This is a genomic window from Geomonas oryzisoli (assembly GCF_018986915.1).
In the GTDB taxonomy this organism is placed as follows: domain Bacteria; phylum Desulfobacterota; class Desulfuromonadia; order Geobacterales; family Geobacteraceae; genus Geomonas; species Geomonas oryzisoli.
Window position 1 is genome coordinate 4,687,917 of the sequence record NZ_CP076723.1, and the last position, 56,496, is coordinate 4,744,412.

Annotated in this window: 52 protein-coding genes, 1 tRNA gene and 1 other RNA gene (2 of these 54 running past the window's edge); 27 read left to right on the top strand and 27 right to left on the bottom strand. The window is 62.6% G+C overall.

Annotated elements, in window-relative coordinates:
* Nucleotides 1-978 carry the 5' portion of a polynucleotide adenylyltransferase PcnB gene (gene pcnB / locus KP004_RS20385; protein WP_216800200.1) on the bottom strand. The gene continues 459 nt to the left of window position 1, outside the view, so only the first 978 of its 1,437 coding nucleotides appear in the window; its start codon is at nt 976-978; its stop codon lies beyond the left edge, outside the window.
* A gap of 105 nt (nt 979-1,083) precedes the next feature.
* Here pcnB and KP004_RS20390 point away from each other — a divergent pair, with 105 nt between their 5' ends.
* The 5 genes from KP004_RS20390 to KP004_RS20410 all read left to right on the top strand — a co-directional run bounded on the left by KP004_RS20390 (nt 1,084) and on the right by KP004_RS20410 (nt 4,014).
* On the top strand, nt 1,084-1,386 hold the full coding sequence (locus tag KP004_RS20390; RefSeq protein WP_239026879.1) for a nitrous oxide-stimulated promoter family protein: 303 nt from the start codon (nt 1,084-1,086) through the stop codon (nt 1,384-1,386).
* Between the two features lie 112 nt (nt 1,387-1,498).
* On the top strand, nt 1,499-2,314 hold the full coding sequence (locus KP004_RS20395; protein ID WP_216800202.1) for an ATP-binding protein: 816 nt from the start codon (nt 1,499-1,501) through the stop codon (nt 2,312-2,314).
* A gap of 144 nt (nt 2,315-2,458) precedes the next feature.
* Complete coding sequence (locus KP004_RS20400; RefSeq protein ID WP_216800203.1) at nt 2,459-3,061, top strand: peroxiredoxin; 603 nt, start codon at nt 2,459-2,461, stop codon at nt 3,059-3,061.
* Between the two features lie 167 nt (nt 3,062-3,228).
* The gene (locus KP004_RS20405) at nt 3,229-3,639 is read left to right on the top strand and encodes an exosortase system-associated protein, TIGR04073 family (protein ID WP_216800204.1); all 411 of its coding nucleotides are present in this window, start codon (nt 3,229-3,231) and stop codon (nt 3,637-3,639) included.
* Nucleotides 3,640-3,642: 3 nt separating this feature from the next.
* Nucleotides 3,643-4,014, top strand: coding sequence for an exosortase system-associated protein, TIGR04073 family (locus KP004_RS20410; protein WP_216800205.1), 372 nt, complete (start codon nt 3,643-3,645; stop codon nt 4,012-4,014).
* Nucleotides 4,015-4,170: 156 nt separating this feature from the next.
* Here KP004_RS20410 and KP004_RS20415 read toward each other — a convergent pair whose 3' ends face one another.
* Complete coding sequence (locus KP004_RS20415) at nt 4,171-4,410, bottom strand: hypothetical protein (protein ID WP_216800207.1); 240 nt, start codon at nt 4,408-4,410, stop codon at nt 4,171-4,173.
* 271 nt (nt 4,411-4,681) lie between these two features.
* Here KP004_RS20415 and KP004_RS20420 point away from each other — a divergent pair, with 271 nt between their 5' ends.
* The 8 genes from KP004_RS20420 to KP004_RS20455 all read left to right on the top strand — a co-directional run bounded on the left by KP004_RS20420 (nt 4,682) and on the right by KP004_RS20455 (nt 13,570).
* A complete protein-coding gene (locus KP004_RS20420) occupies nt 4,682-7,171 on the top strand; it encodes a TIGR03960 family B12-binding radical SAM protein (protein ID WP_216800208.1) in 2,490 nt (829 codons plus the stop codon).
* Nucleotides 7,172-7,387: 216 nt separating this feature from the next.
* Nucleotides 7,388-8,878 carry an Rne/Rng family ribonuclease gene (locus KP004_RS20425; protein ID WP_199387371.1) on the top strand — a complete coding sequence of 497 codons (1,491 nt, stop codon included), beginning with the start codon at nt 7,388-7,390 and terminating at the stop codon, nt 8,876-8,878.
* A gap of 22 nt (nt 8,879-8,900) precedes the next feature.
* Nucleotides 8,901-10,079: a formate-dependent phosphoribosylglycinamide formyltransferase gene (gene purT, locus KP004_RS20430; protein ID WP_216800210.1), complete on the top strand. Its 1,179-nt coding sequence runs from the start codon at nt 8,901-8,903 to the stop codon at nt 10,077-10,079.
* 178 nt (nt 10,080-10,257) lie between these two features.
* A complete protein-coding gene (locus KP004_RS20435; RefSeq protein WP_216800211.1) occupies nt 10,258-10,563 on the top strand; it encodes a Rieske (2Fe-2S) protein in 306 nt (101 codons plus the stop codon).
* Nucleotides 10,564-10,682: 119 nt separating this feature from the next.
* Nucleotides 10,683-10,991 carry a 50S ribosomal protein L21 gene (rplU, locus tag KP004_RS20440; protein ID WP_015718499.1) on the top strand — a complete coding sequence of 103 codons (309 nt, stop codon included), beginning with the start codon at nt 10,683-10,685 and terminating at the stop codon, nt 10,989-10,991.
* Nucleotides 10,992-11,064: 73 nt separating this feature from the next.
* Nucleotides 11,065-11,322 (top strand): 50S ribosomal protein L27, encoded by a 258-nt coding sequence (gene rpmA, locus KP004_RS20445; protein ID WP_183344437.1) that lies wholly within the window; start codon nt 11,065-11,067, stop codon nt 11,320-11,322.
* Between the two features lie 78 nt (nt 11,323-11,400).
* Nucleotides 11,401-12,417: a GTPase ObgE gene (gene obgE / locus KP004_RS20450; protein WP_199387374.1), complete on the top strand. Its 1,017-nt coding sequence runs from the start codon at nt 11,401-11,403 to the stop codon at nt 12,415-12,417.
* A gap of 217 nt (nt 12,418-12,634) precedes the next feature.
* Complete coding sequence (locus tag KP004_RS20455; protein WP_216800213.1) at nt 12,635-13,570, top strand: HD-GYP domain-containing protein; 936 nt, start codon at nt 12,635-12,637, stop codon at nt 13,568-13,570.
* Nucleotides 13,571-13,657: 87 nt separating this feature from the next.
* Here the strand turns inward: KP004_RS20455 and KP004_RS20460 are convergent, their stop codons facing one another.
* The 16 genes from KP004_RS20460 to KP004_RS20535 form a co-directional block, all read right to left on the bottom strand.
* The gene (locus KP004_RS20460) at nt 13,658-15,052 is read right to left on the bottom strand and encodes an NADH-quinone oxidoreductase subunit N (RefSeq protein WP_216800215.1); all 1,395 of its coding nucleotides are present in this window, start codon (nt 15,050-15,052) and stop codon (nt 13,658-13,660) included.
* A 141-nt stretch (nt 15,053-15,193) separates the two neighbouring features.
* Nucleotides 15,194-16,672 carry a complex I subunit 4 family protein gene (locus KP004_RS20465; RefSeq protein ID WP_216800216.1) on the bottom strand — a complete coding sequence of 493 codons (1,479 nt, stop codon included), beginning with the start codon at nt 16,670-16,672 and terminating at the stop codon, nt 15,194-15,196.
* A gap of 35 nt (nt 16,673-16,707) precedes the next feature.
* Nucleotides 16,708-18,585 (bottom strand): NADH-quinone oxidoreductase subunit L, encoded by a 1,878-nt coding sequence (gene nuoL, locus KP004_RS20470; RefSeq protein ID WP_216800217.1) that lies wholly within the window; start codon nt 18,583-18,585, stop codon nt 16,708-16,710.
* A 3-nt stretch (nt 18,586-18,588) separates the two neighbouring features.
* Nucleotides 18,589-18,897 carry an NADH-quinone oxidoreductase subunit NuoK gene (gene nuoK / locus KP004_RS20475; RefSeq protein ID WP_216800218.1) on the bottom strand — a complete coding sequence of 103 codons (309 nt, stop codon included), beginning with the start codon at nt 18,895-18,897 and terminating at the stop codon, nt 18,589-18,591.
* A complete protein-coding gene (locus KP004_RS20480) occupies nt 18,894-19,379 on the bottom strand; it encodes an NADH-quinone oxidoreductase subunit J family protein (RefSeq protein ID WP_216800219.1) in 486 nt (161 codons plus the stop codon). Before KP004_RS20480 ends, nuoK begins: the two co-directional genes overlap by 4 nt.
* A gap of 167 nt (nt 19,380-19,546) precedes the next feature.
* A complete protein-coding gene (gene nuoI / locus KP004_RS20485) occupies nt 19,547-20,077 on the bottom strand; it encodes an NADH-quinone oxidoreductase subunit NuoI (RefSeq protein WP_216800220.1) in 531 nt (176 codons plus the stop codon).
* 138 nt (nt 20,078-20,215) lie between these two features.
* Nucleotides 20,216-20,665 carry an ankyrin repeat domain-containing protein gene (locus tag KP004_RS20490; protein WP_216800222.1) on the bottom strand — a complete coding sequence of 150 codons (450 nt, stop codon included), beginning with the start codon at nt 20,663-20,665 and terminating at the stop codon, nt 20,216-20,218.
* 45 nt (nt 20,666-20,710) lie between these two features.
* Nucleotides 20,711-21,700, bottom strand: coding sequence for an NADH-quinone oxidoreductase subunit NuoH (gene nuoH / locus KP004_RS20495; RefSeq protein ID WP_216800223.1), 990 nt, complete (start codon nt 21,698-21,700; stop codon nt 20,711-20,713).
* Nucleotides 21,701-21,892: 192 nt separating this feature from the next.
* Nucleotides 21,893-23,830: a 2Fe-2S iron-sulfur cluster-binding protein gene (locus KP004_RS20500; RefSeq protein WP_216800225.1), complete on the bottom strand. Its 1,938-nt coding sequence runs from the start codon at nt 23,828-23,830 to the stop codon at nt 21,893-21,895.
* A 6-nt stretch (nt 23,831-23,836) separates the two neighbouring features.
* Nucleotides 23,837-25,099 carry an NADH-quinone oxidoreductase subunit NuoF gene (nuoF, locus tag KP004_RS20505; protein WP_216800227.1) on the bottom strand — a complete coding sequence of 421 codons (1,263 nt, stop codon included), beginning with the start codon at nt 25,097-25,099 and terminating at the stop codon, nt 23,837-23,839.
* 1 nt (nt 25,100) lies between these two features.
* Nucleotides 25,101-25,574, bottom strand: a complete 474-nt coding sequence (gene nuoE / locus KP004_RS20510) for an NADH-quinone oxidoreductase subunit NuoE (RefSeq protein ID WP_216800228.1) — start codon at nt 25,572-25,574, stop codon at nt 25,101-25,103.
* Between the two features lie 21 nt (nt 25,575-25,595).
* A complete protein-coding gene (locus tag KP004_RS20515; protein ID WP_216800230.1) occupies nt 25,596-27,980 on the bottom strand; it encodes an NADH-quinone oxidoreductase subunit B/C/D in 2,385 nt (794 codons plus the stop codon).
* Nucleotides 27,977-28,381, bottom strand: coding sequence for an NADH-quinone oxidoreductase subunit A (locus KP004_RS20520; protein WP_216800231.1), 405 nt, complete (start codon nt 28,379-28,381; stop codon nt 27,977-27,979). The genes KP004_RS20515 and KP004_RS20520 overlap by 4 nt, the downstream gene beginning before the upstream one ends.
* Nucleotides 28,382-28,484: 103 nt before the next feature.
* The gene (locus KP004_RS20525) at nt 28,485-29,879 is read right to left on the bottom strand and encodes a GspE/PulE/PilB domain-containing protein (protein ID WP_216802735.1); all 1,395 of its coding nucleotides are present in this window, start codon (nt 29,877-29,879) and stop codon (nt 28,485-28,487) included.
* 200 nt (nt 29,880-30,079) lie between these two features.
* Nucleotides 30,080-30,535 (bottom strand): GreA/GreB family elongation factor, encoded by a 456-nt coding sequence (locus KP004_RS20530; RefSeq protein WP_216800232.1) that lies wholly within the window; start codon nt 30,533-30,535, stop codon nt 30,080-30,082.
* Nucleotides 30,536-30,671: 136 nt separating this feature from the next.
* The gene (locus tag KP004_RS20535; protein WP_216800233.1) at nt 30,672-31,211 is read right to left on the bottom strand and encodes an acyloxyacyl hydrolase; all 540 of its coding nucleotides are present in this window, start codon (nt 31,209-31,211) and stop codon (nt 30,672-30,674) included.
* Nucleotides 31,212-31,435: 224 nt separating this feature from the next.
* Between KP004_RS20535 and KP004_RS20540 the strand changes: the two genes are divergently transcribed.
* On the top strand, nt 31,436-31,807 hold the full coding sequence (locus tag KP004_RS20540) for a hypothetical protein (protein ID WP_216800235.1): 372 nt from the start codon (nt 31,436-31,438) through the stop codon (nt 31,805-31,807).
* Nucleotides 31,808-31,879: 72 nt separating this feature from the next.
* Here KP004_RS20540 and KP004_RS20545 read toward each other — a convergent pair whose 3' ends face one another.
* A complete protein-coding gene (locus KP004_RS20545) occupies nt 31,880-32,356 on the bottom strand; it encodes a peroxiredoxin (protein WP_216800237.1) in 477 nt (158 codons plus the stop codon).
* A gap of 48 nt (nt 32,357-32,404) precedes the next feature.
* Between KP004_RS20545 and KP004_RS20550 the strand changes: the two genes are divergently transcribed.
* The gene (locus KP004_RS20550) at nt 32,405-33,019 is read left to right on the top strand and encodes a hypothetical protein (RefSeq protein WP_239026880.1); all 615 of its coding nucleotides are present in this window, start codon (nt 32,405-32,407) and stop codon (nt 33,017-33,019) included.
* On the opposite strand, the gene KP004_RS20555 is transcribed toward KP004_RS20550, so the two are convergent.
* Nucleotides 33,016-33,744, bottom strand: a complete 729-nt coding sequence (locus KP004_RS20555; RefSeq protein WP_216800238.1) for a four helix bundle suffix domain-containing protein — start codon at nt 33,742-33,744, stop codon at nt 33,016-33,018. The genes KP004_RS20550 and KP004_RS20555 overlap by 4 nt on opposite strands.
* A 121-nt stretch (nt 33,745-33,865) precedes the next feature.
* Entirely contained in the window at nt 33,866-35,065 is a 1,200-nt protein-coding gene (locus tag KP004_RS20560) for a protoporphyrinogen/coproporphyrinogen oxidase (RefSeq protein ID WP_216800240.1), read from the bottom strand.
* Nucleotides 35,066-35,216: 151 nt separating this feature from the next.
* On the opposite strand from KP004_RS20560, the gene KP004_RS20565 reads away from it, so the two are divergent.
* Complete coding sequence (locus KP004_RS20565; RefSeq protein ID WP_216800241.1) at nt 35,217-36,110, top strand: DnaJ C-terminal domain-containing protein; 894 nt, start codon at nt 35,217-35,219, stop codon at nt 36,108-36,110.
* An 80-nt stretch (nt 36,111-36,190) separates the two neighbouring features.
* On the opposite strand, the gene KP004_RS20570 is transcribed toward KP004_RS20565, so the two are convergent.
* The 3 genes from KP004_RS20570 to mfd all read right to left on the bottom strand — a co-directional run bounded on the left by KP004_RS20570 (nt 36,191) and on the right by mfd (nt 41,728).
* Complete coding sequence (locus tag KP004_RS20570; protein ID WP_216800242.1) at nt 36,191-37,153, bottom strand: peptidylprolyl isomerase; 963 nt, start codon at nt 37,151-37,153, stop codon at nt 36,191-36,193.
* A 96-nt stretch (nt 37,154-37,249) separates the two neighbouring features.
* Entirely contained in the window at nt 37,250-38,197 is a 948-nt protein-coding gene (locus KP004_RS20575) for a peptidylprolyl isomerase (protein ID WP_216800244.1), read from the bottom strand.
* Nucleotides 38,198-38,254: 57 nt separating this feature from the next.
* Nucleotides 38,255-41,728, bottom strand: coding sequence for a transcription-repair coupling factor (mfd, locus tag KP004_RS20580; RefSeq protein WP_216800246.1), 3,474 nt, complete (start codon nt 41,726-41,728; stop codon nt 38,255-38,257).
* A 208-nt stretch (nt 41,729-41,936) separates the two neighbouring features.
* Between mfd and KP004_RS20585 the strand changes: the two genes are divergently transcribed.
* The 8 genes from KP004_RS20585 (at nt 41,937) to KP004_RS20620 (ending at nt 49,505) form a co-directional block, all read left to right on the top strand.
* Nucleotides 41,937-42,275 (top strand): hypothetical protein, encoded by a 339-nt coding sequence (locus tag KP004_RS20585; protein ID WP_216800247.1) that lies wholly within the window; start codon nt 41,937-41,939, stop codon nt 42,273-42,275.
* Nucleotides 42,276-42,398: 123 nt separating this feature from the next.
* Nucleotides 42,399-42,489, top strand: a tRNA-Ser gene (locus KP004_RS20590).
* 33 nt (nt 42,490-42,522) lie between these two features.
* Nucleotides 42,523-42,621, top strand: an RNA gene (gene ffs / locus KP004_RS20595) — signal recognition particle sRNA small type.
* 78 nt (nt 42,622-42,699) lie between these two features.
* Nucleotides 42,700-44,463 carry a DNA polymerase III subunit gamma/tau gene (dnaX, locus tag KP004_RS20600; protein ID WP_216800249.1) on the top strand — a complete coding sequence of 588 codons (1,764 nt, stop codon included), beginning with the start codon at nt 42,700-42,702 and terminating at the stop codon, nt 44,461-44,463.
* Between the two features lie 48 nt (nt 44,464-44,511).
* On the top strand, nt 44,512-44,826 hold the full coding sequence (locus KP004_RS20605) for a YbaB/EbfC family nucleoid-associated protein (protein ID WP_216800250.1): 315 nt from the start codon (nt 44,512-44,514) through the stop codon (nt 44,824-44,826).
* Nucleotides 44,827-44,968: 142 nt separating this feature from the next.
* Complete coding sequence (gene recR / locus KP004_RS20610) at nt 44,969-45,562, top strand: recombination mediator RecR (protein WP_216800252.1); 594 nt, start codon at nt 44,969-44,971, stop codon at nt 45,560-45,562.
* A 77-nt stretch (nt 45,563-45,639) separates the two neighbouring features.
* Entirely contained in the window at nt 45,640-49,191 is a 3,552-nt protein-coding gene (gene nifJ / locus KP004_RS20615) for a pyruvate:ferredoxin (flavodoxin) oxidoreductase (protein ID WP_216800253.1), read from the top strand.
* Between the two features lie 113 nt (nt 49,192-49,304).
* Complete coding sequence (locus tag KP004_RS20620) at nt 49,305-49,505, top strand: cold-shock protein (protein ID WP_183344507.1); 201 nt, start codon at nt 49,305-49,307, stop codon at nt 49,503-49,505.
* A 213-nt stretch (nt 49,506-49,718) separates the two neighbouring features.
* Here KP004_RS20620 and KP004_RS20625 read toward each other — a convergent pair whose 3' ends face one another.
* Nucleotides 49,719-50,390 (bottom strand): pentapeptide repeat-containing protein, encoded by a 672-nt coding sequence (locus tag KP004_RS20625; RefSeq protein ID WP_216800254.1) that lies wholly within the window; start codon nt 50,388-50,390, stop codon nt 49,719-49,721.
* A gap of 213 nt (nt 50,391-50,603) precedes the next feature.
* Here KP004_RS20625 and uvrA point away from each other — a divergent pair, with 213 nt between their 5' ends.
* The 3 genes from uvrA to KP004_RS20640 all read left to right on the top strand — a co-directional run bounded on the left by uvrA (nt 50,604) and on the right by KP004_RS20640 (nt 55,299).
* Nucleotides 50,604-53,441: an excinuclease ABC subunit UvrA gene (gene uvrA, locus KP004_RS20630; RefSeq protein WP_216800256.1), complete on the top strand. Its 2,838-nt coding sequence runs from the start codon at nt 50,604-50,606 to the stop codon at nt 53,439-53,441.
* A 167-nt stretch (nt 53,442-53,608) separates the two neighbouring features.
* Nucleotides 53,609-54,148, top strand: coding sequence for a hypothetical protein (locus KP004_RS20635; protein WP_239026881.1), 540 nt, complete (start codon nt 53,609-53,611; stop codon nt 54,146-54,148).
* A gap of 164 nt (nt 54,149-54,312) precedes the next feature.
* Nucleotides 54,313-55,299: a serine/threonine protein kinase gene (locus KP004_RS20640; protein WP_216800259.1), complete on the top strand. Its 987-nt coding sequence runs from the start codon at nt 54,313-54,315 to the stop codon at nt 55,297-55,299.
* A 178-nt stretch (nt 55,300-55,477) separates the two neighbouring features.
* Here KP004_RS20640 and KP004_RS20645 read toward each other — a convergent pair whose 3' ends face one another.
* Both KP004_RS20645 and KP004_RS20650 read right to left on the bottom strand, forming a co-directional pair.
* Nucleotides 55,478-55,972 (bottom strand): hypothetical protein, encoded by a 495-nt coding sequence (locus KP004_RS20645; protein ID WP_216800261.1) that lies wholly within the window; start codon nt 55,970-55,972, stop codon nt 55,478-55,480.
* A protein-coding gene (locus KP004_RS20650; RefSeq protein ID WP_239026882.1) for a GGDEF domain-containing protein crosses the window boundary here: on the bottom strand, nt 55,969-56,496 show its 3' portion. 759 nt of this gene lie beyond the right edge of the window; 528 of the gene's 1,287 nt are visible here — the last part of the coding sequence; the start codon falls outside the window, past its right edge; its stop codon occupies nt 55,969-55,971. Before KP004_RS20650 ends, KP004_RS20645 begins: the two co-directional genes overlap by 4 nt.

Sequence of the window (56,496 nt, forward strand, 5' to 3'; positions counted from 1 at the left end):
CGTCACGGCTATCCCCTGGCCGATCTGGTCGTCGGCCCATTCGAGCGCCTTGCCCACACGGACGTGGGGATAGCAGTCCGATTCACGGGAAAGCCAGGCGTCGAAATGGGGGAAGAGCGGCTCAAACAGCCCGCTGTGGCGCAACATCTGGTAGGTCCGCTCGCCGGCGCCCATGAGGAGCAGTTTCAGCACCTCCTCGTAAAGGCGCGGCGGGGTCGCCTTGTTGATGGTGCCGCACAGGGCCTCGATGGCGGCCTCGGTGCGCGGTTCGATGTTGAAGCCGAGCATGGAGGCGAACCGGATGGCGCGGATCATGCGCACGGGGTCTTCGGTGAAGCGGACCATGGGGTCGCCGATGGTGCGGATCAGACCGTTCTTAAGATCCTCCATGCCGCCCACGTGGTCGATGATGGAGAAGTCGGCGATGTTGTAGAACAGGGCGTTAACGGTGAAATCCCGCCGAACGGCATCCTCTTCCGGCGTGCCGAACACGTTGTCCCGGAGCACCATGCCGTCCTCGCTCTTCAAGATGGGAGGACCGTGGTGGTGCCGGCGCCTTCTCCGGTCGCGCTCCTCTTCGAGTTGCTCCGCCTCGGAAGGAGCCTCCACCGGTTCCTCGGGCAGCGCCTCGGCGGCTTCTTCCTGGGCTGCTTCGGCGGCATCGACGGTGGAGCGGAAGGTGGCGACTTCGATGATCTCGTCGTGGAAGTGAATGTGGGCGAGGCGGAAGCGGCGGCCGATCAGGCGGCAGTTGCGGAACAGCTTCTTGAGCTGGTTGGGGGTTGCGTCGGTAACGACGTCGAAGTCCTTGGGTTCGCGCCCGAGGAGCAGGTCCCTGACGCCGCCGCCCACCAGGTAGGCGATGAAGCCGTGCTCCCGGAGCTTGTAGAGCACCTTGACACCGTTGGGACTCAATAAGGACCGGGAGATTGAATGCTCCGCGCGCGGGATGATGATTTTTTCCATGTTAGTGTTCATTCGCGGGAAATTAGCATAAATCCGCTGCAAAGGCAAAGGGTGCGGAGTTGATTTTATTGACTTTGGTCATGACTAAAGTGGATTTGTTCTGCTATGGTGGCGACCATGGAAAAGAGAGCGAAGCAGGAAAAAGATATCAGGGTCCTGGAAACCTTCATCGGCTGCTACTGCCGCAGCAAGCACAAAAGCCCGAAGGGTGTGCTCTGTGAGGAGTGCTCAGTGCTTCTGGCCTATGCCAGGACGAAGCGGGAGAAATGCCCTCTCGACCCCAAGCCCACGTGCAAGCACTGTCACGTGCACTGCTACGGCAAGGCGCAGCGCGCCAGGATCCGCGAGATCATGGCCTACTCGGGAAAACACTTGATGCTGCGCGGCCGCCTCGATCTGCTCTGGCATTACTTTTTTTAGAGGACGTTCTACGTTCTAGGTTCTACGTTCTACGTTAGAACCTGGATGAAGGAACGGTTTTTAACTTAGAACGTAGAACATAGAACTTGGAACGGATTTTAGGAGGTTATAGATGATCAGGAAAATCGTGCATATCGACCAGGACAAGTGCGACGGCTGCGGACTCTGCGTCCCGTCCTGCGCGGAAGGCGCTATCAAGATAGTCGACGGAAAGGCGCAGATCGCAGCGGATAACCTGTGTGACGGCTTGGGTGCCTGTCTGGGCGAGTGCCCGCAGGACGCCATCACCATCATAGAGCGTGATGCGGACGAGTTCGACGAGGCTGCAGTAGAGAAACATCTCACAGCCCAAGGCGGAGCACCCGCTCACGGACACGGTCACGGTCACGGACACGGTCACGGTCACGGTCACGGTCACGGTCATGGTCATGGTCATGGTCATGGTCATGGTCATGGTCATGGTCATGGTCATGGTCATGGCGGAGGTTGCCCGGGTTCCCGCGTTCAGAGCTTCGCACCGGCACCGTCCGGGCCGGCGCCCGCGGCAGGTTCGGTGCAAAGCCAACTGGCACAGTGGCCGGTGCAGTTGCACCTGGTGCCGGTGACTGCGCCGTACTTCAAGGATGCGGAGCTGCTCATCACCGCGGATTGCGTGCCCTTCGCCTACGCCAACTACCACCAGGACTTCCTCGCCGGAAAGGCCGTCGTGGTCGGTTGCCCGAAACTCGACGACAACAACGCATACCTCGCGAAGCTGACTGAGCTGTTCCGCGTCGCCGGCATCAAGGGGATCACGGTGCTCAGGATGGAAGTTCCCTGCTGCGGCGGCATCGTCATGGCGGCGCGCCAGGCCCTGGCAGCTTCCGGGATGGAGATCCCGTTCCGCGAGGTAACTGTCAGCATTCGCGGGGAAATCATCGAGCGCTAGAGGTGTCGTGGTAGCAGGAAACGGGGGCTTCTAGAAAGCACAAAGGACAAATAGGACGCTTTTTATCTTTTTTGATTGACAGGGGATTGGACCGCTGGTACAGTTGCTCCCATTAGAATCCCAATCAGCCCAAAGGAGAAAAGCATGAGTCTTACTACCTTGGTTACTAAGGAAGCCCCCGATTTTACAGCGCAGGCGGTGTTGCCCGATAACTCCTTCGCAGAGCTCACTCTGTCCAAATATCGCGGCAAGTACGTCGTCCTCTTTTTCTACCCGCTCGACTTCACCTTCGTCTGCCCCTCCGAGATCCTTGCCTTCAACAAGAGGGTGGCGGAATTCAAGGAGAAGAACTGCGAGGTCATCGGCGTTTCCGTAGACTCCAGGTTCACCCATCTGGCCTGGAAAAACACTACGGTGGAAAACGGCGGCATCGGCAATGTCCAATACCCGCTGGTCGAGGATCTCGACAAGTCCATCGCCAGGAGCTACGGCATCCTGCTGAACGAGTCGGTTGCGCTGCGCGGGTTGTTCCTGATCGACACCAAGGGCGTGGTTCGCCACACCGTCATCAACGATCTGCCGCTTGGGCGCAGCGTCGGCGAGGCGCTCAGGATGCTGGACGCGCTTCAGTTCGTCGAAACCCACGGCGGCGAAGTCTGCCCGGCCAACTGGCAGGAAGGTGAGGAGTCTATGAAGGCTTCCACCGCAGGCGTTGCCGAATATCTCGCCAAGAAGCACGGCAAGTAACCAGCATAGAGCCACAGCTTGAATAGAGAAAAGGCGCGGTTTTTCCAACCGCGCCTTTTTTGTTATTACTCTCTACAATGATAGAGGTAGTGCCGTCTTGCCAATGAAAGCCATCTATGTTACAAGAACATAGCATTTACCGACATGTAGCTCAAAAAGGAGTCGACATGCGTACCAAGGCAACCTTGTTATCCCTGTTGCTGCTCATGGTTTTTGCCACGTCTTCCTTTGCTTTGGAAGGTCAGCAGCCGGAGGCGATCGCGGAGAAGATGGCGTTCAAGCTGGTTCGCGGGGTGACCAACACCGCAACCTCGCTGGTCGAGGTGCCCAAGCAGTCCTACCTGATGGTGCGGGACCGCGGCAGCATAGGGTACGTGGTCGGGCCGCTGAAGGGCGTGGGTATGGCCTTCTACCGCCTGTTGACCGGCCTGACGGAGACCGTCTTTTTTGCGGTGCCGCAACCGGGCTATTACGACCCCATGATCAACCCCGAATTCGTCTGGGAGGGGTGGGAAGAAAAACGGGTAGAACCGAGGGGCCAGAGCGAGGCGCAACCAGTTCAGGCCAAGGGAGAGTAGATGATGCAGAAGAGGTTTGTTTGTCTGACCATACTGGCGCTGGCCCTGGCCCTGACGGTGGAGAAGGGGCATGCCTCCGATTCCCGCACCGTGGATACCGCTTCGGCGCAGGAGGTGGTGGACGGCATGGCCAACAAGCTGGTTCGCGGGGTGGCCAATATAGCGACGGGATGGTTGGAATTTCCGAAACAGATCTATCTCACCTGCAAGGAAGAAGGGGCCGTCAAGTGTCTCACCGTAGGTCCCGTCAAGGGGATAGGGATGACGCTGGTACGTACCGCATCGGGTGTCGGCGAGACAGCCACGTTCTTCCTGGCGTACCCCGGTTTCTACGACCCGTTCCTGGACCCGGCCTACCCCTGGCAGAAGGAGTAGGCGGACCGCATACCGCTTCCCCTATAACGCAAAAAGATCCATGGCCTGTTCCGCGACCGGAACCCTTGGATCTTTTTTTTGCCCGCTTCGGAATCTGAAAATAAAAAAGGCCGCATCGTGAGATGCGGCCTTTCGCAATTACCCGTTAAGGGGAAATTACTTTGCAGCCGGAGCAGCCGGAGCGGCCGGAGCAGCTTCTTTCTTCTCTTCTTTCTTAGCAGCGGCTTTCTTAGCAGCTTTTTTCTTCTTCGGAGCAGCTTTCTTAGCCGGAGCTTTCTCTTCTTTCTTAACCTCTGCAGCCGGAGCAGCAGCCGGAGCAGCGTCAGCAGCGAAAACAACACCAGCGAAAGCAACAGCAACGAGAGCAGCAACTACGGAGGACAGAACTTTTTTCATGGTAAATCTCCTTGTACAAAATGGGTTGGTATCTCACATAGAGCAGGTTGCGTGCCAACCTCTCATTATAACTGTAAACGCTTGAAAAGCGGTGGGGAGGCTCCGGGAGGGGCGCCGTCTCTCATGATAATGTCGCCCCATATGCTCCAATGAGTACCGCAAATGGGGTATCTTTTGTGGTGGGGCATGCGTAGGGTATATTGCTTGCCAGCGCTTCGAATATTTTGTTATTATGGCCGGTCACGGCTGAGCCGGGCTATCTGGGGGATTTTTGAGCAATAACATACTTTTGTCAGTGGAAAAACCCGCCCGTTACATGGGTGGGGAGATGGGAACAGTTGCCGACCGGGAAGGAGCACTCCGCTTTGTGCTCGCCTTTCCTGACGTATATGAGATAGGGATGAGCCATCTCGGGCTGCAGGTCCTCTACGGTGTACTGAAGGGGATACCGTGGATTATGCCCGAGCGCGCCTATGCGCCGTGGCCCGACCTCGAGGAGTCGCTGCGCGCCGAGGCAAAGCCCCTGGTCACGCTGGAGGCGGGCACACCGCTCGCCCAGGCGGACATCCTGGGTTTCACCCTGCAGTACGAGCTTTCCTACACAAACATCCTGAACATGCTCGATCTCTCCGGGATCCCGCTGCTTGCCTGCGACAGGGCGGAGGGGTACCCGCTGATCATCGCGGGCGGCCCGTGCGCCTACAACCCGGAACCGCTGGCCGACTTCTTCGACGCCTTCCTTATCGGCGACGGCGAGGAGGCGGTTGTCGAGATCGCCGAATGCGTGCGGGTTGCCAAAGAGCAGGGGCTCGGCAAGGCAGAGCTTTTGGAGCGCCTGGCCAGGATCGAGGGAGTCTATGTCCCGTCCTTCTTCGAGGTAGGCTACGACGCCGAAGGGAGGGTCGCCGCCATCACTCCTCTTAAGGAGGAGTTCCGCAGCGTCCGAAGGCGCTTTGTCGCCGACCTGGAGACCGCTTACTATCCGACCTCGCCCATCGTCCCGTTCCTGAAGACGGTGCACGACCGGGTGAGTGTGGAAATTTCCCGTGGCTGCACGAGGGGTTGCAGGTTCTGCCAGGCAGGGTATATTTATCGGCCTGTGCGCGAGCGGAGCCCGGAGCGGGTCTTCGAGATCATGGAAGAGGCGCTGCACAACACCGGCTACGACGAGATTTCCCTCCTCTCCCTCTCCACCGGCGATTACGGCTGCCTCACCCCGCTGCTCAAGGGGCTCATGGACCGCTACTCGGCCCAGAAGAAGGCGGTCTCGCTGCCGTCGATGCGCGTCGGTAGCCTGAGCGACGAGATGGCGGAGGAGATCCGCCGGGTACGCAAGACCGGCTTCACCCTCGCCCCCGAGGCGGGAAGCGAGCGGCTCAGGAGCGTGATCAACAAGGGGATCACCGAACAGGCGCTCCTGGAGAACGCGGGCTCGGTCTACCGCAACGGCTGGCGTCTCATCAAGCTCTATTTCATGATCGGCCTTCCCACCGAAACCATGGAGGACGTGGACGGGATCGTGGAACTCTCCCGCGAGGTGAAGCGGCAGGGAAAATTCGCCGGCAACGGCGGCGACGTGAACGTCTCGGTATCGAGCTTCGTGCCCAAGCCGCACACCCCGTTCCAGTGGGAGCCGCAGATCACCGAAGCGGAGATCGTCGAAAAGCAGCGCTACCTGCGCGACGCCCTCAAGAAAAAGAAGCTGATCATGAAGTGGCAGGATGCCTCCCTCTCCGGGATGGAAGGGGTCTTTGCCCGCGGCGACCGCCGTCTCTCCAAGCTTTTGATCGAGGCGCACCGTCTCGGCTGCCGCTTCGACGGCTGGTGGGAGCACTTCGATCGCCTGAAGTGGGCGCAGGCCTTCGAGAACTGCGGCATCGATCCCACCTTCTACCTGAGGCGTCGCGAGCTGGACGAGGTGCTCCCTTGGGATCACATCGACTGCGGCGTGACCAAGTCGTTCCTGCTCAAGGAGCGTGAGGCATCGCTCGTCGGCGTCCCCACCCCCGACTGCCGCTTCGATCGCTGCACCGGTTGCGGGGTCTGCGACTTCAAGGAGATAAAGCTGCGGCTCAACGACCCGGTTCCCTTTGGCACCTACGCCAGCCAGCCCGCCGTACCGGAGCCGACCGAGGACGCGCAGCGGATCCGGATCCGTTTCGAGAAGGTGGGCCGGATGCGTTTCCTGAGCCATCTGGAGATGCTGACCCTGTTCACCAGAGCGGTGGGGCGCTCCGGCATCCCGATCCGCTATTCGCAGGGGTTCCATCCCCACCCGAAGTTTTCCTTCGCCACCGCGCTTTCCGTCGGGATTGAATCCTACGCGGAATACATGGATTTCGAGGTCGATGCCGGATATACGGCAGCCCAGCTGCAGGAAGCGCTCAACGCGACCCTCCCTGAGGGGGTGCGGGTGCTGGAGGCCCGGGAAATCGAGCTGCGGGCGCCGGCGCTGTCCGTGATCATGGACAAGGTGCGTTACCGTGTGACCCTGCCCGAAGAACTGGCGCTCGACCTGGAGGCGAAGGCCGCCGCTTTCCTCGCCCTGGAGTCGTCGCCGGTCAAGCGCGAGAAGAAGGGGAAGTCGACCGAGTTCGACCTGCGTCACGAACTGGCCGAGCTGAAGGTCGAAGGGCGCACCCTGGAGATGGTGGTGGGGCGCGGCAAGTTGCTCGAATTCACCAGCGCCATCCTCGGCGTCCCATCCGAAGCCCTCAAAGAGACGCGGATGGAGAAGGTGGAAGTGCTCTTTAAACCGTAACGGAGGTTCAACGTTCAACGTTCACCCACGGTCCTGGCTGTCGACAAGGGCTTGGTGACGGCGGGTGCATCGGTTCAGTCGTTGAGGCTTAACCGCGACTTGCTGCTGGTGCCGTCGGGACACATGCGGCGCCAGCAGAACTGACGTCGAACGTTGAACATTGAACGTCGAACATCTGTTTTTGCTTTTGAATTTTATATACAGGAAGGGGTTAGCATGGGAAACGAGCTGGTCATCAACACCACCTCCCACGAGACCCGCATCGCGCTCATCGAAAACGGCACAATCGCGGAGCTGTACGTCGAGAGGAGCAGGGTGAAGGGAATCATCGGCAACATCTACAAGGGAAGGGTGGTCCGGGTGCTGCCTGGCATGCAGGCGGCATTCGTGGACATCGGGCTGGAAAAGGCGGCCTTCCTCTACGTGGCGGACGTCTTCGACGCCATGGACGAGTACGACAGTTACATGGAACCGGAGGAGGGGGAGGAACCGGTACCGCACCCGCTGCACCCGATCGAGGAACTGCTGCAGGAAGGGCAGGAGCTCCTGGTGCAGATCTCCAAGGAGCCGATCGGCACCAAGGGCGCCCGCATCACGGCGCACATCTCGCTGCCGGGACGGCACCTGGTCTACATGCCGACCGTCGATCACGTCGGCATCTCGCGTCGCATCGAGGACGAGGTCGAGCGTGAGCGCCTGAAGGAGATCGTCGACCGCATCAAGCCGGTCGGTGGCGGCTTCATCGTCCGGACCGTGTCCGAAGGGAAGAGCGAGGAGGACCTGGTCGCCGACCTGCACTACCTCACCAAGCTCTGGGACGAGATCGCCAAGAAGAAGGACAAGGCCGGCGCGCCGACCCTGATCCACTCCGACCTGGACGTGACCCAGAAGGTGGTGCGCGACATCCTCACCGAATCGGTCGAGCGCATCGTGGTCGACTCGAAGCCCGAGCACGACAAGATCGTCCAGTTCATCAGCACCTTCATGCCCAAGATGAAGTACTCCATCGAGCTCTACGACGAGGAGGAGCCGATCTTCGACCACTTCGGCCTCGAAGTGGAGATCAGCCGGGCGCTGGGCCGCAAGGTCTGGCTGAAATCGGGCGGCTACATCATCATCGAGCAGACCGAGGCGTTGACGGCCATCGACGTCAACACCGGGCGCTACGTCGGCAAGCACAACCTCGAAGACACCATCCTCAAAACCAACCTGGAAGCGGTCAAGGAGATCGCCTACCAGCTGCGCCTTAGGAACCTGGGCGGGATCATCATCATCGACTTCATCGACATGGAGAAGGAGGTGAACCGCGAGAAGGTCTACGGTGCGCTGGAAGAAGCGCTCAAGAGCGACAAGTCCAAGACCAACATCCTGAAGATCTCCGAGCTCGGTCTGGTCGAGATGACCAGGAAGCGGGTGCGCGAGAGCCTCGGGCGCATGATGTGCGAGCCCTGCCCGTACTGCGAAGGGCGCGGCTACGTGAAGTCCAAGATCACCGTCTGCCACGAGATCTTCCGCGAGCTGCGCCGCGAGATGCTCGACATCCGCGGCACCAAGGTGATGCTCACCGTGCACCCGCAGGTGGCCGACCTCCTCTACGACGAGGAGCGCCGCGGCCTGGAGGAGCTGGAGAAGAACTTCAAGAAGCGGATCACCGTGCGCGCCAAGCCCGGTTTCCACCAGGAGCAGTTCGAAGTAGCAGTCAGCTAATTTTTAATACCCAGGAGAGAAGATGATTGGCACGCCGCTGAAAAATGGTGCGACGAGGATGATGCTGTTGGGCTCGGGCGAGCTCGGCAAGGAAGTGGCCATCGAGGCCCAGAGGTTCGGGATCGAGGTGGTCGCGGTGGACCGCTACGCCGATGCGCCGGCCATGCAGGTCGCGCACAGAAGTCACGTGATCGACATGCTGAACCGCGAAGAGCTGGACCGGGTGGTGCGCCTGGAAAAACCGCATTACATCGTTCCCGAGATCGAGGCGATCAACACCGAGTACCTCCTGGAGCTGGAGCGGGAAGGGTTCAACGTCATTCCGACGGCGCGCGCCACCAACCTGACCATGAACCGTGAGGGGATCCGCCGCCTGGCCGCAGAGGAGCTAGGGCTCCCGACCGCCGCCTACCGTTTCGCCACCAGCATGGATGAATTCCGCGAGGCGGTCGAAGCCATCGGCCTTCCCTGCGTCGTCAAGCCGATCATGAGTTCGTCGGGCAAGGGGCAAAGCGTCCTGCGCGACGCGGCGGACATGGAGCGCTGCTTCAAGTACGCCATCGAAGGAGCGCGCGGCGCCTCCAACAAGGTCATCGTCGAGCAGTTCATCCCCTTCGACTACGAGATCACCCTCCTCACCGTGCGCCACGTGGGCGGCACCAGCTTCTGCCCTCCCATCGGGCACCGCCAGATCGACGGCGACTACCACGAGTCCTGGCAGCCGACCCCGATGACGCCGGCGGTGCTGGCCGAGGCGCAACGCCAGGCCGACGCCGTGACCGGCGCCCTCGGCGGGCGTGGCATCTTCGGGTGCGAGTTCTTCATCACCGGCGACAAGGTCTGGTTCTCTGAGGTTTCGCCCAGGCCGCACGACACCGGCATGGTGACCATGATCTCCCAGAACCTTTCCGAGTTCGAACTGCACGTGCGCGCCATCCTCGGGCTGCCGGTGCCGGAGGTGGTGAGCCAGGGATGCGCCGCATCCCACGTCATTCTGGCCGAGGATGCGGTAGCGGAGGTCGGTTTCGAAGGCGTCGCGGAGGCGCTGGTCGTTGCCGGCAACAAACTCCGCCTGTTCGGCAAGCCCGACACCCGGAAAGGGCGCCGCATGGGCGTGGCGCTCGCGTTCGGCGCCGACTGCGACGAGGCCCGCGCCAAGGCAGAAGAGTCTGCGCACTGCGTAAAAATCGTCAAGCGGTAATGGTGCTCCTCCCCCCGGAGGGGGGAGGTTGGGAGGGGGGCTGCAGTCGCTGACCAAAAGGAATTTCCCCCTCCCTGTCCCTCCCCCTCCGGGGGCGGGGACGTGTCTGGCCGAATCGCTGCTGAAACTGACTGATTAGATACAGAGGCACCAATTCTAGAAAAACCGGAGGTGTTCCATGGTATTTGCCGCGAAAGTTTCCGAGATTCCTGAATTTGGCAAGAAGCTGGTCGAGGTAGGCGGGGTGCAGGTCCTGCTGGTCAAGACCAAGGGGACCGTCTACGCCTGCGAGCACGAGTGTCCGCACCAGGGGGCGCCGCTGCAGGGGGCGCTGATCAAGGAGGCGGGAAAACTCTCCTGCCAGCGCCACGGTTACCGCTTCGATCTGGTGACCGGCGTCTGTGCCGAACACAAGGAATGCGTGCCCCTGAAGATCTATCCGGTCGAAGTCCGCGGCGACGAGGTTTTCGTGGATCTCGATTAGTCCCTGCCGCTCTCTCAGCAGAAAAATCGGGAGTGGCAGAAAAAAACCTTGACTCAAAAGACTTTTCAAGATAAGTTTGACCGCTCAATTGTAAATCCAGAGTAAAGGTGGTGAAGTACATGTACGCAGTAGTCAAAACCGGAGGGAAGCAGTATAAAGTTTCCGAAGGCGACTTTCTCAAAGTCGAAAAGCTGGAGGGTGCGGTAGGTGATACCGTCGAGATCTCCGACGTCCTGATGGTTGGCGGCGATAAGGTTGTTATCGGAACACCTTTAGTGCCCAGCGCCTCTGTAGTCGGCAAGATCGTCGAGCAGGGCAAAGACAAGAAGATTCTGGTCTTCAAGTCCAAGCGCCGGAAAAACTCCAGGAAACTTAACGGGCACCGTCAACTCAGGACTATTCTGTTGATTGAGAAGATTAACGCCTAGGTAATATTCAAACGGCGGTGCGGCAGCCGGGATTCGTTGGGATCAGGGCCGCTACCGGCAGAAGGAGCAGAAAATGGCACACAAGAAAGGCGTCGGTAGTTCCAGGAACGGTCGCGACTCCGACGGCCAAAGACTTGGTTGCAAGAAGTTTGGCGGCGAAGCCGTCAAAGCCGGCAACATCATCTACCGCCAGCACGGCACCAAGATCCACCCGGGCAACAACGTGGGCCTCGGTAAGGATTACACGCTGTACGCTCTGATCGAGGGCGTGGTGAAGTTCGAGCGTCTGGGCAAAGACCGTAAGAAGGTCTCCGTCTACCCGGCCAACTAGCCAACGCAGTAGAAACAAAGTGTGAAAGCCCGGAGCCGCAAGGTCCGGGCTTTTGCCGTTTGCACAGGAAAATAGTTAATGAGTTTCATTGATGAAGTAAAAATTTACGTGAAGTCCGGCGACGGCGGCGCAGGGTGCGTCTCGTTCCGGCGTGAGAAATTCATCCCACTGGGCGGGCCCGACGGCGGCGACGGCGGCAAGGGTGGCGACGTGGTTTTCAAGGTGTCGCCGCACCTCTCCACGCTGCTCGACCTGCGCCAGCATCCGCACCAGAAGGCCGGCCGCGGCAGAAACGGCATGGGAAGCGACCGCCACGGCGCCAACGGCGACGCGAAGGAGATCCTGGTGCCGCGCGGGACCGTGATCAAGGATGCGGAGACCGATGAGATCCTGGCGGACCTCACCGAGCCGGATTCCTGCATCGTGCTCCTCAAGGGGGGACGCGGCGGCCAGGGGAACGCCCGCTTCAAGACCGCGACCCACAAGGCGCCGAAGTTCGCCCAGCCGGGCGAGCCGGGCGAGGAGCGCTGGATCCGCCTGGAGCTGAAGCTGATGGCCGATGTCGGCCTTTTGGGGATGCCGAGCGTGGGCAAGTCCTCGCTGATCAGCAAGATCTCCGCGGCACGCCCGAAGATCGCCGAGTACCACTTCACCACGCTCAAGCCGAACCTCGGCGTGGTCAAGTACAAGAACTACCGCAGCTTCGTGATGGCCGACATTCCGGGCCTCATTGAGGGGGCCAGCGAAGGGGCGGGGCTTGGCCACCGTTTCCTCAAGCACCTGGAGCGCACCGGGCAGCTCTTGCACCTGCTCGACCTCTCCTGGATGCCGGACCGCGACCCCATAGCGGAATACGAGGCGATCAACCGGGAACTGGCTCTCTTCAACCCGGAGCTGGCCGAGAAACGGCAGACCGTGGTGGTCAACAAGATCGACCTGCCGCACGTCAAGGAGAACCTGAAAGAGGTGCTCCCGTATTTCGAAGAGCGCGGCATCAAGGTGTTCCCCATTTCCGCGGCAACCGGTGAGGGGATACCGGAACTACTCGACGACATCGCTTTGAACCTTTGGGGCGAGCCGGACGAAACCTGGTAATACAGGAACGATACGTGGTGCAAAGGGGGAGGGCCGACAGGCTGCTCCCCCTTTTTTATTGGCTGAGATTGCCACAGTGAGGGCAAAACCTGGGGCGGTAATCCGGTGAAGACATGGTAGACTAGGTTGGTCTTTTTTAATAAGCAGGTGGACAGACGATCGGCTTGTTTCAGTACCGTTGCTGCGGCGGGGTTCCCACTTCTTCAGGAGGTCGGGCATGTATCGAATGATCCAGCTGGAATCACTGATACCGGAAACACTGCCGGGAGTCGCGCTGTTCATCAAGCACGGCGACAACCACGTGCTGTACAAGGACCCTACACTCTCCTTCACCCAAGGGGACAAAGAGCGGCTGCTCGACAACAATGTGAAGTGCCTCTTCGTGAAAGCCGCGGAAATGTCGACCTACAACCAGTACGTGGAATCGAACCTCCCGCTGCTGCTTAGCGACGAGAGTATCGAACCGGAGCTCAAGCAGAGCATGCTGTATCAGGCTTCAGTCAATTACGTCCAGGAGATCTTCGACAGCCCCGCGATAGCCATCAAACAGAACGTGGAGCGTTGCCGCAACCTGATCAAGCACATCCTCAACGACGTGATGAATTCGTGCGGGGTGATGCCGGCCCTGAGCAGCCTGGTAGACCACAACGCCTACACCTACGTACACTCCGTGCAAGTCGCCACCTACTCGATAGCCCTGCACATAAAGGAGTTCGACCTCGGCCGCGACGAGTTGATGGACGTGGGGATGGGCTCGCTGTTCCACGACTACGGCAAGGTCTATGTACCCAAGGAGTTATTGGACAAGCCGGGCAAGCTCTCGCCGACGGAGTTTATGGAAGTGAAGAAACATCCGGTCTACGGCTACAGCACCTTGCGAGATCTCGACATCTTCACCCCGGTGGCTCTCGGCATCGTGAAGCATCACCACGAAAAGGAAAACGGCAGCGGCTATCCCGACGGCCTCTCCAGCTATGACATCGCCAGGAGCTCGAAGATCACGGCCATTGCCGATGTCTTCAGTGCCCTGACCACCAACAGGTCGTACCGGCAGGCCCTGTCCAAGGAAAGCGCACTGGAGATCATGTACGGAGAGATGGACGGGTCATTCGATCTGCAGTATCTGAAGACATTCAAGGAAACGCTGCACTAGTCCCATCAGGGATGGCAGCGGAAACGAAAGGCACCTGCCCAGCGATTGGGGCACGGTGCCTTTTTTGCTGTCCTTATGGATGCTTACTCAGCGGAGAGCTGCGTCGATGGCGTTGAGCAGCGGGCCGGGATAGATGCCGACCACGAGGATCATCACAGAGGTGAGGCAGAGGGCGAGACCTTCGGCGAGGGATACGGCGCGCGGTGCGGGAGCCTCACCCCGGTGCATGTACAGTTGGGCCACCACCCTGAGGTAGAAATAAGCAGATGCGGCGGCGCTCAGGATACCGATGATGGCGAGGGCGATGGCCCCTCCCTTGATGGCCGAGTAGAAGATGAAGAATTTACCGATGAAACCGGCCGCAGGCGGTATCCCCGCCAGGGAGATCATGGCGAGGGCAAGCACGCCGCCACGCAAGGGTGCCGTAAAGCCAAGCCCGGCGTAGTCGGTGATGAGCTCCCTTTCCTCGTCAACGGAGAGGGCGGAAATGGCGCCGAAGGCGGCGAGGTTCATGGCGGTATAGACCGCGCCGTAGAGAAGGACGGCGGCGTAACCGTCGCGACTTCCGCTCAACAGGGCGAGACTGAGGTAGCCCATGTGAGCCACAGAGGAATACGCCAGCATCCTCTTGATGTTCTGTTGCAGCAGCGCGGCCAGGTTGCCCAGCACCATGGAGAGCACGGACAAGGCGGCGAGCGGGACGCGAAGTTCGACCATCGGGGGGAGCAGGGCGAGCAGCATCAGCAGGAGCGCCGCAGCGGCGACCTTGGAACTCGTGGAAAGAAAGGCGGAAACCGGTGCCGGCGCTCCCTGGTAGACATCGGGTGTCCAGAGGTGCCCGGGGACCAGCGAGAGTTTGAAAGCGATGCCCACCAGGATGACGCCCCATCCTGCGGAGATGATGGCCCTGTTGTCGGGGCGGGCCAGCGCGCCGGAAAGCTCGAGGGTGCCGCTGCCCGTGAAGAGGAGGGCGAAGCCGAAGGCCGTGAAAGCCGCCGCCACCGCCCCCATGAGGAGGTACTTAAGTCCCGCCTCTCCCGAATCGGCGCGGTTCAGGTCCATGCTGACCAGGATATAGAAGGCGAAGGAGACCGATTCCAGCGCGAGGAACAGGATCAGCATGTTGGTGGCGCAGGGAAGGACGCACAATGCGAACAGGGCGAAGAGCACCGTGGCCGGGAACTCCTCCCCCTTGATGCCGCGGCGCTCGTTGTAGCTGTGAGAGAGGAGCAGCGTGACGGCAGCGGCGAAGCAGAATACCGGGATCAGGAACCGGGCCAGCGGGGTGAAGGCGAGGCCGGCGACGGCCTGAGTGGAAGTAGGTGTCGAGAGAGCCGCCCACACGCCGGCTGCCGCCGAAGCGGTCACCCCGATGGCCGTAAGGCTCGCCGACAGGAGCAGAGGCCCGCACAGCAGCACGAACAGCGCCGCGCACGCGGTGATCACGATCGGCATGATGGCATATAGATCAACAAGCGTCATTAGATGCTCCAAGGCATTAAAAGCTCACCACAGAGGACCCAGAGGTCCACAGAGGGCTCAGAGGATAATCCTTTCGATACTCTTTCAGATGCTCCTCTCCAAAATTCAGGAGTGGACCTCCGTGCCCTCTGTGTTCCGGGTTTAGGGCTTAAGCAAAACCTCCAGCGGGGTCTTGAACATATCGAGCACGGGCCCGGGGTGGACACCGAGGTAAACAACCACCAGCGCCATGACCGCCAGTACCCCCGCCTCTCTCAGCGAAAGGTCCTTCAGCTCCAGCGGCGTCTTCTCCTTGCCGAACAGTACCTCCTGCACCAGGCGCACCGTGTAAACCAGCGTCAGTATGGTCCCCAGGAAGGCGATCGCCGCTGCTAACGGCGCGACGCGGAAGGTTCCCACCAGGATGATCAGCTCGCTCACGAAATTGTTGAGCCCCGGCACACCGGCGGACGCCATGTTGAAGACCAGGAAGAAGAAGGAAAAGACCGGGATCTTGCTCCAGGTGCCGCCGAAGCCGGCAAGATCGCGGCTGTCGGCCCGCTCTTCCAGCATCCCGATCACGACGAAGAGCGCGCCGGTGGTAACGGCATGGTTCACCATCTGCAGCAGCGCGCCGGAGACCGCAACGGGGCTCCAGGCGGCGATGCCGAGCGCGACGAACCCCATGTGGCTGACGCTCGAGTAAGCGAGCATCCGCTTCATGTCGCGCTGGGCGAAGGCGATCCAGGCGAAGTAGCCGATGCCGAGCACGGCCACCACGTAGATCAGGGGCGTGAAGGCACGCGATGCTTCGGGGAAAAGCGGGAAGGCGATGCGGATCAGTCCGTAGGCGGCGGTCTTGGAGAGAAGGCTGCCGAGCATCAGGGTTCCGGCGACCGGCGCGTCGCAGTAGGCGTCAGGCTGCCAGGTGTGGAGCGGGAACAGCGGGAACTTGATGGCGAAGGAGAGCAGGAACGCGGCGAACAGCCAGAGCCCGATGTCGTACGGGATGTTGGTGCGGACCAGTTCGGGGAGGGCGAAGGTGTAGCTCGCGGTCTGGGCGCCGTGCATCAGGTAGAGTGCTATGATCGCCATCAGCATGAGCAGGGAACCCACGAAGGTGTAGAGGAAAAATTTGATGGTGGAGTACACCGGGCGCCCGTTGCCCCAGACGCCGATCAGTAGCAGCATCGGGATCAGCATCGCCTCCCAGAAGAGGTAGAAGAGGAACAGGTCGAGGCTCAGAAACAGCCCCTGGACGGCGGCCTGCAAGGCGAGCAACAGGGCAAGGAACAGCCCGGAGCGCTCCTTGACCTGCCACGCGGAGAGGACGGCGATCAAGGTGATGAACGCGGTGAGGACGACCATGACGGCGCTGATGCCGTCCATGCCCAGGGTGTAGCGGATCCCGAAGCGCTCGATCCATGCCGCATCCTCGTAGAGGAAGAACCCGGCAGGCGCACCAGCCGCCTGCTGGCCCGACAGCGCCAGCGGCCAGAGGGAGAGCGCGAGCTCCGCCAGGCAGAACGCGACGGTCACGCCACGCGCGGTGGCGCCGCTGCGCCGGAGCGCGAAGACCAGCAGCGACCCGCAGAGCGGAACAAAGACCAGCAGCGTGAGTATCGGGATGAGAGAAGTCATCGGCAGTTCCCGTAGGCGCGCAGGCGCCGGTTACGTTACAGCGCAAGCCAGGCGAGGTAACCCAGGATGAGGGCTCCCCCGGCGGCAAAACTGATGAGATAGACGGCGACCTTCCCGGTGCTCCAGCGCCCGAGCAGCCGGCCGGCGCCCCCCAGGCCCGATCCCAGGCCGTCCACGGACGCATCGATCACCCCACGGTCCACCCGCTCCCACCAGAATCCTGCCAGGGCCTGGTAAGGACGGATCAGGACCAGGTGGTACAGCTTATCGAAGTACCAGCCGTTGGCCAGGAAGTGGATCAGCGCGGAGGGCTGGGCCTGCGCCTCACGCATCCGCTCGGCCCGTCCCTTTCCATAGCGGAAGTAGGCGGCCGCGAGACCAAGGAGCGCCACGATTCCGGCGATGAGCTGCAGCGCGATCTCCTGCTCGTGCGAACCGGTCGGGAGATCGCTTGGGGGGAGCGTCGCGAAGAAGCCGCTCAGGTACCCTCCTCCCAGGTAGGCGGGGAGGTCGAGCGCGCCTCCGAAGAGCGCCAAAATGGCGAGCGGGACCAGCACCAATTGCATTACGGTGAGACCGGAGCTGCGGTGCACGTGACCGTTATCTCCCGCAAAGACCAGGAGTACCAGCCGGAAACTGTAGTAGGCGGTGACCAGCGCGGTGACGAGGCCCAGCAGGTATAAAGCCTGGTACAGCACGCCACCCTTGAGCCAGACGGCCAGCAGTATGCTGTCCTTGCTGAAGAAGCCGCCGGTGAGGGGGATGCCGGCCAGGCAGGCGGCGCCGATCAGGAAGCTCCAGAAGGTGAGCGGCAGTGAGCGCCGCAGGCCTCCCATCTTGTAGATGTCCTGCTCGTGGTGCATGGCGGCGATGACGCAGCCCGCCCCGAGGAAGAGCAGGGCCTTGAAGAAGGCGTGCACCAGCAGGTGGAAGGTCGCCGCGGTGACCGCCCCGGCGCCGACGCCGAGCATCATGTAGCCGATCTGGCTGATGGTCGAATAGGCCAGCACCCGTTTCAGGTCCCGCTGCGCGAGGGCGCAGGTGGCGCCGTAGAAGGCGGTCAGCCCGCCGGTGATCGCGATGGCGGCGAGGGCGGTCTTGGAGCCGCCGATCAACGGCAGCAGGCGCGCCAGCAGGTAGACGCCGGCGGTGACCATGGTGGCGGCGTGGATCATGGCGGAGACCGGGGTCGGGCCGGCCATCGCGTCCGGGAGCCAGACCATGAGCGGCATCTGCGCCGACTTGCCCATGGCGGCGATCAGGAACAGGATCCCCAGCATGGTGATGACGGAGCCGGGCATGAGGAACCCCATCCCGTTCACCTTGGTGACGGAAAGGGTGTTGAACAGCTGGAACAGCCAGGCCAGCGCGATCATCAGGGCCACGTCCCCGATCCTGGTGGTGATGAAGGCCTTCCTGCCGGCGTCGGCGTTAGCAGGATCGGTGTACCAGAAGCCGATTAGGAGGTAGGAGCAGAAGCCCACCCCTTCCCAGCCGAGATACAGCAGGGGCAGGGTCTCCCCGAGAACCAGGGTGAGCATGGCGAACACGAACAGGTTCAAAAGGGCGAAATAGCGCGCGTAGTCCTCGTCTTCGCGCATGTAGAAGACGGAATAGACGTGGATCAGCCCGCATACGAAACCGATCATGACCACCATCGACAGCGAGAGTGGGTCGAGGTAGAGCGAGAAGGGGATGGAGAGATCGAAGCTTGCGAACCAGTCGGCCAGGGTGATCACCTGCGGACCCGAGTACGTCACGGCGGCCAGCACCGCGCAGGCGAAGCTTCCCCAGACCGTGGTGCAGGCCAGTACCTCCACCAGCGTGCGCGGCAGTTTACGTCCCGCCACGGCGCAGGTGATCCCGCCGGCGAGTGGGAAGAGGAGCATGAGTGTCAGGTAGGTAGCAAGCATCGTCTAGCCCTTCATGGAGTCGAACCGGTCGGTGTTGACGGTATTCTTGCGCCGGTGCAGGTAAACGACCATGGCGAGCGCAAGCGACACCTCCGCGGAGGTCAGCGCCATCAGCATCAGCGAGAAAAGTTGTCCGTCCGCGATCTGCCAGTGGGCGGAGCCGCCGACGAAGGTGAGCATCACCGCGTTCAGCATGATCTCGATGCCGATCAGCATCATGATGACGTTGGCGCGCCAGGCCACCACGCAGCCAAGGCCCATGGCGAACATCAGCGATGCCACGATCAGCACGTGGGAAAGGGGTACGCTCATTTGCGCCTCCCGAGGTAGAGTGCGCCCACCAGCGCGAACAAGAGCTGCATGGAGACCACTTCCACGGCCACCCCGTATTGCTTGAACAGGGTGAAGGCGAACTGGCGCACCGGGATCTGTACGAACCCCGGGGGAACCGCCTGCAGGCGGGAACAGAGCAGGACCACCAGCGACCCCACCACGGCTCCCGCCAGAAGCAGGGCCGGCAGCCAGTTCTTCAAGTGAGGCTTGGGGAGCTTCTCGGGCGACTCCAGCTCCAGCATCATGATGACGAACAGGAAGAGCACCATGATGGCACCGGCGTAGATGATCACCTCGAAGGCCGCGATGAGCGGCGCCCCCAGGAGATAGAACATCAGGGCCAGGGCGAGGAACGAGGCCACCAGGTAGACGATGGAGCGCACCGCCTGTCGGGCCGTGATGGCGAGCAGGGTCCCGGTGAGGAGCACCGCCGCCAGTATGTAGAAAAGGGTCGCTTCCATTTCGCTCCGGTCGTTTTCTGCTTCGATCTGTGCTTCGTCCCCTCCCCCGGAGGGGGAGGGTTTGGGAGGGGGAAGTCTTTGCGCCGGCAGTTGCCCCCCTCCCAACCTCCCCCCTCCGGGGGGAGGAGTCGTGGGACGATGAGGCGGTTCGCCTTTAGGCATACCCGTTACGGCAACAGGCTTCTCGGGTCTGCCGGTGCCTGTTCGCCTGCGCCGCTACCGCGCGGCTGCACCACGCCGGTCCCGGCGTGGCGGTAGAAATTGTAGTTGGGATCCTTGCCGGTGCCGTCGATGAGCAGGTCCTCCTTCTCGTAGACCATGTCGATCACCTGGCGCCTGCAGTGGAACATCTCGGGCGACATCTGGATGGCGAGCGTCGGGCAGGCCTCGGCGCACAGGCCGCACAGGATGCAGCGCGAGAAGTTGATGCGGAACCAGGCGGCGTAACGTCGGCCGTTCTCCCCTTCCGCCGCGGCCATCGAGATGCAGTCGACGGGGCACGCCCCGGAGCACAGATAGCAGGCGACGCAGCGCTCGGCGCCGTCGGGGTCGCGGGTGAGGACGATGCTGCCGCGGAAGCGTTCGGGCATGGGCCTGCGCTCCTCGGGGAACTGCACCGTGACCGGCTTCCGGAAGATATGGCGGAAGGTGATGGAAAGGCCGGTCAGGATCTCTTTTATGTCGTTCAGTAGGGGCATCTGATCCTGCTCGAGGTGTCGTTGGTGCCGTAGTAGATGCCGGCAGATTCGTTAAGGCCGACCCGGTCGCCGCGAGGGCTGGACCGGTGCGGGCCGGGGCCCGGCAGGCAGCACGGGGCCGCCTGCCGGAAGGAGGTGTCAGTTGGGCCGTAGTGACTTCATCAAGAGGTCGAGGGTCTGTCTGTGCCGGTTGTTCTCTGCGTAGGCAAGGGCGGTTGTTCCTGAGTACGACATTGCCAGCGGGTCGGCGCCGCTGTCGACCAGCATCTGCGTGGTCTGGGTGCAGCCGTAGTTGGCTGCCAGCATGAGCGGGGTGTGGCCGTCACGGTCGCGGGCATCGACCTCGGCTCCCCTTTGCAACAGCAGGCGTACCACGTCCGCGTGGCCGTTGGCCGCGGCGAAATGCAGCGCCGTCTTTCCCTTGTCGCTTCTGGCCGCCAGGTTGGCGCCCCGCTCAAGCAGGTCGCTCACCTCGGCCAGATTACCGGCCTTTGCTGCGTCCATCAATGCGGTGTGGCCGTTTTTGTCCACCGCATCCACCTGTGCCCTGAACCCTGCCCCCAACTCGACTTCCACGGTTGTTGTCATCGCAGTTCCTCCTTTGTGAGAATACATTGCCCAGTACAACGCCTCTTATCGTAAAGCCAGCCACCACCCGGTGACTAGAATGTTGAGAAGAGCAAGCGGTGTCAGGAACTTCCAGCCCAGGTGCATGAGCTGGTCGTAGCGAAGGCGTGGGAGGGTTCCCCTGACCCAGATGAACAGGAACGAGAATAGTACGACCTTGATGAAAAACCACATTACCGGCGGCAGCAACGGGCCGCGCCATCCCCCCAGGAAAAAGAGCGAGGCGAGCGAGCCCAGCGAGATGATGTTGATGTACTCCCCGACGAAGAACAGGCCGAAGCGCATCCCCGAGTACTCCGTGTGGAAGCCGGCCACCAGTTCTCCTTCCGCCTCGGGAAGGTCGAAGGGGATCCGGCGGCACTCGGCCAGGATGCTGACCAGGAAGATCACGAAGGCGACCGGCTGGTACACGATGAAGGGCATCTCGGCCTGGGCGTTGACGATGTCGGCGAGGCTCAACGATTTGGCCAGCATGACCACGGGAACCAGCGACAGTCCCATGGAGAGCTCGTAGGAGATCAGTTGGGACAGGCCGCGGATGCTCCCCAGGAGCGCGTACTTGGAGTTCGAAGCCCAGCCACCGAGCGCTACGCCGTAGACCGCGATGGAGGAGAGAGCCATGAAGAAGAGCACTCCCACGTTCAGATCGGCGATCTGCAGGTGCACCTGGCGCCCGAAGAGCTGCACCGGCGCCCCCAGCGGGATGATGGCGAAGGTCAGGATGGCCGGGATGGCGGCCATGGCCGGCGCCAGTGAGAAGAGCAGGCGGTCGGCGGCCGTGGGGATCATGTCCTCCTTGGTCAGCATCTTGATGACGTCGGCCAGCGGCTGCAAAAGGCCCAGGGGGCCGACCCGGTTCGGGCCGATCCGGTCCTGGATGAAGCCCAGGATGCGCCGCTCCGCCAGCACCAGGTAGGCCGCAAAGGTCAGTATGATCGCGTACAGCAGTACGATCTTGCCGAGCATCAGCGCTATGTCGGTGGCAGTCCAGGTCATAAACGTTCCTCCCGCCGCGGCGGGAACAGGCGAACCACTTCTTCGCCCCTCAAAGTTACTGTATCCTCAGCGTCACGTCCCCGTCCCCGGAGGGGGAGGGACAGGGAGGGGGATTGCTGCTGTATGAATGCCCCCCCTCCCAACCTCCCCCCTCCGGGGGGAGGAGCAATGCCATCCTGTAGGGGCGAATAATCATTCGCCCAGACCCATCTCGAAAATACGGACCCCTTCGCCCTCCGGGTCGAGGCTTTTCAACGCGCGCCATTTGCCGGAGAGCGGCTCCACCGGCTCTCCCCCCAGCCTCTCGATCAGCTGCGCCATCACCTGCCAGGCATCGCGCTCCGCCCCGCCGGGAACCTCCTTCCGGTGCAGCCGCGGCGGATGCAAGGTGACGGCCTCGGTGGCGCTGCCGTAATACTTCGGGTCGAGGCCCCTCAGCGGAAGGCCGGCCACCCTGCTGCGTTCAAAGCGCTGCGCGCGTCCCTCGCAGTTGATGGCGGTGCCGTCGGACTCGACCCAGGTGGTGGTGGGGAGGAAGATGGGGCTCTTGTCGTGGACGGGCCCCCGGCGCCAGTCCGCGCTCGCCAGGACCTCCACTTGCGAGAGCAGTCCATCCGGCACGTCGGCCTCGAAGCAGACCACCCCTTTCACCTGCCCGGATGCCACCAGTTCGGTCAAGGGAGATGCAGCGTGCTCGATCGTGAGCAAAGCGGCGGCAAAGCCGTTCGCCCCAGGCTGCAGCATGACCAGTTTCGCGCCGCTGGAGGCGATTTGCGCCAAAAGTTCGGGATCCTTCTTGCCGCAGCCGCAGATGATTACCCCTTTGCCGCCCCCCTCGAAGGGGACCTGGTCCAGGGACTCCACGGCCGTGTACTTGAAGGGGGGGATGTTGCGGGCTGGGATCGGATCGCCGTCGACCAGGAAAATCTGGGCGCCTGCCAGGAAGGCCTTGCGCACCGCCAGGGCCAGCATGGGGCCCTCCTCCATCAGGTCGAGGGCGTGCAGGGCGACCCACTGCGCCTGCTCGATTTCCCTGACATAAGCAGTGTTCTCCTCGTGGAGGAGCTTCGCTGCCGCCACGCTCCCCTGCTGCTGGTCGGGATCGCCGTAGTAGCTGAGCCTCGCCCCTCCAGCGGCGCGGGCAAGCTGGGCCAAAAGGATCATCCCTTCCAATGAGAGCCTCGGCGACCCCACGAAGGCAAGGGCACCGGCGCCGTTTCGGCGCACGAACTCGGTGATGGACTTGGCCGCCGCGTCGACGGCGACGTCGTAGCCGCAGGTGGCGCCGTCCAGGCGGGGGTCCCGTGGCCGTTGCGGATCGTTGAGGTACGCCTTGTCGAAGCGGGCTCGGTCGCAGATGAACCAGCCGTTCACCTGGTCGTTGCGGCGCCCGACGATCTTGATTGTCTCGCGCTGGAAGTTCTGCGGGGAGGTGTTGCACCCCACCGAGCAGTGCTGGCAGATGGAAGGGGCGAACTGGTAATCCCAGTAGCGGGCCCGGAACCGCCCGGTCTTGTCGGTGAAGACGCCGGTCGGGCAGATGTCCACCAGGTTCCCCGAGAACGGGGACTCCAGGGGGCCCTCCTGGAACCTGCCGAAGTAGACCCGGCCCGCGCTCCCCATGACACCGAAGTCGGTGCCCCCGGCGTAATCCTGGTAGAAGCGGACGCAGCGGTAGCACTCGATGCAGCGGTTCATCTCGTGGTGGATTCCCTCACCCAGGTACTGGTTCTGGAAGGTGCGCTTCTTCCCCTGGTACCGGCGGCGGCTGTGGCCACCGGCGATGGTGAAGTCCTGCAGCAGGCACTCGCCCCCCTCGTCGCAGATCGGGCAGTCGTGCGGGTGGTTCAGCATGAGCCACTCGATGACCAGGGAGCGCATCTTGAGCGCTTCGGGGTCGGTGGTGGAGACCACCATGCCGTCCTGGGCCGGCAGGGCGCAGGACATCTGGATCCCCTTCACCGGGCCGTCCAGGAGCTTCACGGCGCAGAGCCGGCAGGCCGCGGCGATGGCGAGAGCCGGGTGGTAGCAAAAGTGCGGGATGGTGATCCCGACGCTGCGGGCCGCCTCCAGCACGCTGGTCCCCGGCGCGACCTCCACCGGTATGTCATCGATGATAAGTTTCGGCATGATGTCCTATTTCAACGGGCACTTCTTCTTGACGATATGCTCGCGCACCTCGTCCTCGAAATCCCGCAGCAGGCCGTCCAACGGGGCCATGGCGCCGGGGGCGAGGGCGCAGAAGGTGTAGTTCAGATATTTCACGTGCTCGCGCAGGATGGCGATGTCGTCGTCCTCGCCGCGCCCGTTCTCGATCCGGGTCAGGATCTCCTTCACGTAGGGAAGGCCCTCGCGGCACGGGGTGCACCAGCCACACGACTCCCGGGCGAAGAAGTTGATCAGGTTGAGGGTCGCCTCGACCAGGCAGTGTCCCTCGTCGAAGACGATCACCCCGCCGGAGCCGAGCCGGGAGCCGGCCTTGGCCACGGTATCGTAGTCCATGGGGAGGTTCCAGTGCTCCGGTTTCAGGAACTGGGTGGACGCGCCCCCCGGGATGCAGGCCTTGAACTTCTTGCCGTCGCGCATGCCGCCGCAGGCCCCGTCGATGATGTCCCCGAGCGTGGTACCGATGGGAAGCTCCACGCAGGCGCGGTTCTTGACCGATCCGCTCACGCAGAAGAGCTTGCTGCCGGCCCCTTCAGGGTTGAGCGCGAGCCCCTTGAACCAGGCCGCGCCGTTGGCGACGATGGCCGGCACGTTGGCCAGGGTCTCGACGTTGTTGACCACGGTCGGCCCCTGCCAGAGCCCCTTCACCGCGGGAAAGGGGGGCTTGGTGCGCGGGTTGGGACGCTTTCCTTCCAGCGCGTTGATCAGCGCGGTTTCCTCCCCGCAGATGTAGCGGCCGGCGGAAAGGTGCAGGTCCAGGTCGATGGAGTGCTCGCTCCCCAGGATGTGCTCGCCGAGCAGCCCCGCCTTCTTGGCCTCCTCGATGCCCCGCGCCAGGTTGGCTGCCGCCTTCTCGTATCCCTTCCTGATGAAGATGAAGGCGTGCCGGACGCCCAGCGCGTAGCAGGCGAGCGTCATCCCCTCGATGAGGCTGTACGGGTTGTGCTCCAGGAGCACCCGGTCCTTGTAGGTTCCCGGCTCCATCTCGTCGCAGTTGCAGATGAGCCAGCGCGGGCCGGGGAGGTCGCGGGGAACGAAGGACCACTTCCTGCCGGTGGCGAAGCCGGCTCCGCCGCGGCCGCGCAGGCCCGAGTCGAGCACCGCCTGCTGCACGTCGTTCGGGCTCATCCCGGAGAAGGCCTTCTTCAGCCCTTCGAAGCCCCCCTCCTCGCGGTACTCGTCGAAGGTCACCACGCGGTTGGGTCGGTTATGTCGGAAAAGAGGAAGTTCCATATCAGACCTTGTGCCGCTCCGCTTCCAGGATTTCGTCCACCAGTTCCGGGGTGAGGCGGCCGTAGGGGACGCCGCCCACCGACATGGCCGGGCTGTCGCCACACATCCCCATGCAGCAGCAGGGGAGCAGGGTGAACATGCCGTCCGCGGTGGTGCCCCCCAGCCCGACGCCGAGCTTGTCCTTCAGGTGCTGGATGATCTTGTCGCAGTCGGCGCACCAGCAGGAGATGGAGTCGCAGACGTGGATCACCTTTTTCCCCACCGGACGGCGGTAGATCATCTCATAGAAGGTGGCCAGCTCCTCCACCTGCAAGGGCGAAAGCCCCAGGAGCGCCGCGGCCTCCGCTACCGCCTCGTCGGTCAGCCAGCCGTAGTGGGCCTGCAGCTCCTTCATCACATCCACGGCGGCCTCGCGCGCGGTGATGGCGGAGGCGATGCGCGCCTCCAGCGATGTTTTCAGCGTCTCGGGTATCATCCCCAGCTCAGCTCCTTACAGTTACCGGTCCAGGTCCGCCAGCACGAAATCGATGGATCCGATGATGGCCAGAAAGTCCGACACCAGCCAGCCCCGGCTCAGCACCGGCAGCGACTGGATGTGCGGGAAGGTCGGGGTCCTGATCCGCATGCGGTAGGCGGTGTGCAGTCCGTCGGAAACGGCGAAGTAGCCGTATTCCCCCTTGGGTGCCTCGATCGGCGCGTAGCACTCCCCCTTGGGAGGGGACATGCCGCGCGTCGCGTTGACGAAGTGGTGGATCAGGGACTCGATGTCCTCCAGTGCGTCGCGCTTCTGGGGCAGCACGTAACGGTAATCGGAGGAAACCCAGCGTCCGCCCGGCATCCCCTCGGCGGCCTGCCTGACGATGGAGAGTGACTGGCGCATCTCCTCCATGCGCACCAGGTAGCGCGCGTAGCAATCTCCCCCTTCGGCTGTGGCCACCTGGAAGTCGAAGCGGTCGTAGCCGCAGTAGGGCATCCTCTTGCGCAGGTCCCAATCGAAGCCGCAGGCGCGCAGCATCGGCCCGGTGAGCCCCCACTCCAGCGCCTCGTCCCTGCTGATGGCGGAGACCCCTTTCAGTCGGGCCGTGAAGATCGGGTTGCCGGTCAGCAGCTTCTCGTACTCGGCAAGGCGCGGCGGGAACCATTCCAGGAAGGCCCGGACCTTGTCCAGCCACCCTTGCGGGAGGTCGTCCGCGACGCCGCCGATCCTGAACCAGGCGGGATGCATCCGTCCGCCGGTGATCAGCTCCACGATGTCGAAGATCTTTTCGCGGTCGGTGAAGGTGTAGAAGACCGGGGTCATGGCGCCGATGTCGGCGGCGAAGGTTCCGAGCCAGACCAGGTGGTTGGCGATGCGGAACAGCTCGCTCAGCATGACCCGGATGTACTGGGCGCGCTCCGGGACGTCGATGCCGCAGAGGGTTTCCACCGAGTTGACGTAGGCAAGGTTGTTCTGCACGCCGGCCAGGTAGTCGACCCGGTCGGTGTAGGGCATGTACTGGTGCCAGTTCTGGCGCTCGCCGATCTTCTCGGCGCCACGGTGGTGGTAGCCGATCTCGGTGTCCATGTCCACGATCTCCTCGCCGGAGAGCTTCAGGACGAAGCGCACGACGCCGTGGGTGCCGGGGTGCTGGGGACCGAGGTTCAGGATCAGGGTTTCGTCGTCGACGCGGTCGAAGAAGTCGCTGCCGGGCAGCGACTTGCGCCCACGCGCCTCCTCGGCGGTGTAGGGGCGCATCTCCGTGGCCCGGGAGGGGTGCTCCTTCCGGAGCGGGTGCCCTTCCCAGTCGGGGGGCATCAGTATCCTGGTCAGGTTGGGGTGACCGGCGAAGCGGATGCCGAACATGTCGTAGGCCTCCCGCTCGTACCAGTTGGCGACGGGAAAGACGGAGGTGACGCTGGGGGCCTCGGGGTAGGCCCCGTCCAGCTCGGTCTTGATCCTGATCCTGCCGGGGGTGTCGAAGCAGGTGAGGTGGTAGTTGACGGTGAAGTCGCGGAAGCTGCCGCGGTCGCGGCGGCAGGACTCGTCGACGCAGGCGATGTCCTCCAGGCGGCGGAAGGGGGAGGCCTTGCGCTCTTTGAGGTGCCGGAGCAGCTCGGGCACCAGGCGGGCCGGCGCGCGGTAGGTGAGCATGTCGGCGGCGGCCTCGTCGCGGCGCACCTCACCGTTGAAGGCCGCCTGCAGTTCCTCCTCCAGTCCAAACTCGGGGTAGGCGAGGCGGGGCTGCTTCGGGCGCCAGAGCTCGTCCGAGCGCGGCGCGGCGAAGTACGGGTGCTGCATCGCGGTGCCGCGGATCTCTATCCCCTCCATGCCGGGGCCGCGGGTGTCGCGGGATTTGGTGACGCCGTCAACGAGGATGGGCGCGACGGTCCCCTGGGTTCCTCCCTGCATGCGCAGCACCGGGCGGGTGGGGCGCTCCTCGCTCCTGATCTTCTGTTGCAGCAGCATGAGCCCTTCGAGGAAGGATTCCGGACGCGGCGGACAGCCGGGGATGTACAGGTCGACCGGCAGGATCTGGTTGACCCCCTGCACGACGGAGTAGACATCGTACATGCCGCCGGAGTTGGCGCAGCTCCCCATGGAGATCACCCACTTCGGCTCGGCCATCTGGTCGTAGAGCCTGAGGATGCTGGGCGCCATCTTCTTGAAGACCGTCCCCGCGATCACCATGAGGTCGGCCTCGCGCGGGGTGCCGCGCAGCACCTCGGCGCCGAAGCGCGAAACGTCGTAGCGCGAGGTGAAGGAAGCCATCATTTCCACGAAGCAGCAGGAAAGCCCGAAGAACATCGGCCAGAGTGAGTTCGCCCTCCCCCAGTTGATCAGGTCGTCCAAGGAGGTGAGGAGGACGTTTTCCGGTATTTTTTCGTCGTCCCTCTCGCTCAAGATTGTTTACCTCGCATGCGGATGGCGGACGGCCCCCAATCCAGCCCCCCCTTCATCCAGAGCCAGACCAGCCCCAGCATGAGGATGACGATGAAGACGGTGATGTGCACCAGCCCCTGGATGCCGAGCAGGTCCCAGGCCGTGGCCCAGGTCAGGATGAAAGAGCCTTCGACGTCGAAAACGATGAAGAAAATGGCGATGAGGTAAAAGGGAACGCGGGATGCGTGACGGGCGGCCCCGGTCGGGACCACCCCGGATTCGTAAGGGATGTGCTTGTCGGCGGAATCTGTGCCGGACCCAAGGAAGTAGGCCGCCGCCAGCAGGACGCCAATGAGCCCGACCGCGAGGGCGGTATAAATGGCGAGAGGGATGAACTCGACCTGCTGTGCGGTGACTGGCATACCGGCCTTTCAATGAGAATCACAGGGGATTTTGGTACCCGTATAATCTAGCGTAGCGCCGCCGAAAGTCAATTAGTCCGCGTAGTGGGATCGTATCATTAGATCATGTCATCATTATCTTGCTCTTGAGGATGAGGATTTCGAAAGCCATGGCCGCTTTGGCGATCAGTTTCTGTATCTCGGGGAGCTTCTCGTCAAGCGGGGTGCTCCCCCCGCCGACGTACAATACGGCGACCACCCGCCCCATCATCAGCAGCGGCACCAGCAGATTGTTGAAGGGGGTACCGCCGCTTAAGGCTTCCATGATGGCCTGGTTGGCGGGGGTGGGCGGCATCGGGCCAAGGAAGAAGCTCTTGCTCTGATTGACCACGTTAAGCACCGACGGATCGTCCAGGGAAAGCTCCAGCCCCTCGAATTCCGGAACGGGCTTGTTGTCCACCCGCGCCATCCATCCGGTGGCGTGTCCGCCGCGCAAAAGGAAGAAGGCGACCCGTTTGAATTGGGGCCCCAGGTGGCCGGTGATCAGCTCCGCAATCCAGTCGCGGTCGTCCGCCTCGGCCAGTCCGACCAGAACGCTCTCCAGCGAGAAATCCTGCTCCGGTTCCTCGAATTCTTCCTGGTACAGTTCCGCCACTGGCGCGGCGGGTGGTGCTGCGGGCGCGGGCTGCGGGGCGGGCGGTTGGCTTGCAGGGGGCTGAGCTGCCTGCGCTGCCGCTGCCTCGGGTGCCGGAGTCGGGGTAGCAGCCGCGGGCGCCGGAGCCGGAGCCGGTTGCGCTGCTGCCGGTGCTGCCGCTGCTGCCGGTGCTGCTGCGGGGGGCGCCGCCGACGCCAGCGGTGCCGCTTCGACCTGCTCCAGCACGTCCAGGCTCAATTCCTCCAGCATGGGAAGGTCGAGGACCTCCTCCTCCACGTGCGCAGGCCACTCCTCGAGGGTCGGTTTGGGAGAGGTGGGCGGAGGGGGCGCAGTCACCACCCGTGCCGCCGGCGTGGCCGGTGAGGGAGTGGAGGAATGCGCTGCGTGCTGCCTGGTCCTGCTTCTGCTGCCGCCTTCGACGCTGATGTAACGCACGTCGCGCTTGATGCCGTAGTACTTCTCCAGGGCGGTCACGATGCGCAGCTCCGGCGCGATCACGGGGACGATGATGTAGCCGGTGGCGAAAGCGATTTCGTCGATGGCGTGCAGGTCGGTGGGATCGACCATGGCGAGGGTGACTTTACGGTTGTTGAGGGCTATGGGAACGGCTTTGTACTTCTTGACGTAATCGAACGGAATGAGCTTTATGACGTTGGCGGGGATGTCGAGCAGTTGGCCCGGAGCGGCATGGGCGATGCCGGTCTTCTGGCTCAGAAACTCCGCCAGGTCGTTTTCGTCCAGATACCCCATTTCCACCAGGTTGGTACCGAAACGACCTCCGAATATGGCCTGCCCTTTCAAGGTTTCATCAAGCTGGGCGGCCGTGATCTTACCTGCCTGAACCAGCATTTCTCCTAATCGCATCTTTTCCAAGCTACCCTCCGCCAAGACATCAAATTACACGTGCAACTTATTGAACCAGCATCATAACGTCGAGACGCCGGCCGCGATGGCAGCCGAGGCGGACGACCTGCCGAACCGGCAGATAAAGGATCTTGTTAACCAGGCGCTAATGTAGAGCCGCCGCAAGGCAATGTCAATAGCAAACGGTGACTTGCACGCCCTCAGCAAAGGTCGACGATGTCGTAGCAATTGCTCCCCAGTTCCACCTGGTCTCCCAGCGATTTTCCGATCAGCTCCTTGCCCAGCGGAGAGCCGGCCGTTATCACGAGGATCTCCTCGCCGTCCAGCTGCAGTTTCAGTCCCCCTTCCTGTGGCCCGATGAAGAAGGTCTTCGTTTTTCCCTCCTCGTCCTCGAGCGTCACCAGAGCTGTCAGCCTGATGCTGTCCTGCTCACGGAAGGGCTGCAGGGGCAGGCGTTGGTAGGCTTGCAGGGCATGTTTCAGTTCCTGCGCTCGATTCGCCTGCCCTTGCGCCACGTACGATGCTTCCAGGCTGAGGGTGTCGTACTTGTTGTCGGGGATGTTTTCTTCGTGGATGGCCGCTTCATGGGCGGTTTTGGCGGCAGTGGACAAAACCGACAGGTCACGTGCCAGCCTTTCGATGATAAGCCGGAGCAACCGGCTTTTTCTGGTGGTTACGATGGGGAACCTTCCTAAGATTTATTACGTGCCGGTGGGCGTATCGGGACGGACTCCGGCTGTTGCAGGGGACAGATACTATAACGCGGCAGGGCATCTGTCAAAAGGAAGATGATTACTTCTCCGGGTACCAGCTGATCCCGAAGAGGTGCATGTTGAGTCCGGGGTTGACCTCGCCGTTCAGGCCGGCGTTGGACATGTGCTGGAACCGGTAGGAAAGGGCGAAGGACGGGGTGAAGTGATAGATGAGACCGGCATGGGAGATGAACTGCTCGATGCCGTTGTAATCCCTCCCGCCGAACCTGTCTCGGCTGAGAACGGCGATGCTTATGCCGAGGTCGAGCTCGACGGAATCGGGATTGCCGATCGGGAAAACCGGACCAAGCGAGCCGACGAAACCGCGGTCGTCGCCGCTGGAAAGGGTGCCGGCGGTGAGCGCAACCTGGGTGGACACGCCCCAACCACCCTTGCTGCGCAAGCTCCAGGGGAGCTGGTAGGTGGCAAACCCTTCGAATATTTCGGCGCCGTTGTCCTTGCCGTCCACGGCGAATCCCCCTCGTACCCCGAAAGGCCCCCAGCTTGCGGCGGACGCGGAGCCTTCTGCCACTAAAGACAGAGCGAATGCAACCAGCAGCAGGCAGAGGTTCCTTCTCATGGCGGTCTCCAGTTGGGGGTATGATTAGCGATATAACATTAAAGCCGGTATTTTATGAAATACAAGCAGCGATGTGCAGACCCGCAGGAGATGCCGACGTATCCGCCACGGGCGACTCTGGTAGCTGATACTGTCGCTTGCTTAAAAACATCGCTGGATGTACTATTTAGTTGACCCTATGAGGCAGACAGTGGCAGGCAGGAACAAGCCCGAAGGAGGTGGCCATGAAAGGGTACCAGCTGGTAAAGGAGATCAGAGAGGCGAAGAGCGCTCATCCTGACGGGGTATTCATCAAGTGGTGGCGCAATGAGGAGGACTTCATCGACTTCGACCTGCTTGACAGGTTCATGCAGAACCTGAAAGAGAGTGAGAAGATCGACGGTTTCGAGTTGATCAATGAAGACGAGATGTGGCGTACTCTGGAAGCCCGCTGCCAGGGCAGGGTGTCGAAAGTAAACCGTGATGGTGACTGGGTGCTGCACTGGACGCCGCCGCCCAACAGGAAGGTCGAGGAATTGGAGACAGAATATCCGTACTCCCCCGAGTCAATGGTGAAGATTCTGGACAGTGAAACGAACTACAATTACGTCGATTGACCGGGTTGATCTTCAGCCGCCGGCAGTTCACGAAAGAAGAGAGGGGCGATAAAATCGCCCCTTTTCTTTTGTCTAACGCCCCTTAGCCAGCATCTTGAAGAAATCGAGGACCTTGTCCGGGTGTTCGGAAGCTTTGGCCACCTTGGGCCAGTGCTTGATCACGATTCCATCCGGTGAGATGACCACGGTAGAGCGGATGGTGCCTATGGTGGTCTTGCCGTACTGGACCTTTTCGCCGAAGGCGCCGTACGTTTTCATCACGGAGGCGTCCGGGTCGGAGAGGAGGGTGAACGGGAGCTTGAAATCGGCGATGAACTTGTCGTGGGACTTCAGGGAATCCTTGGAAACCCCGACCAGCACCGCTCCGAGCTGCTCGAAGAGCGGGTGCAGCTTGGCGAAGCCCACCGCCTCAGCCGTGCAGCCGGGGGTGTTGTCCCTGGGATAGAAGAAAAGAACCAGGAGTCTGCCGCGGTAATCCGCGAGCGTGTGTTCCTTGCCGTCGCTCCCCTGAAGTTTGAAATCGGGTGCTTTTTGTCCTTCCAGAAACATGATGGCCTCCTTGGATGTGCTTCTCATTAGCGGATAAACCATAGCAGAATGGCGGTAGTTGGCAAGGGAAATGACGATGTTGTAACCGGCTCCGATTCGGGTTATGCTGCCGCAGCTTTCTGGAGGATGGATATGGGCGGAATGTTGGAGGTGGCAGCGGATCCCGGGCGGTGGCACCACTTTGTCGGGGTGCTGCTGGTGATCGGGCTGGCGGTATTGCAGGCGCGGGTGGGGAGGGCCGGTGCCTTTTGGCAGATCTGCTGGGCTTTGCCGGGGACGTTATTGCACGAGTTGTCCCACCTGGTGGTTGCCGTCGTTACCGGCGGGCGGCCCACAGGGTTCAGCATCATACCCCGTCGTGACGGGCCAGGGCGTTGGGTGTTGGGGTCGGTTACCATCAGCAATCCGGGACCGGTTTCCGCGTTTCCCTCCGCGTTGGCGCCGCTGTCGTTGAACGTCGTCGCATACTACCTGTACCTGGGGTGGAGTGGGTGGTTTCCGGCCGATCTTTGGCACACCATGTTGATGTATGTCGCCATATATGTGTTCAGCTACAGCTCGATACCGTCCGGGCAGGACCTGAAGGTTGCCGTTTCGAGTCCCGCCGGGGTGTTGCTGTACGGGGGGGCAGTAGGGTTTTGTTGGTGGCGGTGGGTTTTTTAGGGGCGGGTGCGGTTTTGGGTTCGGGTGCGGTAGAGGCGTTCGGTGAAGCCGCCCTCTCTTTCGAAAGCCTCAGCCTGGGCCGTCAGTTGGTGTTCCAGCAGTGAGCACGCCACTGCTATGAGGGTAAGCGCAGCATTGGCCGCGGCCTCAGCATAGCTGCTGGTGGACCCAGTGGACCCAGTGGACTCAGTGGACTCAGTGGACCCAGTCGGCGCGGTCGGCGTCGCTAGTGTGGGCGCCTGGTGTCCACTTCGTTGTCCATGGGGTCCACCGGGTCCACTCTGTCCATGTCCACTGGGTTTTTGTCCACTTAGTCCACCCCTGCATACTTCCACCACCCACCGCGCCACCTCATCCGCGCTTTTGCAGCGCCGCGCCACCAGGTCGGCGCGGCGCGGGTCGGAGCGGTCCCACCGTGGCAGCCTGCGCTGGCGCAGAAAGTCCTGGTAGTCCAGCCGCAGCTCTTCCAAGCTGGCCCTGGCCACGTTCGTCAGCTTCAGCTCGGTCTTTTTGGAGGTCCCTGAAGCTTGGCTCCCTTCGGCGATGTTCTGCACCCCGCTCCGGGCCGCCTGCACCATCTGGTCATGGGTCCGGCTTTTCTTGTCGATGTAGCGGTCGCAAAAGCGGACGGTGACGTCATAAACCAACTGAGCCAGTTGAAAACTCTTCAACTGACGATACCCCCCGTGGCTCTGCAACAGCTTGCCCGCTTCGGTTTCGCCCATGGCACCCCTCCTCGGCCAGCAGGCATTTTACCATAGCGCTCTGCAGCAGCTCTGAGGCAGATAACAAAAAAGCCCGCCCCACAACGTGGACGGGCTTTTTCACTGGTGACGGAGGTGGGCGTTACAGCGACGCGGACAACCTTTCGAACTCTTTCTTCGAGCGTACGATGCAGTCCTCGACGGCCATGCCGGCGAAGTAGTTGCCGGTGACGTAGAGGTTGCTGCCGGCTACCAGACCGTCGATCTGGTCGGTGAGCGCTTTGTGCCCGACCACCGGGGAGGGGAGCTGGCTCTCGCGCTGCACCACCTGCTCCAGGTCCGCTGTCTGCACCTGCAACACGCCCGCGATCCGCTTCAGCTTGGCGTCCAGGGACACCTTGCCGGCTTTGTAGTGGAAGCTGAAGCCGCGATAGCTGTCGTGCAGGACGGTGTCGCGGGAAACGGCGGAGTAGAACTCTTCCCCGATCGGGATCAGGCCGGCCAGCAGCGGGAGCTTCAGCTTGCTCTTCTGCACGGCCACCCCCACGCTTTCGATGGTCTCCAGCTTGATCTGGGTGAGCACCCTGGACAGTTCCGGCGCGATCCCGGCGGCAAGCACGGCGCTCGCGGGGGGAGGCGTGGCAAGGGTAAGACGAGGCGCCTGGTACACGGTCCCGTCAGCCAGCTCCACCGTGTACCCGTTCGCGTCCCTGCCGATGCGGGCCACCTCGGCGCCAGTCTGCAGGGTGACGCGGTCCGCGACGGCCAGCTTGTCGATGACGCTGTTCAGCCCCCCCTGCAGGGTAAAGCTCTTGATGACGTCCTTTCTCCTGGGGCGCTTGTTGAAAAGCATGTCGGCGGGGAAGTCGTCGGCGCGCTGGGAGATGACGGCGTTGAACGCGGGACCGAACACCCGGTCGTAGTTGCTGCGGCCGACGATGCTGCCGTAATAGGAGGCGACGCTCGCCCCATCCTTCTTCAGGGTGAACAGCTTCCATGCCGAAAAGGCCAGCTCGGGGAAGCTAAGCTGCGAGGGGATGCTCTTCACCTCGTTGTTGACCAGCATCTTGAACGACACCTTCTCGCGGGGAAGGATGCTCCCCATCAGGCCGTGCCTCTCCATCAGTTCCAGCAAACCGCCGTAGGAGTTGTAGCAGGTGTGGGCACCGAGCTCCAGCCAGAACCCGGCCGCGCTCCCCTCGAAACGGTGCGAATGAAAGCAGCCGCCAGGCCGGTCGCTCTTTTCGAGGACCAGCGTGTTCAGCCCCTTGGCCGCTGCATGGCTTGCGAAACTGAGACCGCTGATCCCTGCACCTATGACGATGGCGTCGAATTGCTTCATCTGGCAGCTCCTGTTTTTAAGGGTCGTTAATTCCCGCCTATATAAGCGCGCCTGCGGCGGGTTGTCAAGGTTTACAACATGTTGACAATAACAGGGTCAGCTATTACATTCTGTGGAGCTGAAATGAAGGAAATGTGAAAGGGAATTAAACATGGCGCAGAGAGATTACTACGAGGTGCTGGGACTCAAGAAAGGCGCCTCGGCTGACGAAATCAAGCGGGCGTACCGCAAACTCGCGGTCAAGTATCACCCGGATAAGAACCCGGGCGACAAGCAGGCCGAGGAGCGCTTCAAGGAGATCAACGAGGCCTACGCGGTCCTGTCCGACCCGAAGAAGAAAGAGCAGTTCGACCAGTTCGGTTCCACCAACTTCCACGAGCGTTTTTCCCAGGAGGATATCTTCAGGGGGTTCAACGTCGACGACCTGTTCCGCGACCAGGGCTTTGGTACCGACGACATCTTCTCCCGCATCTTCGGGGACGCCGTGCGGCGTCAGCGCGGCGGCCGCGGCCGCCCCATGGCCGCCAAGGGTGAGGACTTCTCCATGGAGATCCAGGTAACCTTCCGCGATGCCTACGACGGCGCGGAGAAGCGGGTGGCCTTCATGCGCGACGGCGCTCGTGAGGAGCTGTCGGTGAAGATCCCGGCGGGGATCGAGTCGGGCGCGAGGCTCAGGGTGGCGGGGCGCGGCGCGCCGGGGCGCATGGGTGGTCCCGCGGGTGATCTTTATCTCTCGGTGACGGTCGGCTCGGACCCCCTGTTCCAGCGCGAGGGGGCGGACATCGTGCTGAACCACGAGGTGCGCTTCTCGCAGGCGGTGCTCGGCGGCCAGATCGAGGTGCCGACCATGGAGGGGACCAAGAGGATCAAGATCCCGGCCGGCATCCAGTCCGGCACCAAGGTGCGCCTGAAGGGGCTGGGGTTCCCGGTGCTCGGGTCGCAGGCGCGTGGCGACATGTACGTGAGGATCGCGGTGCACGTGCCCGAAAAAACGACCACGCGCCAGCGCGAACTGGTGGAACAACTGGCGGCTGAGGGGCTCTAGGAGCGCTCAACCTTGCAACAAAAAAATCCCCCTCGCCGGCGTCGGCGAGGGGGATTTTTTTAACTTTGGCGGAGGAGCACTCAGGGCTGCTTGATATCGATGCTGGCGGCGCTGCGCAGGTCCTTGACCCACTGATTGAAGCGCTCGTCCGATTTTTTCCGGTAGAGCTGTTCCTCGATGGAGTCTTTCACCTCCTCGAAGGTGCGCCCTTTCTCCTGGGTCTTTTGCTCCAGTTTGATGATGTGCAGCCCGGCCGGGCTGGGCACCAGCGAGCTTACCTCGCCCGGCTTCATGGCGGCGACGGTATTACCGATCTCGGCGAGCATGTCGCTTCTCTTGAAGGTACCGAGGTCCCCCCCGTCCTTGGCCGCTGAGGGGTCCTGGGAGTACTTCTTGGCCAGCTCGACGAAATCCTCGCCCGCCCGTGCCTTGGCCAGCACCTCGTCGGCAAGTTTCCGGGTTTTCTCGGCATCCTGGGGGCTCGCCTTGGAGTCCAGCTTGAAGAAGATGTGCCGTGCATGGAAGGTCTCGCCGCTGCCGCCGTACTCGGCGCGATGCGCGTCGTAGTACTCATGCATCTCGCGTTCGCCGACCTGGATCTTGGAACGCACCTCCTGGCTCATGAGCCGCATCCGCTCCAGCTGTTCCTTGAGCTGCACCTTGTACTGCGGGACGGTGAGCCCCTGGCCGGCGAGCGCCTTCTCCAGCCCTGCCTGGTCCAGGTTGTTCTGTTTCTTCACGTCCTCGATGGCCAGGCGCACGTCCTCGTCGCTTACCTTGATGTCGAGCTCCTTGATCTTCTGCTCGACCAGCTTCCGGTCCACCAGGCGGTTCAGGGCCAGGGTGCGCAGCCCCGTCTTCTCGGATGCCGGAGCCTTCTCGGTCTCCTTCTGCACCTGGACCAATTCCTTGTCGACGTCGACGCTGGTGATCACCTCATCGTTGACGATGGCGGCGATGCTGCTGATCTGTTTTGCGTTGCCAAAGCTTGGAGTTACTGCGAGAAGGGCCAGCAAGCTGCAGGTGGTGATGATCTTAACCATGTGTTCTCTCTGTGGCCGCTGAGGCGGCGTTTGTGCAAAAACGGCCGGGACTAGCCCGGCCGTCTGTTTAATCTGTTGCTGCCTGAATGATTGCGCCTACTTGGCCTTCGCCGGCTGGGCGGCCTCGCCCGGATGGGCCGCGCCGTCCTTGGCATCCTTGGCACCTTCACCACCGAGCTCCTTGAGGGCGTCTTCCTTGACGGAAACCTTGGCCTGCTTCTTCAGGTCCTCCTTCAGGGTCTTGAAGACCTCCTGCTGCTTGGCCGGGGCCAGGGCCGCCTTGATCTCGTCCTTCACCTCGTCGAGGGTGCGGACGCCGGCCGGACGGGAACCGGTCTTCTTGATGATGTGGTAGCCGAACTGGGTCTTCACGATCCCCGAGGTCTCTCCATCTTTCAGGCCGAAGACGACCTTTTCGAAGTCGGGGATCATGGAGCCTTTGCTGAACCAGCCGAGGTCGCCACCCTTGGGAGCCGCGCCGTCGATGGAGTTCTTCTTGGCCAGCTCCTCGAAGCTCGCACCAGCTTTAAGCTGTTTCTCGATCTCCTTGGCCTGCGCCTCGGACTTGACCAGGATGTGGCTGGCCCGGACCTGTGCGTCGGACTTGAACTTGTCCTTGTTCTTGTTGTAGTAGTCCTGCATCTCGGCGTCGCTCACCTTCGCGGTCTCCTCGATCTTCTTCTTGAGGAAGGCCTCGACGATGACGCGCTTCTTCAGGTCCTCGAGCTTGGCGGCCACTTCGGGGCTCTTGTCGATGCCGTCTTTGGCGGCCTGCTGCAGGATCAGCTCACGCACCACCATGGTGTCCAGCATTTCCTTCTTCCCTTCCGGGGTCTCGGTCATCGGCTTGAGCTGGGGCGGCAGGGCGGCCTGCTCCTTGTAGAAATCCTTGTCGGTGATGTTGGCACCGTTCACCTCGGCGAGGACGATCCCCTTGCCGGGGCCTTCCTGTTTCGCCTCGGTGGCCCCCTCCTGCTTTTTGCAGCCGGTGACGGCGACGCTGAGTGCAATCAAAAGTACTGCGGCGGTTTTGCTGAAGTGCACGATCGGCTCCTTTTGTTATTAGCGTAAATTTATTCCAATCCGGGGAACGCTAGCATATCAGACTAGGCATTTCAAGACATTTCTGGCTTCCGCCAGCACCCCGTCGAACGAGCCGTCAGTGACCCGCACGAAGAGCCGGAAGTCCGGTGTAAACCTGTATTTTCCTTTCTCTTTTCGCAACAGTCCGGTGATGGCGTCCGGTGAGACCGGCGTCCTCTCGTGGAAGGCGAGCGACAGCTCGTTGCCTGAGTATTCGATCTCCTTCACCAGGAGCCGTTTCAGCGCGACGCGCAGGCGCATCACTTCCAGCAGGTAGAGCGCCGCGACCGGCAGCGGCCCGAAGCGGTCCGCCAGCTCCTCGCGGATGTCGTCGACCTCCGCCTCGTCGGCGGGCTGGGTCAGCTTCTTGTAGATGAGCAGACGCTGGTTCGGATCCCGGACGTAATCTTCGGGGATGAAGGCCGGCACCTTGAGCTTGATCTCCGGCTCCACCCGCTCGGGGAGCGCCTCCCCCTTCAGCGTGCGCACCGCCTCGTCGAGGAGCTCGGTGTAGAGCTCGAAGCCGACCGCGGCGATGTCGCCGCTCTGGCGCGCGCCCAGGAGATCGCCGGCGCCGCGGATCTCCAGGTCGTGGGTGGCGATCCTGAACCCGGCGCCGAGTTCGGTCAATTCCTGGATGATCTTCAGCCGCTCGCGCGCGTCTGAGGAGATGGAGCCTTCGCCGGGGATGAGCAGGTAGGCGTAGGCGCGGGTCTTGGAGCGGCCGACCCTGCCGCGCAGCTGGTAGAGCTGAGAGAGGCCGAAGGTGTCGGCGCGGTTCACGATGAGCGTGTTGGCGGTGGGGATGTCCAGACCGCTCTCGATGATGGTGGTGCACAGAAGGAGGTTCGCCTCGCCGTGCATGAAAGAGAGCATGACCTGTTCCAGTTCCTTCTCCGCCATCTGTCCGTGACCCACGGCGATCTTCGCTTCGGGGACGATGCGGCGCAGCTCTTCGGCCATGGCCCCGATCGACTGCACCCGGTTGTGCACGAAGAAGACCTGGCCGCCGCGCCTGAGTTCCCTGAGCACCGCCTCGCGGATCAGCTCGTCCGATGAGCGGGAGACGAAGGTCTTGATGGCGAGCCGGTCCACCGGCGGGGTGTCGATGATGGAGAGGTCCCGGATCCCCATGAGCGACATGTACAGGGTGCGCGGGATGGGGGTCGCCGTCAGGGTGAGGATGTCCACCACGGCCCGGAACTGCTTGAGCCTTTCCTTGTGGGCCACGCCGAAGCGCTGCTCCTCGTCCACGATCAGAAGCCCCAGGTCCTTGAAGACCACGTCCTTTTGCAGGAGGCGATGGGTGCCGATCACGATGTCGACCTCCCCCTTTTTCACCCCCTCCAGGATCTGCTTCTGCTGCTGCGGGGTGCGGAAGCGCGACAGCATCTCCACCCGCACCGGGTAATCCCTGAGCCGGGCCGCGAAACTCTCGGCATGCTGCTGGGCGAGCACCGTGGTCGGCACCAGGATGGCCACCTGCTTGCCGTCCAGGGTCGCCTTGAAGGCGGCGCGCATGGCCACCTCGGTCTTGCCGTAGCCGACGTCGCCGCAGACCAGGCGGTCCATGGGGCGCGGGCTCTCCATGTCGGCGATGACCTGGTCGATGGCGGCGGCCTGGTCCGGGGTCTCCTCGAAGGCGAAGGAGGCCTCGAAAGCGCGGTACATGTCGTCGGCCGGGGAGTAGCGGTACCCTTCCTGGACCTCGCGGGCGGCATGGATCTTCAAAAGCTCCGCCGCCATCTCCTGGATCTCGGCGCGGGCCTTGGCCTTGGCCTTTTCCCAGCCGGCGCCCCCAAGGCGATCCAGCCTGGGCTCGATCCCCTCCGCGCCCACGTAGCGCTGCACCAGGTTGATGCGGTCCACCGGGAGGTAGAGCTTATCGCCGCCGGCATACTCGAGGAGCAGGAAATCCCCCTCCATCCCGGTGAGGCTCAAGTGCTGCAGCCCGCGGTACAGCGCCACGCCGAAATCGATGTGCACCATGTGGTCGCCCGGCTTCAACTCGGCCAGCGAGGTGAGGAGCTGCTTCTTTTTTGCCTCGGACAGGCCGCGCCGCTTCACCCTCTTGCCGAAGATCTCCTCCTCGGCGATGACCACCAGGCGTTCCTCTTCCAGTCGGAAGCCGCGGGAAATTTCGCCGATCAGGATCTCGACCCGGCCGGCGGGACGCGCGGCGGCGCTAAGGAACGAGTCCTGGGAGTGCTCCAGGGGGAGGCGGTAGTGAGACAACAACTCGTAGAGCCTGCGGGCCTGACCGGCCTGGTGGCAGGGAATCAGCACGCGGTTTCCCGCCGCGATCCAGGTCACCATCTTCTCGGTCAGGGGGGCCAGCACCCGCTCCCCTTCCGGGTTGGTGTCCAGTTTGAGGTCCTGGTTGCCGGAGCAGGCGACCCGGAGCTTTTCGCCTCCTTCCCCCTCGATCTCGAGGCGGGGGAACTCCAGGCGGCGCCCGCCGGAGAGGGCGCGCTCCAACTCCTGCGCCGAGAGGTAGAGCTCGCCGGGGTCGCAGACGATGGCATCGCGCAATTCGGCGCGCTTGAAGGCGCTGTCCAGGTCCTCGCCGAAGCGCTGCAGCACATCGGCTATGGCGTCGGGATCGACCAGGACCCGTACCGCATGCTCACCAACGTAGTCGAGGATGGTTTCCAGGTGGGGATGGAACAGGGGCTGCAGGAACTCGACGCCCGGAGGGTAGATGGCGTGCTGCAACTGCTCCAGAAGCTCCCGGCGCCGGTCGGCCCCGATGCCCAGGTGGTCGCAGCGGCGTTTGAGCCTGGGGGCGAGGTCCTTCACCACCTGCTCGGAGAGGATCACCTCGCGGGAAGGGAGCAGCACCAGTTCCTCAAGCGGCTCCAGGGAGCGCTGCGAAACCGGATCGAAGAGACGCATGGTCTCGACCTCGTCGCCGAAGAACTCGATGCGGATCGGCTGCTCCCGGTCTGGGGGGAAGATGTCCAGGATGCCGCCGCGCACCGAGAAGGTGCCGCGGTCCTCGACCAAGGGGACGTGGGAGTAGCCCAGCTTGACCAGCTTTTCCACCAGGCCGTCACGCTCCAACTCTTCGCCGGCAACGAGGTACTGGCACACCCCGCCCAAGGTATCCCGCGGGATCACCCGTTGCAAGGCGCTCGCCACCGGGAGCACCACCGCCCGGGCCGCGCCGTCCAAGAGGCGCACCAGGGCGTTCAGGCGCTCCCCGACCAGGTCCGGGTGGGGCGAGGCGGTCTCGAAGGGGGTGACGTCCCAGGCGGGGAATGGGAGCACGCTCTCCGGCCGGGCGGAGAAAAAGCGCAGCTCGCGGGCGAGCTCGTCGGCGCTCTCCTGGTCGGCGGTCAGCACCAGCAGTGGCGGCGCGCCGTTGTCGGCCAGCCGCGACAAAAGGAAAGCCGGCGCCGATCCCTCCAGCCCGGTCACGCTCACCTGGCAGGTGGGGGAGGTCAGTTTTTGGTTGAGCTGTTTCAGGTACTGCGCTTCGGGCTTGGTCATCGTGTCGGGGCGGGGCCTTTCGCTTTGGTGGGTGGAGCACTCTGGCACCGGTTGAGCATAGCAAAAACGGGGCCGATTATCCAGACACTTGGCAGGCAAAGTTTTTCCACCGAGCCCAAATAAAAGTAAAGAAAAAACGGGAGGAGCCGAAGAGCCTCTTGAAGCCTGAGGAGAACCAGCTGTGAGCAGTTTAATTAAAGGTGAGCATATGAAACAAGAAGATGTCCTCCACTCCGACGTGATCAATTACTTCAGCTCGGAGTTTGCCGCACTAGAGGAACGCCTGAAATCGGGCCGGCTGGAAGACTACCGCGAGCGCGTGCTGGTCAGCCGCAAGATCTCCGAGGCCGTGCACCTGCTCTCCCCCTACGTCCGCAGCGATCCCCGGGCCAGGCACCTGGTGAAGAACGCCGAGGCGCTCAGGAAGGAGCTCCTCTCGGTGCGCTCCATCATCGCCAAGCAGTTGCTGCAAAAAGAGAAGCAGTCCCTCCTGCAGGCCATCCTCATGCGCAAAAAAGGGCGCCGGCCCGACGAACTGGCCGGTTGACCGCAGCGCACTGGTGCCGGGTCCGGCCCACCGTTGCTGCTTGGGTGGGCGGCGTTTTACGTCCCCCTGAAGAATTCGCTTTACAATTAATGCGGCGTGTATTATATATCTCCTCCTTGTTGTGGAGAGATGTCCGAGTGGTTGAAGGAGCACGCCTGGAAAGCGTGTGTACGTTAATAGCGTACCGAGGGTTCGAATCCCTCTCTCTCCGCCATACTTATATTTACCCTTTGCGGATAGACCTGATAGCTGGGTCCCGCGCAACGGAAGGTTATGAACCCCGTCAGGTCCGGAAGGAAGCAGCGGCAGTAACCGCCCCCGTGTGCCGCGGGGTAGCCCAGCTATCAGCTCTTTCCGCAACCCCCCGCCCGCCCCACGCCCCGCACGAATCATGAACCACGTGAAGCCATAGAGGTACGCCGCCTTGTCCTATCTTGTTCTTGCTAGAAAATGGCGCCCCCAGACCTTCAGCGACCTGGTCGGCCAGGAGCACGTCAGTCAGACCCTCAAAAACGCCATCGACGGCGGCAGGGTCGCGCACGCCTTTCTCTTTACCGGCGCCCGCGGCGTGGGCAAGACCAGTTCGGCGCGCATCCTCGCCAAGGCACTCAACTGCGAGAGCGGTCTGACCGTCGAGCCCTGCAACACCTGCTCTACCTGCCTGGAGATCACCGACGGCAACTCGGTGGACGTCTTCGAGATCGACGGCGCCTCCAACACCGGTGTCGACGACATCCGGGAACTGCGGGACAACATCAAGTACCTCCCTTCGCGCTCGCGCTACAAGATCTTCATCATCGACGAAGTGCACATGCTGACCACCAACGCCTTCAACGCGCTGTTGAAGACGCTGGAGGAGCCGCCGCCGCACGTCAAGTTCATCTTCGCCACCACCGAGCCGCACAAGGTTCCCATCACCATCCTGTCGCGCTGCCAGCGCTTCGACTTCAAGAGGATCGCGCTGCCGCGCATCGTCTCGAGGCTGCGCTACATCGTGGACCAGGAGGGGGTGCAGGTTTCGGACGAGGCGCTCTCGGTCGTGGCCAGGAAGGGCGACGGCAGTATGCGCGACTCCCTCTCCACGCTGGACCAAGTGCTCGCCTTCTGCGGCAACAGTGTCTCCGACGCGGACGTCGCCGCCCTTTTGGGGGTGGTGGACCGGCGCCTGATCATGGACGGCTGCCGCAGTGTGCTCGAGGCGGACGTGAAGGGTGCGCTCGGTATCGTGGCCCAAGTCGATTCCTTCGGCTACAGCATGCGTCAGTTCTGCCAGGAACTGATCAACCAGTTCCGCAACATCTCCATCCTCAAGGCGGTCGGGGATCCCGGTGACCTCCTTGAGCTCTCCGATACCGAACAGGGCGAGTTGAAGGCGCTGGGTGGGCAGGCTTCGGTCCAGGACCTGCAGCGCCACTTGGCCATCCTGCTCAAGGCTGAGGCCGAGATGGCGCACGCCGGCTTCCCGCGACTGATCCTGGAGATGGCGCTGATGAAGATGGCGACCCTGGCCCCGGCCATCCCGGTGCAGGAGCTGCTGGCGCGCCTCGACGCCCTGGAAAGGGGGGGGGCGCTGCCGCCGCGCACAGAGGCCCCGCAGCCGTCCGCCCCCGCACAGCGTCCGGCACAGCAGCCGGCGCCTCAGCAGTATGCGCCGCAGCAGCAGGCGGCGCCCACGCGACCCGCGGCTGCTCCCGTTGCGGCAGCACCGGTCGCGGCAGCACCGCAGCAGAGCGCGGCGCCGCAGGCGGCACCGGCTGCCTTCGCCACGGGTGGTGACCTCTGGGGCAGCTTCGTGCAGGCGGTCAAGGCCAAGAAGCCGATGCTGGGCGGTGCGCTGGAAGAGGTCTACCCGGTCAAGGTGGCCCAGGGCGTGTTGGAGATCGGCTGCCTGCAGGGCTCCTTCCAACTGACCCGCCTGCAGGATCCCGAGCAGATCAACGAGCTGAAGAGCCTGGCGCAGGCCCATTTCGGCGTCCCCACCCAGATCAAGGTGGTCGCCCTGAACGGCCCCCCTACGGACGCCGCCCCGACCCTGTCGGAAAAAAAAAGCCTTGAAAACGCCGAGCGAAAGGCAGTTTTGAGACGGGAGGCGGAGGAGCATCCGCTGGTGGCGGCGGCGGTCGAGCTTTTCGACGGCGAGATCGCCGAGGTGCGGGAACTTCCCCAAATAGAAGTTGCAAAATCATAACAATGTTCCGCGGTACGCTGCGACAATAAAGGAAAATTGGAGGATACGATGTCTAAAGGTTTGGCGCAGATCATGAAACAAGCGCAGATGATGCAGCAGAAGATGGGCAAGCTGCAGGAGCAGGCGGCGGAAAGAACCGCCGAGGTCACCACCGGCGGCGGCGCGGTAACGGCGGTTGTCAACGGCAAGAACCAGGTGCTCTCGCTGGTCATCAAGAAGGAAGCAGTCGATCCGGAAGACGTGGAAATGCTGCAGGATCTGGTCATCACCGCCATCAACGAGGCCCTCAAGAAGGTGCACCAGGAGATGAGCGAGGAGATGAGCAAGATCACCGGCGGGCTGAGCATCCCGGGCCTTTTCTAAGGGGACGCCGCCTAGCGCAGGATACGGATGAAATGGAGGGTGCATACCGCTTTGGTGTGCACCCTTTAATTATCCAATTCTACGATCAAAATTTTTTTGGTAAAAATAACCAGTAAAAACTTGTTTTATCCATGGTGGGAATATGCTACATTTTTCGGGCTCGCTGACCAGGCTGGTGGGAGAATTGAAGAAACTGCCTGGTGTCGGTGAAAAAAGTGCCTTGCGCCTCGCCTTTCATCTGCTTAAATATCCCGGTAATATCGAGGCGTTAGCAGAGAGCCTCATGCAGGTGAAGGAAAAGGTCCGTTTTTGCTCCCGCTGTTTTGCCATCACCGAGGATGATCCCTGCTGGATCTGCTCGGGGGAGCGCGACAGCGCCGCGCTCTGCGTGGTTGAGGAGCCGCAAGACCTGCTGGCCCTTGAGAGAAGCCGCGCTTTCCGTGGCCGCTACCACGTGCTGCAGGGGGCTCTTTCACCGTTAAACGGCGTTACACCGCGTGACCTGAGGATCGCCGAGCTGATGCAGCGGTTGGAGGGGGGCGAGGTGCGCGAGGTGCTGATCGCCACCAACTTCACGGTGGAGGGGGAGGCGACGGCGCTCTACCTGACCAGGATGATCAAGCCGCTCGGGATCAAGGTGACGCGTCTGGCGCACGGCATCCCCATCGGCAGCGACCTGGAATACGTGGATGCGGCGACCGTGCAGCGGGCAGTGGAGGGGCGTTCGGAGCTTTAGGGCCCTTCCGCAAGTGCGAACTAGAACGATCTTTTACCGTAAAGCTCAATTGGATTTTCAAACACAGGAGGAAATCAATGTCCCGCAGAATGGTAACAATCGACGGTAACACCGCTGCCGCACACGTGGCGCACGCCACCAACGAGGTGATCGCCATCTACCCGATCACCCCTTCCTCGGTAATGGGGGAGATCTCGGACGAGAAGAGCGCCCGGGGCGAGAAGAACATCTGGGGCACCGTCCCCTCCGTCTCCGAGCTGCAGTCCGAAGGTGGCGCCTCCGGTGCCGTCCACGGCGCGCTCCAGGCCGGCGCCCTGACCACCACCTTCACCGCCAGCCAGGGCCTGCTGCTCATGATCCCGAACATGTTCAAGATCGCGGGCGAGCTCACCTCGACCGTGTTCCACATCTCGGCCCGCGCCATCTCGGCCGCCGCGCTGAACATCTTCGGCGACCATTCCGACGTCATGTCGGCCCGTTCCACCGGCTGGGGCATGATCTGTTCCAACAACGTGCAGGAGGTCATGGACTTCGCGCTGATCTCCCAGGCCGCCACCCTGCGCGCCCGCGTTCCCTTCATGCACTACTTCGACGGCTTCAGGACCTCGCACGAGGTACAGAAGGTCGAGGAGCTTACCTTTGACGACATGCGCTTCATGATCAGCGACGAGCTGGTCCAGGCGCACCGCGCACGCGCGCTGACCCCGGACCGTCCGGTGCTGCGCGGCACCGCTCAGAACCCGGACGTCTACTTCCAGGGTCGCGAGACCGTCAACGCCTACTACCCGAAGGCGCTTGAGATCGTGCAGGAGGAGATGGACAAGTTCGCCGGCCTCACCGGCCGCAAGTACTCCGTCGCCGAGTACGTCGGCGCCCCGGACGCCGAGCGCGTCATCATCGTGATGGGCAGCGCAGCCGACACCGTCCAGGAGACCCTGGAGACCCTGAACGCCGCCGGCGAGAAGGTCGGTCTGGTAAAGGTGCGCCTGTTCAGGCCGTTCCCGGTCGACGCCGTCGCCGCCTGCCTCCCGGCTAGCGTCAAGAAGATCGCCGTCCTCGACCGCACCAAGGAGCCGGGCTCTCTGGGCGAGCCGCTCTACCTCGACGTCAGGACCGCCATCGGCGAGGCCATGGCCGACGGCAAGAGCGCGTTCAAGTCCTACCCGATCATCGTGGGCGGCCGCTTCGGCCTCGGTTCCAAGGAGTTCACCCCGGGCATGGCCAAGGGCGTGTTCGACAACCTGAAAGCCGACAAGCCGAAGAACCACTTCGTGGTCGGCATCAAGGAAGACGTCACCAACTGCTCGCTGGACTTTGACCCGGCCTTCGTGAACCCCTCCGCCGGCACCTACTCCGCCATGTTCTTCGGCCTGGGCTCCGACGGCACCGTCGGCGCCAACAAGAACTCCATCAAGATCATCGGCGAGAACACCGACAACAACGTCCAGGCCTACTTCGTCTACGACTCCAAGAAGGCCGGTACCGTCACCGTGTCGCACCTGCGCTTCGGCAAGGGCGAGATCCGCTCCCCGTACCTGATCGACCAGGCGGACTTCGTCGCCTGCCACAACTTCTCCTTCCTGGAGAAGTACGACATGCTCTCCCGCGCCAAGGTGGGTGGCACCTTCCTGCTCTGCTCGCTTACCGACGACAAGGAAGCGGTCTGGAACGCCATGCCGGTCGAGGTACAGCAGCAGATCATCGACAAGAAGCTCAAGTTCTACGTGATCAACGCCATCGCGCTGGGCGAGAAGCTTGGCCTGGGCGCAAGGATCAACGTGATCATGCAGACCGCCTTCTTCAAGATCTCGGGCATCATGCCGCTCGACGCCGCCATCGCCTCCATCAAGGACGCCATCAAGAAGTCCTACGGCAAGTCCGGTGAGAAGGTGGTCGAGATGAACAACAAGGCGGTCGACGCCGCCCTGGAGAACATCTTCGAGATCACCGTGCCGGCCACCGCGACCAGCAAGATCAAGAAGCCTGCCGTCGTGGGCGCCCACGCACCGCAGTTCGTGCAGGAAGTCACCGCACAGCTCATCGCCGGTCGCGGCGACGACGTCCCGGTCTCCATGCTCCCGGCAGACGGTACCTTCCCGACCGCTACCTCGCAGTACGAGAAGCGCAACATCGCCGTCGACATCCCGGTCTGGGACGAGAGCCTCTGCATCCAGTGCGGCATCTGCTCCTTCGTCTGCCCGCACGCCACCATCAGGATGAAGGTGTACGACGCCGACAAGCTCGCCGGCGCACCGGAGACCTTCAAGTCCACCGACGCCCGCGGCAACGAGTTCAAGGGGATGAAGTGCACCATCCAGGTCGCCCCGGAAGACTGCACCGGGTGCGCAGCCTGCGTGGCCAACTGCCCGGCCAAGTCCAAGGAAGACCCGAAGCACAAGGCGATCAACATGAAGTTCCAGGCGCCGCTCAGGGCATCCGAGGCCGCCAACTACGACTTCTTCCTCAACATCCCGGAGACCGACCCGACCCTGGTCAAGCTCGACACCCTGAAGGGAAGCCAGCTGGTCCGCCCGCTCTTCGAATACTCCGGCGCCTGCGCCGGCTGCGGCGAGACCCCGTACCTGAAGCTCATGTCCCAGCTCTTCGGCGACCGCGCCCTGATCGCCAACGCGACCGGCTGCACCTCGATCTACGGAGGCAACCTGCCGACCACCCCGTGGGCGAAAAACGCCGACGGACGCGGCCCGGCCTGGTCCAACTCCCTGTTCGAGGACAACGCCGAGTTCGGCTTCGGCATGAGGCTCGCCGTTGACAAGTTCAACCAGGCGGCGCTGGAGCTGATCGACACCCTCTCCCTCCCGGCCGACCTCGTCGCCGAGATCAAGGGCGCCGACCAGAAGACCCAGGCCGGCATCGAGGCGCAGCGGGCCCGCGTGGCCAAGCTGAAGGAGATCCTGTCCGCTTCCGGCGACGCCGCTGCCAAGAAGCTCCTCTCCATCGCCGACTACCTGGTCAAGAAGTCGGTCTGGATCGTCGGCGGCGACGGCTGGGCCTATGACATCGGCTACGGCGGTCTGGACCACGTCATCGCCTCCGGCAAGAACGTGAACCTCCTGGTGCTCGACACCGAGGTCTACTCCAACACCGGCGGCCAAGCCTCCAAGTCCACCCCGATGGGCGCCGTGGCCCAGTTCGCGGCGGGCGGCAAGCCGCAGGCCAAGAAGGACCTGGCCATGATCGCCATGGCCTACGGCAACGTCTACGTCGCCAAGGTCTCCCTCTCCAACCCGGCCCAGGTGGTCAAGGCGTTCATGGAGGCCGAGGCGTATGACGGCCCGTCCCTGATCCTGGCCTACAGCCACTGCATCGCCCACGGCATCGACATGGCCACCGCCGTCGAGACCCAGAAGCGTGCGGTCGCCTCCGGCCACTGGCCGCTGGTCCGCTACAACCCGGACCTCGCCGAGCAGGGTAAGAACCCGCTGCAGCTGGACAGCAAGGAGCCGAGCATCTCTCTCGAGGAGTACGCTTACGGTGAGAACCGTTACCGCGTACTGAAGAAGAACAACCCGGAAGCGGCCGCGACTCTCATGGCCCGCTCCGCCGAACTCACTGCCCGCCGCTTCGATCTGTACAAGCGAATGGCAGAAATGGACTTCGGCAAATAGAAAAGAAATCTAACTAAAGCGCTTGACAGGGACCAGACCCGTGCATAAAATCTTTACCTGTGCCGGGGATGGTCCCGCAATCACGTAAAAGAGTAGTAACAGGAGAAGTGGTAATGGCAAAAGGTGTAGTTAAGTGGTTTAATGACAGCAAGGGTTTTGGTTTCATCGAGCAGGAGAACGGCGAGGATGTGTTCGTACACTTCTCCGCGATCCAGAGCGAAGGGTTCAAATCCTTGACCGAGGGCGATTCCGTAACTTTTGACGTGCAGCAGGGACCGAAAGGCCTCCAGGCAGCCAACGTAGTAAGGGTTTAAAGTCCATTCTTTAAACGACGAAAAGCCCCCGGGGGAAACCCCGGGGGCTTTTTTTTGTGGTTTATGCCACATCATGGGCGTTCTAGCCCCCCCTCCCTTGACGGGAGGGGGCTGGGGGGTGGGTGAAGCCGCAAGCAGCAGAAGTGATGGCACCTTCCCCCACCCCCTGACCCCCTCCCGCAAGGGGCGGGGGGACCAAGCCGTACGCGCCAGTTATTCTATGCAGTTTCCCGTTGATCCCGCCCTGCAGATGGTCTTGTCGGTCCACAGGGCGCCGTCGAGCTTGGCGCCGGCGAGCCTGGTGCCCCTGATACGGGCCTGGTTCAGCGATGCGCCGCGCAGGTTGGCGCCGGAGAGATCGGCCAACTCCAGGTCGGTCTCCGAGAGGTCGGCGCGCTCCAGGTTGACCGACTGCAGGTTGGCGCGGTTGAACTTGGCGCCGGAGAGGTCGTAGCCGGTCAGGTTGAGGCCGCTCAAGTCGGCGCCGGCGAAGTCACGGCTGCCCGCCAGCACCCCCTGGACCTCGGCCTGCGTCATGCGGCGCTCCAGCACCTTGGTCTTCACCGCCACGGCGCCCTTCCCCTTGCCGTTACCCTTCTTGGCAACCTTTCCCTTTTTCCCTTTCTTCTTCATCTTCGACGTGGCGCCCTTCTTCTCCGAGCCTTTCTTGGAGACCTGCGCCGCCGGCTTGCCCGACTCCACCTCTTTGGCGAGTGCGGCGAGCTTGGCCTCGGCGGCTTTCAGCGTCTGGGCCTCCGCCGCGTTCTCTTTGGCGGTCGGCTCAGGCGCGGGTGCCGCGGCCTGGGCATGGAGGCAGGGGACTCCGGCAAAAAGCCAGGCTGCCAGGGTGAAAGGTGCGATATGCGCTGCAAGATGGCGGTTCATGGTCGCCTCCCTATTGGTGTGCTTTCCGGCCGGGCCGGAGCTAAGCTCGTTCCCTTATCGGCGTTTTTCGCAAAACCTGAAGCGCGGATGTCTTGCGGTACCGATCCGCTTCTCATTATACTGAAGCTGTCGGCTGCACAATGAACGAGGCATGTGCTATATTTTACTGCTGCGCGCCTGACCGGCGCTTGAGCCACATACAACGGGAGCATCATGGCAACGGATAAGATCATCGTAAAAGGTGCCTGCGAGCACAATCTGAAATGCATCGACGTCGAAATTCCGAGGGACCAGCTGGTGGTGATCACCGGCATCTCCGGGTCGGGGAAATCGACCCTCGCCTTCGACACCATCTACGCCGAGGGACAGCGCCGCTACGTGGAGTCGCTCTCCGCTTATGCGCGCCAGTTCCTGGAGCAGATGGAGAAGCCGGACGTGGAGTCCATCGAGGGACTTTCCCCGGCGATATCCATCGAGCAGAAGACTACCAGCAAGAACCCCCGCTCGACGGTGGGGACGGTCACCGAGATATACGACTACCTCCGCCTTCTGTTCGCCCGGGTCGGGCAGCCGCACTGCTACAACTGCGGGCGCCTGATCTCGTCGCAGACCGTGTCCCAGATGGTGGACCAGATCGCAGCGCTCCCCCAGGGGGCGAAGCTCACCCTGCTCTCCCCCATCGTGCGCGGCCGCAAGGGTGAATATAAGAAGGAACTGGCCCAGCTGCGAAAGGACGGCTTCGTCCGCGTGGTGATCGACGGCGAAACCCACGACCTGGGCGAGGAGATCACCCTCGACAAGAAGAAAAAGCACGACATCGACATCGTGGTGGACCGCCTGGTGGTGAAGCCCGGCTTCGAAAAGAGGCTCGCCGACTCGCTGGAAACAGCGCTCTCCCACGCCGAGGGGATCGTGAAGGTGGCCCTCTCCGAGGACGAGACCCGGGAGATCAAGGCAGAGACGCTGCTCTTCTCGGAATCAGCCGCCTGCATCGACTGCGGCATCTCGTACCCCGAGATGACGCCGCGCATGTTCTCCTTCAACAACCCCTACGGCGCCTGCCCGGACTGCACCGGCCTGGGCACCAGGATGTACCTCGACCCGGAACTGGTGGTGCCCGAACCGGAACTGTCCCTGGCCGAGGGGGCCATCGCGCCGTGGCAGACCCGCTTCTCCGGCTGGTACCAGCTGACTCTTGAAGCGCTCGCCAAGGCCTACGGCTTCAGCATGGATGTCCCCTTCAAGAGCCTTTCCAAGAAGGCGAAGGAGGTCATCCTGAACGGCTCCGGCGGTGAATCGGTCGATTTCTGGTGGGTGGACGATGCCGGCAAGCGGCACACCTACCGCAAGCCCTTCGAGGGGGTCTTGAACAACCTGGAGCGGCGCCACCGCGAGAGCGAATCGGAGACGGTGCGCGAGGAGCTGGAAAAGTACATGGACGTGATGCCCTGCCCCTCTTGCAACGGCGCGCGCCTCAAAAAGGAAGCACTCTTCGTCCTGGTGGGCAACCAGAACATCCAGCAGGTGACCGCCCTCTCCATCAAGGACAGCCTCGCCTTCTTCGAGTCGCTCGCACTCACCGACAAAGAAGAGGACATCGCGCGCAGGATCCTGAAGGAGATCCGGGAACGTCTTAACTTCCTGGTCAACGTGGGGCTCGACTACCTCTCGCTGGACCGCTCCTCCGGTACCCTTTCCGGCGGCGAAGGGCAGAGGATCAGGCTGGCGACCCAGATCGGCTCCTCGCTGGTGGGGGTGCTCTACATCCTGGACGAGCCCTCCATCGGCCTGCACCAGCGTGACAACGGGCGGCTTTTATCGACGTTACGTCACCTGCGCGATATCGGCAACACGGTTTTGGTGGTCGAGCACGACGAGGAGACCATCACCGAGGCGGACTGGGTCATCGACATGGGACCGGGCGCAGGCGTGCACGGGGGCGAGGTGGTGGCCGAGGGGCCCCCGGCCGAGATCATGGCCAACCCGCACTCGCTCACAGGACGCTACCTTTCCGGCGCGCTCACCATCCCCGTCCCCAAGAAGCGCCGCAAGGGACACCGCTTCCTCAACATAGAGGGCGCCAGCGAGAACAACCTGAAGAACGTGAACGTGGACGTTCCCTTGGGGGTGATGACCTGCATCACCGGCGTGTCCGGCTCGGGCAAGTCCTCGCTCATCATCGACACGCTCTACAAGACTCTGAACCAGCGCCTCTACAAGAGCCGCGAGAAAGCGGGGGCGGTGCGGGCGATCCACGGCACCGAGGTGCTGGACAAGGTGATCAACATCGACCAGTCCCCCATCGGGCGCACGCCGCGCTCCAACCCGGCCACCTACACCGGGCTCTTCACCGAGATCCGCGAGATCTTCGCCCAGCTCCCGGAGTCCAAGATGCGCGGCTACAAGCCGGGGCGCTACTCCTTCAATGTCAAGGGTGGGCGCTGCGAGGCGTGTTCCGGGGACGGCATCATCAAGATCGAGATGCACTTTCTCCCCGACGTCTACGTGCAGTGCGAGGTCTGCAAGGGGGCGCGCTACAACAGGGAAACCCTGGAGGTGAAGTTCAAGGGGCGCTCCATCGCCGAGGTGCTGGACATGACCGTGTCCCAGGCACTGGTTTTCCTGGAGCACATCCCGCGCACGAGGGCCAAGCTGCAGACCCTGGAGGAGGTGGGGCTTGGGTACATCAAGCTGGGGCAGTCCGCCACCACGCTCTCCGGTGGCGAGGCGCAGCGCGTGAAGCTCGCCAAGGAGCTCTCCAAGCGCGCCACCGGGCGCACCATCTACATCTTGGACGAGCCGACCACCGGCCTGCACTTCGCCGACATCGCCAAGCTTCTGGAGGTACTGCACAAACTGGTCGATGCCGGCAACACCATCGTGGTGATCGAACACAACCTGGACGTCATCAAGACCGCGGACTGGATCATCGACCTGGGACCCGAAGGAGGCGACCGCGGCGGGGAGATCATCGCCGTGGGGACGCCGGAGCAGGTGGCGCGGGTGGAGCGCTCCTACACCGGGCAGTACCTGAAAAAGATGCAGCTGTAGCGTAGTGGAGGTCGAAACGTTGCCCGTACTGCGGCTTGAAGACCCGGAAAAAGAAGGAGTAAAGGGCGGGACTTGACGCCGAACTGCGTTATAATCTGCTCATTGTGGTCTGGGGACGTACCAGCGAGGATTGTCCCATGTGTCCGAAATATTTGAAGAAAGCCATCATGATTCTGCTTCTGCTGTCGCAGGCGGGTTGCGCAAACCTGCTGCCGCGCAGCAAGGCGGTCACCGAATCCCCTTGGGAAGAGTATGAAGCGGCCAAGGCATCTTACGACAGTATCACGATCGGGAAGACGACGGTGGAGGACCTGCAGAAGATAGGGTTCGACATCAAGTCCTCACCGAACATCAAGATCCTAAACTACTTGGACATCGCTGCGATGTTGCAGGGGATGCCTTCCAAGGATCTCGACCCGGGGTTGCAGGCCTGCCTGAAGGCGAGGTCGGACTGCCGGGCCTACGTGTTTGAGCCGAAAAGGAGCTACAGCAAACGGGTCGGCAATTTCTGGCTCGACATCTTCAACTTCAAACGCAGGACCCACGAAACGGGGTGGCGCTTCAAGGCGCTGGTGGTCTTCGTGAACCATCACGTCGCCTACAAGCTCTCCAGCGGCGAACCAAAGATCGACCAGATGACCGACCAGGTCAACCCGCTGGGGCCGTTCCAGGCACCGGCGGACATATTCACCAAGGCACTCTTCTAGTACGTAGGACGGGGACGTCTCCCCTTGGCCTGCTGCGTCCCTGCGCAGCGGGCCTTTTTTTGTCTACGGTTCCGCCCGGGAACCCCGGCGCGTCACGCCGCTTGGTTCCCGGGGCGATTGATGCTATTGTGCCTGGGTCAACAACACCCCGGAGAGGACCCCTTATGCACGATGCCCAGCACCCGTTCCACACCCTGACCCCGAATTTCATCATGGACGCCGTAGAGAGCCAGGGGTACCGCTGCGATTGCCGCACCTCGGCCCTGAACAGCTACGAGAACCGCGTGTACCAGGTGGGGATAGAGGAAGAGAAGCCGCTCATCACCAAGTTCTACCGTCCCGGGCGCTGGAGCGACGAACAGATCGTCGAGGAGCACCGCTTCTGCCTGGAACTGGCCGAGCACGAGCTCTCCGTTGTGGCGCCGATCGTCAACGCCTCCGGAGAGTCCCTGTTCCACTACCAGGGCTTCCGGTTCGCACTCTACCCGCGCCAGGGTGGGCACGCGCCGGAGTTCGACAACGACGATAACCTCCTGATCCTGGGGCGCATGCTGGGGCGCATCCACAGCATCGGCTCGGTACGTCCCTTCCAGCACCGCCCGGCCCTGGAGAGTCGCGACTTCGGCTACGACAGTGTCGCCCTGATCGGGGAACGCTTCATTCCGCAGGAGTACCGGGAAAGCTATGAGGCGGTCACCAGCCAGTTGTTGCAGGTGGTGGACGAGGCTTTCGCGTCGGTGCCGCAGGTGCGCTACATTCGCGCCCACGGCGACTGCCATGCCGGCAATATCCTCTGGCGCGACGACGCTCCCCACTTCGTCGACTTCGACGACGCGCGCATGGCGCCGGCGGTGCAGGACCTGTGGATGATGCTTTCCGGCGAGCGGCCGCGCCAACTGGTCCAGCTTGCCCAGTTGATCAAGGGGTACGAGGAGTTCTGCGACTTCAACCCGGCGGAGCTGCGCCTGGTGGAGGCGCTGCGTGCGCTGCGCATGCTGCACTACAGCGCGTGGCTCGCGCGCCGCTGGGACGATCCGGCTTTCCCCACTGCTTTTCCCTGGTTCAACACCGTGCGGTACTGGGGGGAGCACATCCTGCAGTTGCGCGAGCAGGTCGCGGCACTGGATGAGCCGCCGCTGGTGTTGCTATAGAGGAAATCCCCCCTGACCCCCCTTTCACAAGGGGGGGACGTTAGGCCTCGTGCAGCGGCCGAGGAAAAATTCTCTGACTTGGCAGCGGAAGATACTTGCCAAATGGCAAAACGAAGAGGCGGCTGGATATCCGGCCGCCTCTTTTCATGTCATACGGCGAAAGGTTCTTTGTGAAGGGCTAGCGCGCCTTCTTCTCCAATTCCTGGTCGAGGTTCTTCAACTGCTCCAGGCGCTGGTTCAGCTCGGTTACCTCGCGGCTCAACGCCTGGTTGCTTCCCTTGAGCACCTTGTTCTGGCGCCGCTGCTCTTCGAGCGAAGTGGCCTGTTCACTCACTGGAGCTGCCAGCGCGGTCCACTGGCTGGCCGGGTACTCCTTTTTCAACCGCTTCAAAAGGTGCTGCGCCTGAGCCGACCCCGGCTTCGCTTTCAGCGTCAGGAGCGCCAGGCGAAAGAGCGCTTCGTCGGTCACCCCGGCGACGGCCGGGCCGTTGCAGATGCCATCCAGCGCGTGCATGGCACCGTGGGTATCCCCCTCTTTCAGCATGGTTTCCGCCTGCGCCAGCTGTTTCGAACCGCTGTAGCGGTCCAGGAAGGTCCCCTTTCCCGGCCCTGTGGTGGCGCACCCCGCGCAGAGAAGGGATGCCAGGCAGATGATGAGCGTCCCGGTCCTCATGCGGTCATCCTCCCCGGGGCACCGATCAGGTACTTGCTCCCCGGTTTCCCCTTGGCGCTGTCCTTTACCTTGGCCGCGGCCCTCGCGATTTCGACGGCGGAGGAATACTGGTCCCGGCCGCAGATGATGACCGCGATGGAAATGGTGATCACCGGGAAGAAGCGCTGCACCCCGTAACGGTCACACCCCTCGATTCCCCCCACCTTCAGATCCTCCGGCGAGTAATGTTTGACCACCTCGGCGCTAAAGCTTTCGATGACTGCCTCGCAGACCGCGGAGACGCGTTCGGCCGGGATGACCATGACGAAGTCGTCGCCTCCCACGTGCCCGACGAAGCCGTCAGTGCCGCCGTGCGCTTTCACCGCGGCCTGGATCAGGTCCCCGGTCAGGCGGAGCAGTTCGCTCCCCTTGGCGTAGCCGTAGTGGTCGCCGTACGGTTTGAAGTTGTCCAGGTCGGCATAGCAGAAGGCGAAGGTGTCGCCGCTTTGCAGCCGGTCCTCCAGAACCCGCTCGATGGCGAAGTT

Bases quoted from the DNA above. Each gene is read 5' to 3' on its own strand.
- KP004_RS20535 (WP_216800233.1), bottom strand. From the start codon at position 31,211: ATGAGAAGGAACCTCTGCCTGCTGCTGGTTGCATTCGCTCTGTCTTTA.
- KP004_RS20640 (WP_216800259.1), top strand. From the start codon at position 54,313: ATGCACGATGCCCAGCACCCGTTCCACACCCTGACCCCGAATTTCATC.
- nifJ (WP_216800253.1), top strand. From the start codon at position 45,640: ATGTCCCGCAGAATGGTAACAATCGACGGTAACACCGCTGCCGCACAC.
- KP004_RS20555 (WP_216800238.1), bottom strand. From the start codon at position 33,744: ATGGGCGAAACCGAAGCGGGCAAGCTGTTGCAGAGCCACGGGGGGTAT.
- KP004_RS20460 (WP_216800215.1), bottom strand. From the start codon at position 15,052: ATGACGCTTGTTGATCTATATGCCATCATGCCGATCGTGATCACCGCG.
- KP004_RS20415 (WP_216800207.1), bottom strand. From the start codon at position 4,410: ATGAAAAAAGTTCTGTCCTCCGTAGTTGCTGCTCTCGTTGCTGTTGCT.
- nuoK (WP_216800218.1), bottom strand. From the start codon at position 18,897: ATGAGCGTACCCCTTTCCCACGTGCTGATCGTGGCATCGCTGATGTTC.
- nuoE (WP_216800228.1), bottom strand. From the start codon at position 25,574: ATGATACCCGAGACGCTGAAAACATCGCTGGAGGCGCGCATCGCCTCC.
- uvrA (WP_216800256.1), top strand. From the start codon at position 50,604: ATGGCAACGGATAAGATCATCGTAAAAGGTGCCTGCGAGCACAATCTG.
- KP004_RS20465 (WP_216800216.1), bottom strand. From the start codon at position 16,672: ATGACTTCTCTCATCCCGATACTCACGCTGCTGGTCTTTGTTCCGCTC.
- KP004_RS20560 (WP_216800240.1), bottom strand. From the start codon at position 35,065: ATGAAGCAATTCGACGCCATCGTCATAGGTGCAGGGATCAGCGGTCTC.
- mfd (WP_216800246.1), bottom strand. From the start codon at position 41,728: ATGACCAAGCCCGAAGCGCAGTACCTGAAACAGCTCAACCAAAAACTG.
- KP004_RS20620 (WP_183344507.1), top strand. From the start codon at position 49,305: ATGGCAAAAGGTGTAGTTAAGTGGTTTAATGACAGCAAGGGTTTTGGT.
- KP004_RS20540 (WP_216800235.1), top strand. From the start codon at position 31,436: ATGAAAGGGTACCAGCTGGTAAAGGAGATCAGAGAGGCGAAGAGCGCT.
- nuoF (WP_216800227.1), bottom strand. From the start codon at position 25,099: ATGGAACTTCCTCTTTTCCGACATAACCGACCCAACCGCGTGGTGACC.
- nuoL (WP_216800217.1), bottom strand. From the start codon at position 18,585: ATGCTTGCTACCTACCTGACACTCATGCTCCTCTTCCCACTCGCCGGC.
- KP004_RS20520 (WP_216800231.1), bottom strand. From the start codon at position 28,381: ATGCCAGTCACCGCACAGCAGGTCGAGTTCATCCCTCTCGCCATTTAT.
- nuoI (WP_216800220.1), bottom strand. From the start codon at position 20,077: ATGCCCCTACTGAACGACATAAAAGAGATCCTGACCGGCCTTTCCATC.
- KP004_RS20435 (WP_216800211.1), top strand. From the start codon at position 10,258: ATGGTATTTGCCGCGAAAGTTTCCGAGATTCCTGAATTTGGCAAGAAG.
- KP004_RS20645 (WP_216800261.1), bottom strand. From the start codon at position 55,972: ATGAGGACCGGGACGCTCATCATCTGCCTGGCATCCCTTCTCTGCGCG.
- KP004_RS20585 (WP_216800247.1), top strand. From the start codon at position 41,937: ATGAAACAAGAAGATGTCCTCCACTCCGACGTGATCAATTACTTCAGC.
- KP004_RS20605 (WP_216800250.1), top strand. From the start codon at position 44,512: ATGTCTAAAGGTTTGGCGCAGATCATGAAACAAGCGCAGATGATGCAG.
- KP004_RS20425 (WP_199387371.1), top strand. From the start codon at position 7,388: ATGGGAAACGAGCTGGTCATCAACACCACCTCCCACGAGACCCGCATC.
- obgE (WP_199387374.1), top strand. From the start codon at position 11,401: ATGAGTTTCATTGATGAAGTAAAAATTTACGTGAAGTCCGGCGACGGC.
- purT (WP_216800210.1), top strand. From the start codon at position 8,901: ATGATTGGCACGCCGCTGAAAAATGGTGCGACGAGGATGATGCTGTTG.
- KP004_RS20500 (WP_216800225.1), bottom strand. From the start codon at position 23,830: ATGCCGAAACTTATCATCGATGACATACCGGTGGAGGTCGCGCCGGGG.
- KP004_RS20625 (WP_216800254.1), bottom strand. From the start codon at position 50,390: ATGAACCGCCATCTTGCAGCGCATATCGCACCTTTCACCCTGGCAGCC.
- KP004_RS20635 (WP_239026881.1), top strand. From the start codon at position 53,609: ATGATTCTGCTTCTGCTGTCGCAGGCGGGTTGCGCAAACCTGCTGCCG.
- KP004_RS20455 (WP_216800213.1), top strand. From the start codon at position 12,635: ATGTATCGAATGATCCAGCTGGAATCACTGATACCGGAAACACTGCCG.
- KP004_RS20480 (WP_216800219.1), bottom strand. From the start codon at position 19,379: ATGGAAGCGACCCTTTTCTACATACTGGCGGCGGTGCTCCTCACCGGG.
- KP004_RS20405 (WP_216800204.1), top strand. From the start codon at position 3,229: ATGCGTACCAAGGCAACCTTGTTATCCCTGTTGCTGCTCATGGTTTTT.
- KP004_RS20490 (WP_216800222.1), bottom strand. From the start codon at position 20,665: ATGACAACAACCGTGGAAGTCGAGTTGGGGGCAGGGTTCAGGGCACAG.
- KP004_RS20400 (WP_216800203.1), top strand. From the start codon at position 2,459: ATGAGTCTTACTACCTTGGTTACTAAGGAAGCCCCCGATTTTACAGCG.
- KP004_RS20410 (WP_216800205.1), top strand. From the start codon at position 3,643: ATGCAGAAGAGGTTTGTTTGTCTGACCATACTGGCGCTGGCCCTGGCC.
- KP004_RS20570 (WP_216800242.1), bottom strand. From the start codon at position 37,153: ATGGTTAAGATCATCACCACCTGCAGCTTGCTGGCCCTTCTCGCAGTA.
- nuoH (WP_216800223.1), bottom strand. From the start codon at position 21,700: ATGACCTGGACTGCCACCGACATAGCGCTGATGCTCGGCAAGATCGTA.
- KP004_RS20550 (WP_239026880.1), top strand. From the start codon at position 32,405: ATGGCGGTAGTTGGCAAGGGAAATGACGATGTTGTAACCGGCTCCGAT.
- rplU (WP_015718499.1), top strand. From the start codon at position 10,683: ATGTACGCAGTAGTCAAAACCGGAGGGAAGCAGTATAAAGTTTCCGAA.
- KP004_RS20390 (WP_239026879.1), top strand. From the start codon at position 1,084: ATGGAAAAGAGAGCGAAGCAGGAAAAAGATATCAGGGTCCTGGAAACC.
- KP004_RS20525 (WP_216802735.1), bottom strand. From the start codon at position 29,879: ATGCGATTAGGAGAAATGCTGGTTCAGGCAGGTAAGATCACGGCCGCC.
- recR (WP_216800252.1), top strand. From the start codon at position 44,969: ATGCTACATTTTTCGGGCTCGCTGACCAGGCTGGTGGGAGAATTGAAG.
- rpmA (WP_183344437.1), top strand. From the start codon at position 11,065: ATGGCACACAAGAAAGGCGTCGGTAGTTCCAGGAACGGTCGCGACTCC.
- KP004_RS20395 (WP_216800202.1), top strand. From the start codon at position 1,499: ATGATCAGGAAAATCGTGCATATCGACCAGGACAAGTGCGACGGCTGC.
- KP004_RS20545 (WP_216800237.1), bottom strand. From the start codon at position 32,356: ATGTTTCTGGAAGGACAAAAAGCACCCGATTTCAAACTTCAGGGGAGC.
- KP004_RS20565 (WP_216800241.1), top strand. From the start codon at position 35,217: ATGGCGCAGAGAGATTACTACGAGGTGCTGGGACTCAAGAAAGGCGCC.